The sequence below is a fragment of the Pseudofrankia saprophytica genome, from assembly GCF_000235425.2.
GTDB classification, from domain to species: domain Bacteria; phylum Actinomycetota; class Actinomycetes; order Frankiales; family Frankiaceae; genus Pseudofrankia; species Pseudofrankia saprophytica.
Map to the genome: position 1 here is coordinate 4,177,581 of NZ_KI912266.1, position 57,391 is coordinate 4,234,971.

Sequence of the window (57,391 nt, forward strand, 5' to 3'; positions counted from 1 at the left end):
CCGGTTGGTCCGCTGCCGGTCCTCGGCCGGCCCGCGGCTCCACTGCCGTCGGCGGGGCCGATGCCGACCGGTGCTCCGCCGCCGACGGGCGTTCCGCCGCAGTCGGCGCCACCCGGACACCCGGGGATGTCGCTGCCGCCGGGGATGCCAGCCGGCGCGCGGGGGCCGCTGGGACCGCCACCGCAGTCGTCCGGCCCGCCGTCATCCCCGCTGGCGCTCGGCCAGGGCGGCCATGGGCCGACCGGTGCTCCTCCCGGGCCGGCCCGCCCGTCGACAGGCGGGCGCGGGCCGGGAGGGCCGCCGGCCCCGGACGACGGCTGGCGACGTCCCCGCCACGGCCCGGTCGGCGCGGGCTTCGTCGCGGTCGTGGCCATCGCGGTGGTGCTGGTGCTGGTCGCCGTCTCCCTGGTGGTGGTCCGGCTCGTCACCCACGGCGACGACGAAGGGGCGCCCGCCTCCACACACACGCAGCCGGCGGCGACGACGCCAGTGGGCACGCATCCGGTCTCTCCGGGCGGCAGCACGACGCCGCAGACCGGGCCCAAGAGCACGGGCGGCACCGGCGCCGTGGTGAGCGTGGCGGGGCAGTGCCGGTACCTCGCCGCCGAGGCCCGCGGCCCCGTCGCGCCGGCCCCGCCGTCGCTGGAGCGCGTGCCGTCCGGCACCGCGATGATGGTCATCCAGACCAGCGGCGGCGTGATCACCGCGGAGCTGGACGCGGCACTGGCCCCGTGCGCGGTCTACGCGCTGCGCCACCTCGCCGGCGTCGGCTACTACGACGACAGCCTCTGCCCTCGCCAGACGGACGGGCCGAACGAGGCCTACTACATCCTCCAGTGCGGCGACCCGACGGGAACCGGGTCGGGCGCGCCGGGCTTCGCCTACGAGGCCGAGCACCCGCCCAGCGACTTCCGCCGGGGCGTGATCGCGGTCGTCCGAGGCTCCTCCGGGCGCAACGGTGGCCAGTTCGTCATCAGCTACGCCGACCCGACCAACGAAGGCCGGGAGGAGATGGCGGACCGCTACACCGTCGTCGGCCACGTCATCGACGGGCTCGACGTCCTCGACGGACTCGTCGCCCCCGGCGTGGAGGGCAGCGGCGGCGACGGGGCGCCGGCCAGCGATGCCCGCATCCGGTGGATCACCGTCGAGTCGTAGCTCGGCGTAGCCGCTATGGCGGCGCAGCGACACGGCTGGGAGCCCCGACGTCCGGCAGCGCGCCGGGGACACAACCGACCGGCAACGCTGACTCCCCTTAAGGGGGGATGAGCCGTGCTTAAGCCGTCACACAGCCGGCCTTCCTAGTGTCCCGCTCGGCTCACGCGCCCGACCCGTTCCGCGATCCCCGCGGGTCCGGCCATGACCCGACCCGGACCCTTACCTGGACCGCAGGGAGACCCATGCTGTTGACGTACGTCCGCCGCGAGCTCAGGGGGCGGCTCCGGCAGACCGCGATCGTGGCGGTCGGCCTCGCCCTCGCCGTCGCCCTCATCCTCGCCGTCACCGCCGCCTCCTCGGGGGTGCGCAGCGCGCAGTCGAGCGTGCTCGGCTCGATCTACGGCGTCGGCACCGACATCACGGTCACCCAGTCCGCGCAGCCAGGGCAGGGCGGCGGCGAGCAGTTCACGTTCGGGGGGCAGGCCCCTGGCAGCACCTCCTCCGACGCGAACACCAACGTCTCCTCGGACAACCTGCGCCTCGCCCCCGGCTCGGCCGCGATCAAGGACGCCTCGGTCAACGCCGTGCGCTCCACGCGGGGCGTGGCCGACGTGACCGCGACGCTGATGCTGCGCCAGACCAACTTCAGCGGCCAGGTCTCGGGGCAGAACCTCGACGACCTGCGCCAGCAGTTCCGGGCCCAGCGCGGCGGCGGCGTCAGCGGCCCGCAGGGCTTCACCGGGTTCGGCGGCGGCAACTTCAACGTCAACAGCCTGACCGTCGAGGGCGTCCAGCCCGGAGCCAGTGCCCTCGGGCCGCTTTCCGGCGCCGAGGTCGTCGGCGGGCGCGCCTTCACCGCCGCGGACGCGAAGGCCGACGTCGCGCTGCTGTCCAAGAGCTACGCGGACACGAACAAGCTCGCCGTGGGTGGCACCGTGACCGTCAAGGGCACCGCGATGAAGATCGTCGGCCTGCTCGACGCGGGCACGTCCGGCACGTCGCTGTCCAACGTCTACCTGCCCCTCGGCGTCGCCCAGAGCCTCGCGGACCTGTCCGGCCAGGTGACCAACCTCTACGTTCAGGCGAGCTCCTCCGACTCCGTCGACAGCGCCGCCGCCGCGATCAAGAAGGTGCTGCCGGACGCCACCGTCCAGACCCAGTCCGACCTGGCCAACGGCATCTCCGGCTCGCTGTCGAGCGCGTCGTCGCTGGTGAGCAAACTCGGCAAGTGGCTGTCGATCGCCGTTCTCGCGGCCGCGTTCGTGCTCGCCATCCTGTTCACCATCTCCGGGGTCACCCGGCGCACCCGGGACTTCGGCACCCTGAAGGCGATCGGCTGGAGCAACGGCCGGATCGTCCGCCAGGTCGGCGTCGAGTCCCTCGTGCAGGGCGCGATCGGCGGCCTCGCCGGCCTCGGCGCCGGCCTGATCGGGATCTGGGCGATCAACTCGTCCCACATCAAACTCGCCGGCACGACCAGCTCGGGCGCGTCCGCCGCCCGGGGAGCGGCCTTCCAGGGCGGCGCGCCCGGCGGCGGGGCGGAGGGCGGCCCGTTCGGCGCCTTCGGCGGCTACGGCGGCGGTGGTGGCGCGGCGGCCGGGGGCAACGCGGGTGGCGGCGGCGGTGCCCAGCGGACCGCGAGCAGCACCGTCGACGTCCTGCTGCACGCGCCGGTGCACTGGTCGGTCATCGGGCTCGGCATCGGCCTGGCGCTCGTTGGCGGCCTGCTCGCCGGAGTGTTCGGCGGCTGGCGGGCCGCCCGCCTGCGTCCAGCGGCCGCGTTGCGCAGCCTCGACTGACGGCGGCCTGACCTGACGACCGCCCCGACCGGCGACGACCTCGACCAGCCCGGCCTCGACCACTTCACTCGGCGCGACGGAAGAGACGACCAGACGACCATGTACACGCTCACCGGCGTCACGAAGACGTACTCGAACGGCAAGAAGGCGGTCAACGCGCTGCAGGGCGTCGACCTGACCATCCCCGACGGGCAGATGGTCGCGATCCAGGGCCCGACGGGCGGCGGCAAGTCGACGCTGCTGCAGATGCTCGGCGCGCTGGACCGGCCGTCCTCCGGCTCTGTCCTGCTCGGCGACGAGGACCTGGCGAAGGCGTCCGACTCGCGGCTGACGAAGCTGCGGGCCGGCAACGTGGGCATCGTGTTCCAGAGCTTCAACCTCATCGCGACGCTGACGGCGCTGGAGAACGTCGAGTCCGCGCTGGTACCGCTGGGGGTGCCCAGGGCCGAGCGCCGCGACCGCGCCACCGCGGCGCTCACCTCGGTGGGACTCGGGGACCGGACCAGTCACCGGCCCGCCGAGCTGTCCGGCGGCCAGCAGCAGCGGGTGGCGATCGCCCGTGCCCTGGTGAAGGACCCGAAGGTGCTGCTCGCCGACGAGCCGACCGGGAACCTCGACGAGGAGACCCGCGACGAGATCATCGCACTGCTTGAGGGTCTGTGGCGGGACCAGGGCCTCACCCTGGTGATCGTCACCCACGACTCCCAGGTCGCGGCCCGGGCGCAGCGGCGGCTGCACATCGCCAAGGGCAAGCTGCGTGACACCACGCCGACGCCGAAGACCGCGCCCCCGGACGAGCCGCGGACGGACGAGCCGCGGACGGACGAGCCGCGGACGGACGAGCCACCTACACCCACCTGGGCGAAACCCGCCGTGCCATCCGTGTCCGCCGTACCGCCCGCGCCCGTCACACCATCCGCGCCCGCCACCGAGGCCTGAGCACCTCTCGCGCCGAACACCGCGAACGCGGCCCGGATACCGACTCCGGGCCGCGACTGGCCAGGCCTGGGCACTCACCCCGTCGTTCTCGCCGCCGCGAGATCAGCGGCCTGAACGTCTCCACGTACCGTGACGGCGAAACGGTTCTCCGCTACCGGACCGGCGCCTGACCTGGATTCCCGCGGCTCGGCCGCCGGCGCCTATCGGTGCATTCTGCAACGAACTCGGCGGCGAAGCCGGCGGGTGGTGCGTGCCGGGGAGTCGGATACGGGTGGTGTTGAACCGCTCTGCTACACTTCGCGACAAGGCGACGGAGAAGAAGAGGTACTGCCGGGGGGGAGAAAGAACCCGGAGGCCACCTTGCCGCGTGCGACGTTGATGCTCGATGTGGCAGTGCCACATAGCGTGCGAACTATAACGGTTCATCCAGCCGCGAGCCCGGCGGTCCGGCCAGGCGTCACCACCGATGCGACCCTGGGCCACATCGCTGGCATATTCGGTTACACCGCGTTTTTCTTCATGGCGGCCACCGTCATCTGGGGCCTGTTTCTCATCACCCGGCTGCCGGAGCGGCACATCCGCAGGCAGACGCTGTATGGCGGCCACATGATGTTGGCGTTGCTGGCGCTCGCCGCGTCCGTCGTGCACGCCCAGGTGCACTACTTCCGGCACGACGCGTACTACACCGAGAGCAAGATCTGGCTGGTCTGGGGCGGAGCCAAGGCGGACGTCCTGCCTGGCATCCTCGGCCTGGAGATCCTCCTGCTGGTCGCTTTGTCGATCTGGTTCCAGCGTCGCGTCGGCTATCGGCGCTGGCACCGGTTCCACTGGTTCGCGTACCCAGGATTCGTGCTGATCACGGTGCACAGCGCCTGGGCGTCGCGGGAGCAGCACTTCAGCATTATCTGGGCGGCAATGGCGGCCGCGATGTTCGTTCCCCTGGCGCTGTTCGTGCTGCGCGCGTTGTCGCCAGCCGGGCGTCGGGACGAGCCCGACCCCTGGTTCGACGTCGTGGAGGCATTCGAAGATGGCATCTATCGTCGGTGACGACAGCCAGCCGTACGATTTTCGGCAGCCTGCCTGGGATTCGCCGTCGATGCCGCCCCAGTACTCCGCCGAGGACGCTCACCGGCCTCGGCCGCGCACACCGCCCGACCCGGGCTTCACGGTGACCGGCCCGGCCTGGTCGACGCCCTCGGTGCCTCCGCCGGGGGAGTGGCCGGCCGCGTCCTCGCCTGCGCCGGTACCACCGCTGCCGCGGCAGGCCTTGCCGCCGGGGTCCAGGCGGCCGGAGCCGTCGGAGTCGTCCGGACCGTCCGGGCCGCACTGGGCCTGGCCGCCGACACCGCCGTCGGTGCCGCCGCCGGGGGAGGGGTACGTTCCCTCGGCGCCGCCGGAGGACTGGCGCATGGTGCCCTCCCCGCCGCCGCCACCCTTCGACGGGTCGCATCCATCCTGGCCGCGCGACGCGATCGCCGCGGTGCCGCCCACCGGTCCGGTTCCCATCGCCGGCTCCGGCCCGAGGCCTGCCTCGGCCACCGGTCCGCAGTCTGCCTTCGTGGGCCAGGACCCGCGCGTCGACCCGGCGCAGCTGGCCGGTCCGATGCCGACCGGTCCGATGCCCACCAGTCCCATGGCCACCGGCCCGATGCCGACCGTCGGCCCGGCGCCGAGCCTTGGCCCGGCCAGGGCGGAGACCGGGTCCGGTGTCGTCATGCCGAGCGCCTCGCTCCCGGTGCCCGCGGAGCGCACCGGCCCGCTCGTGGCCAGGTCGGGGACCGGCCCGCGGCCCGCGATGGGCACCGGTCCGCTGGACGTGGCGCCGCTGGCCCCGCTCGGTGGCTCGGGCCTGAACCGGCAGAGCGGCCGGGCCGCGTTTCAGCCCAGCGTGCGGCGCCGGCCCGGCGGCCCGCGGCGCCGGTCTGAGCCGGCGGTGGTGAGCGTCGACAACAACCGCTGCCACCTCTACGCCATCTGCCAACAGGAGGCGCCGGCCAGCTTCCTGCTGGCCGAGGACCACCGGCTTTACTACGACGCGTCGCCGCCGTCGCACCAGATGGCGAGCGTCCGGCAGGCGGCCCGCCTGTGCCCCATGCAGGCGATCACCCTCGACGGCGACGCGCGATGACCCGGCCTCGTCCCAGGCCGGACATCGCGCACGCGCTGGCCCGCGTCGGCTGGGCCAGGATCGAGCACCAACCGCGGCCCCACGTCGTCGTCATCGCGGGCGCGGGCATCGCCGGTCTGCGCGCCGCGGAACGCCTGCGCGAGCGCGGTTTCGACGGGCAGATCGTGTTCATCGGCGAGGAGCCGCACAAGCCCTACAACCGAACCCCGCTCTCCAAGCAGCTGCTGGCCAGGACAGGCCGTCTCGGTGACCTGAAGCTGCCCGTCTTCCGAGACCTGGACGCGGTCTGGCGGCTCGGCACCAGGGCGCTCGGCCTGGACGTCGCCAGCAACCGGCTGCTGCTGGCCCGCGGCGAGGAGGTCGAGTACGACGGCCTGGTGATCGCCACCGGGGTCGAGGCCCGGCACCTCCCGGGCGCGCCGGTCTGGTCCGACCACGTCTGGACGCTGCGCGACATGGCCGACGCTCGGGGCCTGAGCCGGCGGCTGGCCGACGGTGCCCGGCACATCGCCGTGATCGGCACCGGCTTCATCGGCTGTGAGATCGCCTCCAGCCTCCGCGGCCGCGGCCTGGACGTCACCGTCATCGGCAGAGGCAGCGCGCTGATGTCGTCGGCCATCGGCAAGCAGGTCGGCGGCCTGATGACGCGCCTGCACCGGACCAACCAGGTCACCCTGATGCTCGGGCGCAACCCGGTGCGGTGGGCGACCGCGGACTCGCTGACGGAGCGGCCGCGGTCCGGTGCTGGCGTCAGCATCTGGCTGGACGATGGCGGCCGCGTCGACGCGGACGTCGCCGTGGTCGCGGTCGGCGCGCTGCCGGCGACGCGCTGGCTGCAGGGATCCGGGCTGGACATCACCGACGGTGTGCTCACCGGGCCGACCACCCACGCGGTCCTCATGGACGGCACGACCCCGGCGCTCACGCCGTCGGTCGTGGCCGCCGGTGACGTCGCCCGCTGGCCCAACCTGCTGTTCGACTGGACGCCCCGGCGGGTCGAGCACTGGATCACGGCGTCCGAGCACGGCCAGGCGGCCGCCGACGCGCTGCTGCTCGGCCCCGACCAGGCGGCCGCGTTCACCCCGACGCCGCGGTTCTGGACCGAGCAGTTCGGCGTCCGCCTGCAGGGCGTCGGGCGCCCCGGCCTGGCCGACGCCTGCTGCCTGGCGGAAGGTTCGACCAAGGCCCTGGAGTTCGTCGCCGTCTACACCCGCCAGGGCGTGGTCGTCGGCGCGGTCAGCGCCAACGCCGGCGCGCGCCTGCTCGAGTACGCCGACCTCATCGGCTGGCCCCTGGACGCCTCGACCCCTGCCGGCATGCCCGTCGCCCGCATGCCGATGGCGACGGTCTGAGCCACCCGCTCGCGCCGTCGCCGACGGGGACGCCCGGTGTTCCCGTCAGGCCTCCAGGCTCTGGATCTCCTGGGTGGCCTGCCGGAGTCGGGCTGACAGCGAGCGGGCGATCGCGCGGAACAGGGCGTCGCACAGGGATGGGTCCTGCTGGCGCAGTTTTTCGAAGATCGAGACGGTCAGAACCTGGCACTCCGTCGGTTCGACGGCGACGATCCGCGAGGACCGGGCGCCGCCGTCGACCAGTGCCAGCTCGCCGAACGCGCTGCCCGCCGGCACGGTGCTGAGGCGAAAGCGACGCCGGCCGCCGGCGGTTCTCGTGTCGACGCTCACGAGGCCCCGCGTGACGAAGTAGAGGGCGTCGGCGGGGTCGCCCTCCTTGAACACGATGTCGCCCTTGGCGTAGAGGCGGGTCTGCGTCAGCGCGCGCAGCCGCGCCCCCTGTTCTCTGCTCACCTCGGCGAGCAGCTCCTGCACCCCGAGCGGCACTCGGACCGACGGCGACAGGGTTTGCATGTCCCGCGCGTTGAGCAACGCCTCCTCGGCCCACTCCAGCGCGGTCTCGGTGTCGCGGACCCGCTGGGTGTTCCAGCCGTCCCGCAGCAGGCGGTTGGTGCCCGCGAGCCCGTTCGGGTCCGCGAAGATCGTGGTGACGCGGCGGCCGGTGAGCTCGTCGACGAGCCCGATCAGCAGCGGCATGGCGGTCTCGTCGATGCGTCCCACCCGGCGCAGGTCGAGGACGACCCAGCGGACGCCGTCGAGGTTCGATCGGACGGTGCGCGCGAGCCGCTCCGCGCTGGCGAACTCCAGCTCGCCCTGAAGCTCGTGGATGATGATCTCGGCGCCGTGCTCGGCGAGCGCGAGGCGCTCCCGGAGTGAGCGCACGCGTTTCGAGCTGAAGGCATCGGACCGGTAGGTCGACCGCACGGGATGGGCCGGCAGGCCGGGTGCGCGCAACAGATGTAGGCCGAACCGTTCGGACAGCTCTTTACAGGCAAGTACGCCGCGAACGCTGTTGCCGGCGGCGTCGAGCGGCGGGCTGAAGCTGCCGATACCAAGCTGGCCCGGGAGGACGGCGCAGATGCCGCCGGCAACGCCGCTCTTGGCGGGTATTCCGACGCGTAGCATCCACATCCCGGCGTTGTCGTACATCCCGCAGGTCGTCATGACGGTCAGAACCCGGCTGACCAGTTCCTCGGCGAGAACGCGGCGGTGAGTGACCGGGTTCACCCCGCCGTGCGCGAGCGTCGCCGCCATCACCGACAGATCCTCGCAGGTGACGTTGACGGCGCACTGCCGGAAATAGGTGGAGCAGATTTCGTCGACGTCTCCGGTCAACGCACCGGCGTTGCGCATGAGGTAGGCGATGGCCCGGTTGCGGTCGCCGGTGAGCCGCTCGGAATGAAAGACCTTCTCGTCGACGTCGAGCTCGCGCCCGGCGAACGCCGACAACCAGGCGCGGATCCGCTCGAATCGTGCGGCCGCGCTCGCGCCGTCGACAAGACTGGAAGCCATGATCGCCCCGGCGTTGATCATGGGGTTGAGTGGGCGCCCGGTGCCCGGCTCGAGGGTGATCGCGTTGAAGGCGTCGCCGGAGGGCTCTACACCGACTCTGCGCGTCACCTCGTCCACGCCGCGGTCCGCCAGCGCGAGGGCGTAGACGAACGGCTTGGAGACCGACTGGATGGTGAAGGCCGTCGACGTGGCGCCGGACGTGTATCCGTGCCCGTCCATCGTCGTGAGCGCGAGCCCGAAGAGGCTGGGATCGGCGCCGGCCAGCTCAGGGATGTAGCTCGCGACCGCGCCATCCGTCGTCGCGCCGAAGCGGGCGTGGATGTCGTCGAGTATCCGATCGAGCGGCCCGTCGGGGGCGACGATCGGGATGGGCGCGGATCCAAGCAGCCGGGTCGACTCGACGTCGCCGCTCACCGGACGCCCCTGGCCGGGCGGCCGAGACGCTGGTCGCGCGCGTCGCGCCGATGCCACCCTGCGTCGGCGGTGGCCGCCGTCCGTCGGCCAGGTCCAGATGACGTCAGAACGCCTGGTGAACGCCCCTCGCGACTGCGCATCGGGAGAGCAGACCATGATGATGTTACCGGAGCGTAACCTTGTCTGGCGGGTCCGCTTTGTTCCTGTCGCCGTCGTCGCGGGGCCAGCACGGGCCGTTCAGGTGAAAAGGTGGCGAACGTCGTCCTCGGTGAGGCTGGTGCCGAACGCGTCGCCGTCGTCGATGACGCTGCTGAACAGGTGCGCCTTGCGGGCCGCCAACGCCATCACCTTGTCCTCGATGGTGTCGCGGGCGACCAGCCGGTAGACCATGACGTTGCGGGTCTGGCCGATGCGGTGCGTGCGGTCGACGGCCTGCGCCTCGGTGGCCGGGTTCCACCACGGGTCGAGCAGGAAGCAGTAGTCGGCCTCGGTGAGGTTCAGGCCGAAGCCACCGGCCTTGAGGCTGACGAGGAAGACGCTCGCCGACCCGGACTTGAACCGCTCCAGCACCGCTGCCCGGTCGCGGGTCTTGCCGTCGAGATAGCAGTGTTCGACACCGGCGGCGGCGAGCCGGTCACGGACCTTGCCGAGGAAGCCGGTGAACTGGCTGAACACGAGCGCGCGGTGCCCGCCCCCGACGACGTCGGTGAGCTGCTCGAACAGGGTCTCGATCTTGGCGGACGGCAGGTCGGCGTGGTCGTCGTCGACGAGGCCGGCGTGCAGGCTCAGCTGGCGCAGCAGGGTGAGCGAGCGCAGGATCGTGAACCGGTTGCGGCCCAGGTCGCCGACCAGGCCGAGGACCTTCTGCCGCTCCCGTTGCAGGTGGGTCTGGTAGAGCCGCCGGTGGCGGGGATGCAGGTCGACCTCGAGCACCTGCTCCTGCTTGGGCGGGAGCTCGGGGGCGGCCTGTTCCTTCGTGCGGCGCAGCATGAGCGGCCGGATCCGTCCACGCAGCCGGGCGAGCAGCTCCGGGTCGTGCCGGCGCTCGATCGGCTGGGCGTAGTAGTCGCGAAACCGGGCCGGGTTCGGGAACAGGCCGGGAGCGGCGATCGACAGCAACGACCACAACTCCATGAGGTTGTTCTCCATCGGAGTGCCGGTGATCGCGAGCTTGAAGGGCGCGGGCAGCAGCCGGGCGCACTGGTAGGCCTTGGACTGGTGGTTCTTCACCATCTGCGCCTCGTCGAGCACCAGGGCGGACCAGTCGAGCGCCGCGTAGTCGTCGATCTCGAGGCGGAACAGGGTGTACGACGTGACGACCAGGTCCGCGCCGGCGGCGACGTCGCGCAGCGCGCCGCCGCGGCGCTTCGCCGTGTCGACGATGGTGACGGCCCGCAGGCTCGGCGCGAACCGGCTGGCCTCCGCCGCCCAGTTGGCGACGACGCTCGTCGGCGCGACGACGAGGAACGGCGCGAACGCCCCGGCCGCCCCGGGGGCGGTCTCGCGGGCGTGACAGATGAGGGCGAGGGTCTGCAGGGTCTTGCCGAGGCCCATGTCGTCGGCCAGGATCCCGCCCAGCCGGTTCTCCCAGAGGAACGCCAGCCACCGGAAGCCGTCGAGCTGGTAGGGGCGCAGCGTCGCCGCGAGCGCCGCGGGAGCAGCCAGGTCCGCGCGCGGTGCCGTGGCCGAGAGCAGCCCGCCGACCTGCTCGCGCCAGGCGGCCGCCTGCCGCTCGACGACGCCGAGCGTGGCCAGCTCCTCCCACAGACCCGCCTGGAAACGGCTGATCCGCGGGCTGTCGCCCGACCGGTCCCCGAGCGCCCTGGCCTCCTCGATGAGCCGGCGCAGGGCAGCGAGCTCCGGCTTCCGCAGGCTGAAGTAGGCGCCGCCGGGCAGCAGCAGGTACTCGTCACCCCGGTCCAGCGCGACGAACAGGTCCCGGAAGCCGATCTGGCGGCCTTCGACGGTGACGGTGATGCCCAGGTCGAACCAGTCGTTGTCACCCTCGACGTCGTCGACGGACAGCGCGATGCGCAGGCTGTCGCCGACCTCGCGGTAGTCGGCCGGCTCGCCGTCGACCTCGACCCGCAGCCCCGGCCGCCCCGCCAGCAGCGGGAGCAGCTCCGTCGTCACCCGCATCGTCTCGGCCCCGCGAAGCCGCGCGGCCGCTGGCGCCGGCAGCGGTGGCTGGCCGGGCCCGCCGGGCCCGCCGCCGGCTATGCCGGCCACGGGGGACGCGGCCAGGAACCGTTCCGCCTCGGCGGTCTCCCTGGCCGCGGCCAGCAGCTCGGCGGCGGCGGGCGGCAGGTCGAGCGCGGCGAGCACCCGCTGCTCGGCCCGGACGTCCCGTGGCCCGGCGAGCGCCCCCGCGGCCAGGTCGCCCCCCGGCGTCCGGCCGCCGGGCGGGCCACCCGGCAGCAGCGGAGCGCGGACCTGCTCGCCGTCGAGGTCGTACGCCCATTCCCAGGACAGGTCGAGGTCGTGGTCCTCGCTGTAGGCCGCCCGCAGCACCAACGTGGGCGGGGACACCTCGGGGACGTCGAAGGAGCCGTCGCTGGACACGACGGGCGCCAGCCGGCGCAGCCGCGGGTAGAACTCGGCGCGGAACCGTCCCTGCCCGGCCGCCGGGACGGCGAGCCGCCGGCCCGTGAGCGTCATCTGCCGTAGCGGCGCGGGGACGGGCTCGGCGAGGCGGGCGAGGCGGATGTGCCAGTCGCGGCGGTCGGCGGACGCGCCGGTCTCCGCCCGGTCGACACAGACGACCCCGTGCCCGTTCTCGCCGATGAAGGAGAACGGCGCCAGCTCGGGGGCGAGCTGGCCGTCGAGGCGCAGCACCGGCGCGATCGTCAGCGCCCCCGGCTCACCGCCACCGCCACCTCGACCTCCATCGCGGCCACCGTCGCCGTCGTTCTCGCCGACGGGCTCGTGGGTGACGTCGAGGACCAGCTCGCCGTGCCGGTAGGGCGCGACGTCGCCCAGCTTCCTGCGGCCATGGACGAGCCGCAGCCCGACCTTCTCGGCCTCGTCGAGCAGCGCCCACAGCGCCCGGCTGTCGAACGTCGACAGGTCCAGCCGTCTGCCATCGACGTGGTGGTGGCTGTAGCGGTACGACGACTGCCGCGCTCTGGACAGCGCGAACAGCTCCCGCAGCACCTGGAGGTGGGCCGGGAGGTACTCGGTGACATGGTGCCAGGCGGTCAGCTGGTCCCAGCTGACCGCGTTCACCCACCCGGTCCTGCCCTGCTTGACGAGCCGTGCGGTCACCCGAGGTTCCGCGCCGGCGTCCGCGACGAGGCTCAGCTCGACGGCGAGCGGCGTGGCTCCGCCAAGCGTCGGGGTCGACCCGCCGGGGTGCCATGCGAGGGGATCGTCGTCGGCCTCCAGCTCGAGGAGCTCGCCGAGCGACTGCTCCCAGGCCGGCTGCGCCGGAGCCCGCCGGGCGGACGTCCCTTTCCTGGCGGTGCCCGGCCGCGCGGCGTTCAGGCCTACGGAGACCGCACCCGCCCGCCGCGCGGTCGCGGCCAGCGCCTCCAGCGCCTGCGTGGCCGCCCGCGCCATGGTGGATGCCGACGCGGCCGGTCCGCCATGGGCCCGGTTGTCGGCCTGGTCGTCGGCGGCGGCCAGAACCAGGGCGACGACGTGCTTGCAGTCGAAACCCACCGGACAGGAGCAGAGACCCGTGCCGAAGCGGCGCGACGCCCCGTTGCCGCTGAACCGGACGATCGTCGAGTAGGGCTTCGGCTCGGTGCCGTGTACCCGGCCGAGCAGCTCACCGGCGGCCTCGTCCCAGCGGATGTCGACGACGTTGCCGTGCAGCGCGTACGACGAGCCCCGGGCGTAGGTCGCGCTGGAGACGGCCTCGCGCAGACCGGCGATGGTGGGTCCGAGGGCCGGCCCGGCGGCGGGGGAGTGCCGTGACGGGGGAGCCATGGTCGGCAACCTAGCAGGGGCGTCCGTTTCCGCCGGCTAGGTGTTTTTGTTCCGCCGGCAATGGCCCACCGGGAGCCCACGCCCCCGTGGCCGGCTGCCCGTCGGCTCAGGAGAGGAAGGCGGCCGGGTCGGCGCCCCAGGGGTGAGCGGGATGGGGATAGTCGTCAAAGCCGGGGACTGCCGGGCGTGCCGTCGTGATCCGGCCATGCGTGACCGCGCCCCGCGCCCCGGGCGTGTCGGCCGGCGGAGGGCTCGGGTCGCGGCCAGGGGCGTCCAGCAGCCAGGTCGCGGTGCGCGCGAGGGCGGCGGAGACCTCGCGGCCCCGGCCGTCCGCGGCCCTCGCCACCAGCGCGTCGATGATCGCCGCCGCGAGGAGGTAGCCCGTGCCGTGGTCGATCGCCTGCGCGGGAAGCGCCCCTGGCGTGGTGCCGTCCTTGCTCTCGGCCATCGAGATGCCCGACGCCGCCTGGACGATGGAGTCGAACCCGCGCCGGCCCGCCCACGGCCCGGTGTCGCCCCAGGCGTTGATCCGGGCGCGGATCAGCCCCGGGGGTGTCCGCAGGCCGAAGGCCTCGATGGCGCCAGGCCGGTAGCCGGTCACCAGCACGTCGGCGCGGTCGAGGAGTTCCTGGGCGCGGGGAAGGTCGGTGCGCAGGTCGAGGAGAGCCGACCGCTTGCCCTGGCCCGTGTCGAGGTGCTGCCAGCCGATCTCGGCGAGGACCGGTGGGTCGAGGCGCAGGACGTCCGCGCCGAGCAGGGCCAGCGTCCGGCCGCAGACCGGGCCGGCGAGCACCCGGGTCAGGTCGAGCACCCGCACCCCCGCCAGGGGAAGCGCGCCGCCGGGCAGGGCGAGGGCCGCGGTGTCGTCGCGTTCCGTCGTGTGCAGGAGCGGTCCCACGGCCGCGGCCGCCCCGGGGGCGCTGGCACGCCATTCGGCCTCGGTCCGGACGCGCACGGCGATCGCGCCGGCCTCGACCGCCAGGTCCTCGAGCTCGGCGGCGGATCGCGAGGCGATTGCCTTGGCGGCGGTCTCCCGGTCGGCTTCGACCAGACCGAGGATTCGCAGGAGCCGGTCGCGGTGGTGCGGATAGTTGGCGTGCGTCCGGACGAACCCGTCATCGGCCCGGAAGAAGCCGGAAAGCGGCGCGAAAGCACTGGCGCCCGCCTCGCCGTCCCGGAAAAGGCGCTCACTGCAAAACGCGGCGGCGACGCGCTCGGGATCGAGCGCGGCGGTGACGATCGGGCCCGTCACCCCGGCGCGGACGGCGGCCGCCCGAACCGCCTCCACCGAGAGGGTGGCCAGATCGAGAACAGGCAGAGCGGCGGACAGCCAGGCACCGGTCGTCCCCATCTACCTCCCGTCCTTTCGCTGGGTAAGCAGTGGCTGCGCATCCACGGTGAGCCGTTGGGTGCCGACGACGCGCAGGAGGGCGAGGGCCTCGGCCTCGGGGGTGCCGGGCGGCGCGGAGTAGACGACCACGGACTGGTCGACGTCGGGGACGTGCAGGGCGTCGCAGTCCAACGTCAGCGGGCCGAGCGACGGGTGGACGATGGTCTTGCGGTGGCTGCGCCAGCCGCCGGCCTGGCCGCCGGCCCAGAGACGACGGAACTCGGCCGAGCCGGCGCGCAGCCGCGCGAGCAGCTCCGTCAGGCCCTGATCCCTGGGGTAGCGGGCGGCGGCGGAGCGCAGCGCGGCGACGGCCTGGGTGGCGGTGGCATCCCGCTCGTCGTCCGTCTCCCCGACCCGGCTGCGGTGGGCGTCGAGGTCCGGGTCGGGCAGGAACCGCAGAAGGTTGAGGTTGCGCCGTTCCGGCGGGACGGCCGACCAGTCGCCGTGCAGCGCGCTGGACATGGCGTTCCAGGCCAGCACGTCACTCTTGGCGCTCAGGAGCACCGCCGGCAGGTCGACGAACCGGTCGATGAGGCGCAACACGCTCGGTCGGACATGCAGCTCGATCGTCCCCGGCGTGGGTGGTGCCCACCCGGCCAGGTGGAACAGCTGGTCGCGGCCCGCGGTGTCGAGGCGCAGCGCCCGCGCGAGCGCCTGCAGGACCTGCATGGATGGCCGCGGCCCGCGTCCCTGCTCCAGCCGGACGAGGTAGTCGACGCTGATCCCGGCGAGCAGGGCGAGCTCCTCGCGGCGCAACCCCGCGACCCGCCGGGCCGTGCGCGGACCGGCGGGCAGCCCGACGTCCTCGGGCCTGATCCGCTCCCTGGCGCGACGGATCGCCTCCGCGAGTCCCACCCGGTCGACAGCCATGCGTCCAGCATGCGCCCGCATGAGGTCGATGGTCCCACCCGCGGGCGGGACGAGGGTGGTACCGCGGGTCCCACGACCGCGTGGCCCTCCCGGGACCGCGCGCCGTCGCCGGATGCTGGGCCCATGACAACCGTGCTGATCACCGGGGCCAACAAGGGCCTCGGCCTGGAGGCCACCAGCCGCCTCGCCGCCCTCGGCTGGACCATCTGGCTCGGCTCCCGCGACGCCGACCTCGGCGAGAAGGCCGCGGCGTCGATCGCCGCCGAGCATCCTGGCGCCGACCTTCGGGTCGTGCCGCTCGACGTCACCAGCGACGACTCCGTGGCCGCAGCCCTCGCGGCCGTCCGTGCCGCGGGTACCGGGCTGGACGTGCTGGTCAACAACGCCGGTATCTCCGGCACCCGCAAGCAGCCGGCTGACACGGTGGCGGCCGACTTCCTCGCCGTCTTCGGCGTCAACCTGCTCGGCCCGGTCCGGATGACGCACGCGTTCCTGCCGCTGCTGCGCGAGTCGCCGGCACCCCGGCTGGTCATGGTGTCCAGCGGTATGGGCTCGTTCGGGGTCACGACGGACCCGAACCGGCTCGAGTCGACCCTGCACGGGCTCGTCTACCCGTCGTCCAAGGCCGCGCTGAACATGGTCGCGACGATGTACGCGAAGTCGCTGCCCGACGTCGACGTCCGCGTCGTCGACCCCGGCTACACCGCGACCGCGCTCAACGGTTTCAGCGGTCCCCAGACCGTCACCGAGGGCACCGACGCCATCGTCCAGGCCTGCACTGCGGCGACGGCTCCCGCGCTCTTCTTCGACCGGTCTGGTCCCGTCCCCTGGTAGCACCAGCCGGGCCACCGTCCGAGCATGGGCGGGCGCGCCGCGTCGGGCTGGAACCGTGCGAACAGCGTCGCGGCGCCAGATGGTCAGTCATCGGTGTTGGGTCGGCGCCGAAACGCGAGAAGAGCGCTCGACGAGCGCTCTTCTCGCGTTTTCGAGCGCTCGTCTTCGCTTTTGAGCGTAAGGGGACAATCATCTCGGGACTTTCTCCCTCTGTGCGGCTGTGAGAGTCTCATCCGGAGAATTTTCGTCGGAAGGTCGTTTGGATCGATGAAAACGGCGGCCTATTTGTCGTATCCGGCGGAGTTTCGTACGGTTGGCGGCATGCCGAGCGGGGAGCATGAAGCGCCGATCGAGATACTGACGATGGGCCCGGAGGTGGTGACAAGGCTGCTGCCGAGGCTTGGGCACCCGGCCCCCGAGTTTCGGGACGTCGTCGAGCCGAGTACGGCGATGCGGATGATGGCGCCCCGCACGTACCACGCCGACGGGGCGCAGCTGTTCCGCCGTGCGGGCGGCCGCGCGGAGCTGGGTGTCGTGCTGGAGGTGCAGCGTCGCTGGGACCCCGAGAAGCAGTGGACCTGGCTGCTTTACGTGGCACATATGACGGTCAGACTGCGGGTCAGAACCGTACTGCTCGTCTACTGTTCTGACCCCGCGGTGGCCGAGCGTTACCGGAAGTTGTTCGACCCCGAGGACCGCTTCGTGCCTCTGCGGCCGATTATCTTCTCGCCCCTCGACGTACCGCGGGTCGTCGACGTCGACGACGCCAAGGCGGACCCGGCATTCGCGGTATTCTCGGTGATCTGCCACGGCCGGGACGCCGACGTCGACGAGATCTTCCCCGCCCTGGTGGCCGCGCTGGGAACGGTCAACCTCGAGACGGCAATCTCGTATGATGACATTGTCTGCGCCGGGCTGCCCCCGGACGCCCGGGCACGTTGGGAGGCATTCATGGTCAAGACCGTGGGCCACAGGTTCTACAGCGACCACTACCGCGCACTCGACGCGAAGTTGCGGGCGGAAGGCCGTGCGGAAGGCCGTGCGGAGGGTCGTGTGGAGGAGCGGAGGCGCTCGGTGCTGACTGGGCTTGCCGAGCGCGGCATGCTCGTTCCTGACGCCGTCCGTGAGCAGATCCTCGCCTGCGAGGATCTGGAGGTGCTCGACCTCTGGCATCGGCGTGCGTTCACCGCGGCCACCGTTGAGGCCGTCGTGCAGCCTCAGTAGGCGGGTCGGCTATCAGCTGTGTCTGATGCCGCACCACGCCGGCATGGCCAGCCGGTCGGAATCCGGCGCCGCTCAGGTCAGCGGGGTGCGCAGGACCTCGTCGAGGCCTCCGGGTTCGCCGTCCGGCTCGGTCTTCTCCAGGAGCAGCGTCGCCGCGCGGCCATCGAGCAGGAGGGTGGCGAGCTGGCTGTCGAACCACGGCCCCTCGGTCACCGTCCAGCCGAACTCGGGCTTCTCGGCACCCAGCAGGCGGCCCAGCAGACGGGAGACGCCGGCCGAGACCCTGAGCCGGGACAGCGCGTCCATCCGCCGGATGCCCGGACCGAGCGGGTTGCGGAACGGCGAGCACACCGCCTGCCAGACAGGGGACGCCGCGGCTCCGCCCGCCGGATGCGCCCGGGCCAGGTAGGCGTGGTGGACGTCGCCGGACAGGACGACCACGCTCGCCGGCGCCGGGCCGTGCCCGCCGGTGGCGACCGTGCACAGCAGCCGTGACATCTGCCGGAACGAGTGGCCGAACGCGGCCCAGTGCTCGAGGTCGAGGGCCTGCCGGGCGCGTTCGGCCCGGGCCGCCAGGACCCGCCCGAACCGGCCGGAGGCCACCCGCTCGCTGGCGGCCTCGACGTTGTGGATCATTGGCGTGAGCAGGTAGGGCACGGACGTGGCGAGCAGGAGATGGTCGACCTCGCCCGCGTGCCGGGTCTGGCCCTCGACCCAGGCCCACTCGGTGTCGCGCACCATCGCCCGCGTCCCGTCGGGGGCGACGACCCGGCCCAGCCGGGAGTCGATGACGACGAGCCGGGTGCGGCCCAGATCCCAGCGGTAGCTCCAGCGCGGCGCCGGAAGGCCCCCCGAGCTCCCGTCCCCGTCGGGGTCGTTCGCCGCCGGCGCGACGAGGTCCGCCATCTGGTCGGCCCGGCGGGCCACGGCGCGCAGCACACCTTCGCCGTCCACCCGGTCGAGGCCGTCGCCGCTGGTCGGCACCGTCACCGCGCGCCAGGTCGGGTCGGCGGCGCGGGCCTCGGGGCTCAGGTTGCCCACGTGCTGGTAGAGCCAGTAGGCCATGATCCCGCCGGTGACGCGGGTGTCCCACCACGGCTGGGCCTGGACCCAGGAACGCCAGGCGGCCGAGATGTTCCAGTCGTCCCGGATGTCGTGGTCATCGGCGATCATCGCGGTCGGGACGGTCGACAGCAGCCAGCGGATCTCCGGCTGCGACCAGGCCTCCTGGTAGAGCCAGCAGTACTCGGTGAAGTCGGCGATCTCCTCGCCGGGCGGCGCGGTGACGTCGCGTCGCTCGCGGATGCGTTCGGCCGTCGTCGGCGACACGTGGTCGGCGTAGACCTGATCGCCGAGCAGCAGGAGCGCGTCCGGCCAGGTTCCTGGATCCGTCTCGGCCATGCGCAGCGCGAGCGCGTGCAGCGCGTCCGTGCCCAGCCCGAGCGGGTCGTCCGTGGAGTTGAGGGTGTACGGCTTCGCCTGCGGCGCCGTCACCCGGCAGGACCCGAACACCAGCCTGACCGGCCGGCCCTCGCCGACCGGCCGCAGCAGGCTCGGCGGCCCGGCCGTCCCGGGTTCGGGCCAGACGCGCACCGCCGGGCCGGGCGGCTCCCCGGCCGGAGTGAGCCACACCTCGTAGGGGTAGGCCCGACCCGCCTCCAGCCCGTCCACCGTCACGAGCGCGAAATGGTGCCCGCCGACGGTGAAGGTCGGCGTGCTCGCCCTTGGAGCCTCCCCGGCCCGTACCTCGACCTCGCAGGGGACATCGGTCTCCACCCACACGGACGCCCGGCTGGCGTCGGCATACCGGTGCAGGGGTCCGAGGAGAAGGCTGGTCATGGGGACGATGGTGCCCCTGGACCGGCTAGCGGACGCCGCGGGGGCGGAACTGGACGCTGATGCGGGGGCCGACGGGCCGAGCCGTCTTGGGGACGGCGTGCTCCCAGGTGCGCTGGCAGCTGCCGCCCATGACGAGCAGGTCGCCGTGGCCGAGCTCGTGCCGGATCGTCGTCGGGCCGCCGGCCCCGACGCTGCCGGCGTGCCCGCCCGCCGCGGCGTCAGCGCCGACGCGGCCATCGGCACCGGCGAGCGCGCCGCCTGGGTGGGTGGCCCGGCGGGGAGCGGCGGGACCGCCGGCGCGGGGGCGTAGCACGAGGGCTCGGGGGGCGCCGAGGACCAGGATCGCGACCATCGTGTCCTCGGTGGCGCTACGGCCGGTCCGGTCGCCGTGCCAGGCGACGCTGTCGCGGCCGTCGCGGTAGAAGGCCAGCCCGACGGTCGCGAACGGCTCGCCGAGCTCGGCCGCGTAGTGCTCGTCGAGGGCCAGCCTGGCCGCGTCCAGCGCCGGGTCGGGAAGCGGTTCGCCCTCGCCGTAGAACCTGAGGAGCCGGGGTATGTCGACGGTTCGGTCATACATCGGCCGCCGCTCGGCCCGCCAGGGGACCTCGGCGCGCAGCCGCTCGAACAGCGAGTCCGCCCCCGCGATCCAGCGCCGCCGCACGTCGACCCACGCCCCGCCGGCGAGCCACTGCCGTCGAAGCCCGGCGCCCAGTGGTGCGTCCCGCACCGCCGATCCGGCGCCCCGCCCGCCTACGCCGGTGGGGCCGGTGTCGAGCGGGACAGCGTCGAGCGGGGCGGTACCGAGCAGGTCCGGGTCGAACAGATCCGTGTCGAGCAGTGATGCCTGGAATGGTGCTCCCACCATGAGATCACCTTATCAAACAGGTGTTCGAAGAGCTTGGTGGACATGGCGGGTGCTCGGGAGACGCGCGCCGAGCTGGCGGCACTGGACAGCGCGGTGCCGAAGCTGCCCTGGCTGGAGATCGCCGAACGGGGCAAGAACAGGCCGGACAGATCGTCACGCGGACGATCCTCGGACAGGCCGGTCATAACGCGAACGTGCCGGAGCCCTGCTGGCGCAGCCGGACATTTCGCAGTCGGGGTTTCCTACCCAGGCTGTTCCTACGGTGTGCTAAAGCGGTGCAGCGCACCCGTGCGGTGTGGCTGTGGTCGGTGGATCGTGGCGTCCTATCCTGTCCGGATGCAGGAATCCACGGCGGGTCACGAACGTCCGGTGCGCAGCTTCGAGCTGATCTGCGAGATCGAGCCGCCGACCCGGCCGGACCTGACCCACGCCCGCCACCAGATCGGCGTCCTGAGCCCCGTCACCGACGCGTTCCTGATCCCCGACAACCACATCGGACGCGCGACGGTGTCGAGCATCGCCGTCGCCCACGAGGTGCAGACGATGGGGGGACGCAGCATCGCCTGCGTGAACTCCCGCGACCGTAACCTGCTCGGCTTCCGCCGCGACCTGCTCACCGCCGCGGCCTACGGCGTCGAGGAATTCCTGTTCGTCCACGGCGACAAACCCACCGCCGGGAACCGGACCAGCGACCTGACCGTGCGCGCGATGATGGACGAGGCCCGCGCGGCCAGCGAGGATCCGGTCTTCGCGGACATGCCGGCGTTCCGGGTCGGCGCCGCGGCCGGCCTACGTCCACTGCCCACATGGAAACGAGCGGCCGACTTCCTGTTCGTACAGGTCAGCTACTCGGTGGACGCCCTGCTGCGCTGGCGCGACGCCCATCCGGTCGAACTGCCGATCTACGCCGGCGTCATGGTCCTCGCGAGCGCCGGGATGGCCCGCCGCCTCGCCGCGACCATCCCCGACATCGACATCCCCGACGACCTCGTCCAAGCAGTCGAACGGGACCAAGCGGCCGGGGTCGAAGCGGCCTGCGACCAGGTGCTACGGCTGCGCGACAGCGGCGCCTTCGCCGGTGTGCACCTCGTCCCGGTCAGCCGCTACCGCCAGGTCGCCACCCGACTTGAGGACCTTCTCTAACCGCCCGGGCCGTTTCTCGCAGGTCCTGGTACCCCCTGCCGGATAGCGCGGCCGTAACTCCCCACTGAAAGCGGTCAGGGAGCGGTAGCGGGCGATCAGCGGACCATGGAACCTGTACTGGCCCCAGCGCCGGTGGAGATCCGTCTCGCGCGCGGCGACGATCTTCCGGCCGCCCTGGGTGTCTGGCAGGAAGCCAATACCGCCCGCGGACGACCTCCTGGCGCTCAGCGGGTCGCCAGAGTGCGGGCCAAGCTCGCCGCCCCCGATGGTCTCCTCCTCATCGCCGTGGCAGGCACGACAGTTCTCGGCATGGTTTTGGCGGAACCAGGCCGCGCTCAGGACGGCCGGGCGAGCTGGATCATGTGGATAGGGCGTGTGCGATCTCCCAGGCGATCGCTTCGAACTGGGTGTCGTGTTGGGCGTGGCCCCAGAGTGCGTCGTCGACGCTGCGGATGAAGGCCCAGGCGTGGGCTTTTGTCCGGTCGAGTCCGGTGGCTTCCACGAGGGTGTCGATCCTCTGGCGGACTGCCTGGGCGGGCTGGGGGCTGGCGGTGATGTCGTCCCAGCGGTTGCGTAGCAGCGGTAGCAGGTCGTATTCAGGGTTGCCGGTGAGCGGTTTGGGGTCGATGGCGTTCCAGGGCTGGCGGGTGCCGGCGAGCACGTTGGCGAAGTGAAAGTCGCCGTGTAGCAGGACCGGGGGTGTGGGGTCGTGCGAGAGGTGGCCGCAGGTCATGGTGGCGGCGTCGATGAGGCGGGCGGGTCCCGGTTCGCCGAGTCGGCGCCATTCGTGGGCGAGCGTGTGGTGCCACCGCTCGGCGGTCGCGGTGGTCGTCGGCAGGCCCGCCGGTGCAGGGACGTGCAGCTCGCGCAGGACCGACGCCGCGACGTCGAGCGCGCGGGCGATCGGCTGTTCTTGCAGGGTCATGGAGGAGTCGAGGCGTTCGAGGAGCATGGCGCCTCGTCGGTGGTCGACAGCCAGAAGCAGGACCGCGCCGTGGCCCGCCCATGCCTGGAGTGCGGCTGGTTCGTGGCGGGTTTCCTCGTCGGGCCAGGAGACTTTCAGCGTGCAGTTTTCGCCGGTGTGCCGCCGGACGGGCAGCACAAGGGCGACCTGGCCGTGCATCGGGTCGCCGGCCGGCTCAAGGCGCCAATCTGTGAGCAGGTCGGCGACGAGGGCGGGAAGTTGTTCGAGCCAGCGGCGGCCCGCGTCGCCCTCGCGGGCGCTGTCAGCGCCGTGAAGGCTGGCGGTATGCGGGTCACGGCCTGAACTAAACCGGAGGTCGGTGTTGCGTCGGCGGGACGCCACCCTGATCGATCACGCGGCGAGCGCGCTGTGCGTAGGGCTCGAGTAGCGACGTGAGCTTGCGGTAGTGGTGCTTGTCCGGGAATCTGCGCTGATAGACGGCTTGCTGGACGTCGAGGGTGAGCATCGTGTCGCCGCTGGTTCTGCGGTCTTCCTGGATGAGTGGTGACAGCTTGTAGTCACCTTCTGTGATCAGCATCCAGGTGGGCACGGAAGCGGTTCGCCGTTTTCGATCTCCCAAATGGATCTTGTGTGTCGAGTATCGGCGAGCGATGGGCCCGCGCCTGAGGTCGGCGGTCAGCTCTTCCCAGTCGTCTGCCGGGATGGTCCACGTCGCGAGGGCCTGCTGACGCTGCTCGTAGTTGATCAGGGTGGGAAGGCTGTCGAGTTCGTCCGTGAGAGGGTCGAGACGGTCGCGGATGGGCTCGGCCATGCCGCGAGACCACCGCGATAGCGGCGTCAGGCGGGGCCGGGCGGTCTCGGACTGTGCGGCAGGGTGTCGGGTATGCCCACTGATCTGCGTCAGCGGTGGAATCCCAACACACATCACCGTCGTCGATGCTCGCATCGTGGAGCACTCCGCGGCCGGGGAAGGCGCGACATCTCGGCGAGGACTGGCAGCGTCGGCGACGTTCAACCGCAACCTGGATGCGTCAGGGAGCCGCGGGGGTCTCCCAGATCGTGCGCAGGGTGCGGTCGAGGGTGGCGTGCGTTTCCCAGTCCGCGCGGACGGCGCGGGTGAGCAGCTTCCGGGAGCTGACGAAGGGCAACTGGGCGAATACGAGACCCCAGACCCGTTCGCCTACCTGGCGGAGGATCTCCTCGGCTCCGAGACCCGCCAGCGCGCCCAGCGCGACGCCGAGCGGCCCGGACAGTCCGCCGGCGGTGGCGCCGCCACGGCGCCGAACGCGCGCGGCCCCACCTCGATGAGCATGGCCTTTGCGCCGCCGGAACCATCCTGTTCCACCCGTAGTTCCTGGGCCATCGCCGCCGCGAGCTTCCTGAGCTCGGCGAGCGCGTCGTCGTCGCCGGACAGAGCGTTCGCCCGGACCGTCCGGTACTCGCGTACTACCCGCCGGTCCCGCAGCTCCAGCGCTTTGTCGAGGACATCGGTGGGCCGGGTCCGGACAGGATCGACGTTCTGGACCAGCCAGGGCAGGAACGACGGCGTCCACGGCAGATCCCGGTCGCGCCACCCCTCGCCAGCGAGCTGGAAGCGTCGGCGCAGCTCGTCGAATATCGCGTCTTCGGCGTCGGACCGACCGCGCGGCGCTGCCAGGGCGCTTGCGGCGAAGAGCCTGCCGCGCTTCGCGGACATGACGTGCGGCGCGCCGGTCTGCTGTGCATAGGTGGAGAACAGGAGCGTACCCAGAAGGAACGAGGCGGCGACCCGCGCCGGTCCCGCGTACCGGTCAGCCAGGTCGCCGAGGCTCGGGTACCAGCTGTAGTCGATCCGGGACAGTTCCGGCGCCAGGTCGACGGCGAGCGGGGTGGGAAGAAGCTCGCCGTGCCCGCGGTCCGCCCGCTCCCGCAGGACGTCGAGCGCGGCCGACTTCGAGACCGTGTATGCCGCGAAGCCGACGTTGACCTGGTCGATGATCGGGACCCGCCGGTTAACGACGTCGAACACCGGGTCTCCCCGGTCGAAGCCGCCGGGAAACGTCACTGCGTAGTTGAACGCGGGCAGGCGATCGTGCAGCACCAGAAGGTCGAAGAAGGAGACGAGCCCGCCGAGGTCCCGGGAGACGTGTTCCCAGATCCAGTCTCCCTGCCCGCCCTGGAGGAAGAGCTCGCCGAGCCGGTAGATGAGCGGGTCCACGATCACCTCTGGCCGCAGCGCCGCCCAGTCCTCCGGGTTCGCGATCGTGTAATCGGCCACCAGCCCCGCCCCCGTCACCACATCTCGGGTCCTCGTGGGCACTATCTCACCGGCCGATCGCCAGCAGTCCCGGTACCGCCGGGGCGGCGGGAGCTCCCGATGGGGGTCCGCAGACCCGCTGTGACCGGACGTGGAGGCACGACCAGCTATGCCTGTCGAGCGGGCGCATCATCTGCCGGGCATCCTCACCTTTGGCCGTCGCCGCGAGGCGCGGGTTGGTGTGCGGCAGGCTGGCTTGTTTTGTGGTTGACGGCGTCGATTCGAGATCACGTCGCCCGGGGCGCGCTTCAGATGACCTTCAGATTCGTCTGGCGCCCGACCTCAAGTCGCCGTTCAGGTGGCGGTCGGTATGGTGCGGGCCTGCATGCCTTCGAGGTCTGGGTCGAGCCCCCAGGACAAGATCCGTCGCGGGTGGATCTGGATGACCTCGCGGCTCAGCCACGTCTGGGGCGGGTCGATGTCCGTCAGCGCCTCGGCGGTGCCCCGAATCTCGACTCCCCGCACCTTCCACGGGTCGACCGAAGCGATGTCGTCGACAACCAGCGAGACGACGCCGGTCGCCGCGACATTGCGGAACTTCCGGGAGGCGCCGAGGTTGTAGCCGTAGATCTCGACGATGCCGTCCGGGCGGACCTGAAAGCCGACCGGCGAGTTCTGCGGGCTGCTGTCGGGCGCGACGGTGGCGAGCCGGCCAAGCCGCTGGCCGGCGAGGTAGCTCAGTTCGCGGTCGCTGAACACCTCGGAGCCAGGCGCGACGGCGGCGGGGACGTCGGTAGCGGTCATAGGTCTTAGGTTGCAACCTCAACCGCACTTGAGGTCAAGCCGATCCGGACTCGCCGGGCGCCAGCGTCGACCAGCGTCTCCTTGATGTCGTCCTTGCAGATCCGGGGAAGGTCGAGGCACTGGCCAGCGTGGCCTTCCCGGCGGCAGGCGCGCCAGACGCGAAGATGATGAGTCGGTTGGCCGTAGTCCCAAGATCTTCTGCCGCGACGATGGAGACTCTGCGGGTGACGATCGAGAGTCTGCGCGCGGTCCCCGGCGTCCTCGACTATCGGACGGCTGTCGTCCCCTGGGCCAGATAGGAGATCCATCCGAGGCTGGTGCGTTCTGTACCTAGCAATTGCCAGGGAAGTGCTAGATCGCCGGGAATTGCTAGATCGACGAAGGAACCTGCGACGGGCCCCGGCTCCGGAGGGCGACACGGTCGAACTAGTGTTCGAACAATCGCGCGGAGTGACCTAAGCTCACACGCTGATAGCGGATGAGGGCGGCGAGAGGCATCGGTGGGTGCCTCGATGCCGGACCGTGGCGACTCGCTCGGTGAGACAGGACTCGGTGCAACAGCAACAGAAATGGCGCGAGCCGTACGGATAGCGGCTGAACCGCTCGTATGGTCTCAAGGGGCGCGCCCGGGTCGGCGCAGGGAGCGATGTCCCGGCATGGCCGAGCCGTTGCCTGGGTGCGCATGGTGTGGGACGGGAGGGGACGCTCCGGTGGCTCGGCTGGGTATCGACAAGGACTTCTTGCGGGACTTCGCACGGCTGGATAAGCCCGTCCAGGAGAAGGTCACCGACACGTTCGCGAAGTTCGAGCACGCCACCCACACCGGCCTGCATCTCGAGAAGATCAGTAACGCGCGCGACGGTCGGCTGCGCACGATCCGGATCGACCAGTTCTGGCGCGGCGTCGTCCTCGCCCCGGACAGCGGCGACTCCTTCACCCTGCTCAAGGTCCTGCCCCACGACGAGGCCTACACCTGGGCTCAGCGGCATCGGGTCTCGGTGAACGCGGCCACCGGCCGGATCGAGATCCGCGACAGCGTCGCGATCGACGCGACCCTGCCGGAGCTGACCCGCTGGGCGAGCCGCGTCGACGGGTACCGGCGGCTGCTCGCGGACGTGGACGACGCGACGCTGCGGCGGCTGGGCGTCGACGACCAGACGCTCGCCTTCGCCCGCGCCCTGACCGACGTCGCCCAGCTCGAGACGGCCAGGGCGTTCCTGCCGGACAGCCAGTGGTCGGTGCTCTACGGCCTGGCCGCCGGGATGTCGCCCGAAGAGGTCTGGGCGGACATCGCGGCCGATGCCACCGGCCTTACCGGCGATGCGCCCCGGCCTGTGGCCGCTGACGGAGTCACGGCAGATCGAGCCCGCTTCGACCCGGACGACGTCACGGCCGCCGTCGAACGCAGCCAGGACCGGGTGGTGCTCGTCTCCGGCCCCGCCGCGCTACTGGACATGCTGAGCCACCCGTTCAACCTGTGGCGGATCTTCCTGCACCCCGTCCAGAACAAGGTCGCTCTCGGCCACTACCGCGGCCCGGCCCGGGTCACCGGTGGCCCGGGCACCGGCAAGACCGTCGTCGCGCTGCACCGCGCCCGCCACCTCGCCGCCGGCGGTGAGGGCCCGGTACTGCTGACCACCTTCACCAAGACGCTGACCTCGGCGATCGAGGCGAACCTGGCCCTGCTGGAGGAGAAGGCCGAGATCCGCGACCGGATCACGGTCCTCACCGTCGACCAGGTCGCGAACCGGATCTACCGGACGGCCCACGGCAACCCGCCGCTGCTCGCCGGCTCCGACGAGGCCGTGCTCTGGCAGGAGACCGTCGCCGAGCACGGGCTGGCGCTGGGCGACCGGTTCGTCGCCGACGAATGGCGCCAGGTCATTCTCGGGCACGGGATCACCGACCTGGCCGGGTACCAGGCAGCGTCCCGCGCCGGGCGCGGCCGGGCGCTGGCCGCCGCGCAGCGCGCCCGGGTCTGGGCCGCGGTCGAGGCCTTCCAGGCTCGGCTGCGGGAGCTGGGCGCGCTCACCTACGCGATGGTCTGTGCCGAGGCGACCCGGCTGTTGGAGGCCGGCGCCGTCCCCGCCGACCTGTTCGGCGCGCATGCGCCGGGCGTCCCGGTCCCGGCCGGCGGCCGCCGGCCGTTCCGCCACGTCGTCATCGACGAGGCGCAGGACCTCAGCCCCGTCCAGTGGCGGCTGCTGCGAGCCGCGGCCGGCCCCGACCAGAACGACCTGTTCCTCGCCGGCGACGCCCACCAGCGGATCTACGGGCACCGGGTCACTCTTCGGGACCATGGCATCGACGTCGCCGGCCGGGCCAGCCGGCTGACCATCAACTACCGCACGACCGCCGAGATCCTCGGGTGGAGCCTCGGCATGCTGCGCGACGAGCGGATCGACGACCTCGACGGTGGGCTCGACCGGATCGCGGGATACCGCTCCGAACTGCACGGCCGCCGTCCGGTGCTCGTCGGCGCGCTGACCCCGACCGACGAGCTCAAGGGCCTCGTCGAGGTGATCCGTGGCTGGCTGGACGCGGGCGTCGAGCCGGCCGAGATCGGCGTGGCGGCCCGCAGGAACACCCTCGTCGACGAGGTGGTCACGGCGCTGACCGACGCGGGGATCATCGCCAGGGCGCTCAGCAAGCCGAAGCTGAAGGGCCGCCGGGGCGTCGCCCCGGCAAGCCCCGTCGCCGTCGGGTCGATGCATGGGATGAAAGGACTGGAGTTCCGCTGCCTGGCCGTGGTCGGCGTGTCCGACGGGCTCGTGCCTGCCCTCGGCTCGGTGGCATCCGTCGACGAGGACCCCTACGCGCACGCCGTGGACCTCCTGCAGGAACGCTGCGCGCTGTTCGTCGCCTGCACCCGCGCCCGCGAGCAGCTCTACGTGTCCTGGAGCGGCACCCCGAGCCCGTTCCTCACCGCCGTCCGCTGACGGATCTGCTCGCCCGTGTCCTCGGCCCCCGTGGGGGTGGGCCGGCGCCGGCGGGGCAGCGCCCGGCGGACCAGGAGAACGATCGCGACGGCGAGCAGCAGGTCGACGAAGCCAGCGACGGCGTCGAGCAGATAGTGGTTGCCGGTCGACATGACGACGAGAGTCGTCATGACCGGGTAGCACGCCCCGATCACTCGGACGGCCCGGCGGCGGGCGAACCGGGCCAGGAGATAGCCGCACCACAGCGCCCAGCCGCAGTGCAGCGACGGCATCGCCGCGTACTGGTTGGTGAGCCCGCCCAGCCCGCGCGGCGCGCTCGCGTCGCCTCCCCACCAGCCCCAGCCCGAGACGGCGGCCATGGTGTCGTGGAACCCGGCGCCGACCAGCAGCCGCGGCGGGGTCGTCGGCAGCAGCCAGAACCCGACCAGCCCGATGACCGTCGTCAGCAGGATCGTGCTGCGCGCGACCCGGTAGTGGCCTGGGTTGCGCCGGTACATCCAGATCAGCACGGCGGGCGTGAGGACGTAGTGCAGCGTCGCGTAGAAGTAGCAGGCGGGCACCGCCAGCGCCGGCACGTGCGCCAGGAAGTCGTTGAGGCTGTGCTCGGGGTTGAGGTGCCAGACGTTCTCCAGGCGCAGCACCTCGCGGCCGATGTCGTCCGCCCTGGCGAGGTCGTCGCTCTTGAGGCCCCGCACGCCGGTGTACGCGCCGTAGAGGAGCGCGATGCCGAGGATCTCCTGCCACCAGCGCGGCAGCCCGTTGCCCGCCGCGCCCGCCGCCGTGGCGCGGGCGGTGGTCGGGTGGGACTCCGGGCCTGGCTCCCTCTCCGGATCCCTGCCGGGCCCGTGGTCGCGTCCGCGCCGCGGCCCGGGCTGGGCCGGGCCCTGGGCGTCGTTCGTCGCGACGGCCACCTGGACCTCCTCGGAGCTCGACGACGGGCAGGCGCGGTCGCTCCCACCTGAAGGTGGATTTAAAGGAGCCTTGCCGAGGACAAATCCGCCCGTCAACTGGTTTAGTCCCAGCAAAGACTGATGTGATGCCAACCACTCATCTGTGACGCCGGCCACTCATTCCCTGTCTCTCAGCGTTCTCCGCCTGTTCACGCGTGGTCTGGCGAAGGAAGCGACTGAGGGTGTGGTCCGTGCGGCTGGTGGGTGTGGCCCTGACGTTGCCGGCTCCTGGCCCGGGAATCCGTGACAGGGCGCGGCAGAGCGTCGCGAGGCGGCGAGGCCCACGTGTGACATGGCGGCGCGACTTAGTAAGGTCGTAGGCAGGTCGAGAGGCGCTGCGACGGGCCACGGATGCTGGATTGCCTGCTGAGTCACTGAGTGGGCCCGCCACGCTCGGCTGGTTTCAGCATCCCCAAGGGCGCCTCCCACAACGTGTGCGGGAGGTAGCCAGGTGGTCGTCGCCGTCAACCAGGTTCGCGAGGACGAGCGGGCGCGACGGATCCAGGCGCTCAAGGATCTGCTCGCCCAACGGGTGGTCATCCTTGACGGCGCCTACGGAACGATGCTGCAGGGCGTGGGCCTGACCCCGGCCGACTACCGGCTCGGCGGCTTCGTCCCCGCCGACCATCCGCGTGACGTCACCGGCGACCCGGACCTGCTCAACCTCACCCGCCCGGACGTCATCCAGGACGTCCACCGCCAGTACCTGACCGCGGGCGCGGACGTCGTCACGACGAACACGTTCACCGCGACCAGCATCGGCCAGGGCGACTACGGCCTGCAGCCGCTGGTCCGGGAGATGAACCTGGCCGGCGCGCGGCTGGCCCGCGAGGCCGCCGACGAGGTCGCGGCGGAGACGGGTAGCCCCCGGTTCGTCGCCGGCTCCATCGGCCCGCTCAACGTCACGCTGTCGCTGTCACCGCGCGTCGACGAGCCCGCCTACCGAGCCGTCACGTTCGACGAGGTCAAGGCCTCCTACTCCGAGCAGATCGCCGCGCTCGCCGACGGCGGCGTCGACCTGCTGCTCATCGAGACCATCTTCGACACGCTCAACGCGAAGGCCGCGATCGCCGCCGCCCAGGAGACCGCGCCCGACCTGCCGCTGTGGATCTCCGTCACGATCGTCGACATGTCCGGGCGGACGCTGTCCGGGCAGACGGTCGAGGCCTTCTGGACGTCCATCGCGCACGCGAACCCGCTGGTCGTCGGCCTGAACTGCTCGCTCGGCGCCGCCGAGATGCGCCCCTACGTCGCCGAGCTCGCGCGTCTGGCCGGTACGCACGTCGCCAGCTACCCGAACGCCGGCCTGCCCAACGCGTTCGGCGGCTACGACCAGACCCCCGACGAGGCCGGGCAGCTGCTCGGCGAGTTCGCGACCTCGGGTCTCGTCAACATCGTCGGCGGGTGCTGCGGCACGACTCCGGGACACATCGCCGCGGTGGCCGCGGCCGTCCACGGCGTCACGCCACGGCCGGTGGCCGGGCCACCCGAGCGCACCCGGTTCAGCGGCCTGGAGACGTTCGAGATCGGTCCCGACACCGGCTTCGTCATGATCGGTGAGCGGACGAACGTCACCGGCTCGGCCAAGTTCCGCCGCCTCATCGAGGCCGACAACCACCAGGGCGCCGTCGACGTCGCCCTCGAGCAGGTCCGCGGCGGGGCGAACATCCTCGACGTCAACATGGACGCCGACCTGCTCGACGGCGAGCAGGCCATGACGACGTTCCTCAACCTGATCGCGACCGAGCCCGAGGTCGCCCGCATCCCGATCATGATCGACAGCTCCAAGTGGACCGTGCTCGAGGCGGGGCTGCGCTGCGTGCAGGGCAAGGGCGTGGTCAACTCGATCAGCCTCAAGGAGGGCGAGGAGCCCTTCCTGGAGCACGCCCGGCTGATCCGCTCCTACGGCGCGGGCGTCGTCGTCATGGCCTTCGACGAGCAGGGCCAGGCCGACAGCACCGAGCGCAAGGTCGAGATCTGCGAGCGGGCCTACAAGCTGCTGACGTCCCCGGAGGTCGGCTTCCCGGCCGAGGACATCATCTTCGACCCGGCCGTGCTCGCCGTCGCCACCGGCATCGCCGAGCACAACGGCTACGCCAAGGCCTTCATCGACGCCCTGCCGATCATCAAGGAGCGCTGCCCGGGCGTCCGGACCAGCGGCGGCATCTCGAACCTGTCGTTCTCGTTCCGCGGCAACGACGTCGTCCGCGAGGCGATGCACTCGGCGTTCCTGTACTACGCCGTGCAGGCCGGGCTGGACATGGGCATCGTCAACGCCGGCCAGCTGACCGTCTACCAGGACATCCCGGCCGACCTGCTCGAACTCGTCGAGGACGTGCTGTTCGACCGCCGCGAGGACGCCACCGACCGGCTCGTCACCTACGCCGAGGAGCTGCGCGCGTCCGGCGGCGGCGCCACCGGGCCGCGCCGCGGCGCCGACCTGTCCTGGCGGGAGGCGCCGGTGCGCGAGCGGCTCTCGCACGCCCTCGTGCACGGCATCGTGGACTTCATCGAGGCGGACACGGAGGAGGCGCGGCAGCAGGTCGCGCGGCCGCTCGAGGTCATCGAGGGCCCGCTGATGGACGGCATGAAGGTCGTCGGTGACCTGTTCGGCGCGGGCAAGATGTTCCTGCCGCAGGTCGTGAAGTCCGCCCGGGTGATGAAGCGGTCCGTCGCTTACCTCGAGCCGTACATGGAGGCCGAGAAGGTGAAGGCCCTCGCTGAGGGCCGCATCGACCCGGGCCGCGGTGCCGGCAAGGTCGTGCTGGCGACCGTCAAGGGCGACGTCCATGACATCGGCAAGAACATCGTCGGCGTCGTCCTCGGCTGCAACAACTACGAGGTCATCGACCTCGGGGTGATGGTGCCGGCGACGAAGATCCTCGACACGGCGGTCGCGGAGGGCGCCGACGCGGTCGGCCTGTCCGGGCTGATCACCCCGTCGCTGGACGAGATGGTCAGCGTCGCGGCCGAGATGGAGCGGCGCGGGCTGAAGCTGCCGCTGCTCATCGGCGGCGCGACGACGTCGCGCCAGCACACCGCGGTGCGCATCGCCCCCGCCTACGAGGGGACGACGGTGCATGTCCTCGACGCGTCCCGCGTCGTCGGGGTCGTCTCCGACCTGCTCGACTCCGACCGGGCCGCGGCGCTGGACGTGCGCAACCGCGAGGAGCAGGCGACGTTGCGCGAGCAGCACGAGAACCGCCAGCAGCGCCCGCTGCTCTCGCTCGCGAAGGCCAGGGCCAACCGCGAGCAGGTCAGCTTCGAGGGCCTCCCGACGCCGGCTTTCACCGGGACGCGGACGGTGACGCCCACCATCGCGGAGTTGCGCGAGTTCATCGACTGGCGGTTCTTCTTCCTCGCCTGGGAGCTGAAGGGCACCTACCCGGCGATCCTGGACGAGCCCGTGGCGCGGGAGCTGTTCGACGAGGCCAACGCCCTCCTCGACCAGATCATCGCCGATGGGTCGTTCACCGCCCACGGGGTCTACGGCTTCTGGCCGGCCCACGCCGACGTCGACGACCTCGTCTTCGACGTGGCCGGCGCCGGTGGAACCGGTGCCGGTGCTGCTGCCGGCGCCGGGGGTGGTGAGGTCCGTTTCCCGATGCTGCGCCAGCAGACCGAGAAGCCGGCCGGCCGGGCGAACCGCTGCCTGGCCGACTATGTGGCCCCGGCCGGCGGGGGAGACCACATGGGCGCGTTCGCGGTCTCCATCCAGGGCGCCGAGGCGCTGTCCGCCGGCTTCGAGGCCGCCCAGGACGACTACCGGTCGATCATGGCCAAGTCGCTCGCCGACCGCCTCGCCGAGGCGTTCGCCGAGTACATCCACCTCGAGGCCCGCCGCGCCTGGTTCGAGCCCGAGGCCGAGCCGGCGCTGGCGGACCTGCATGCCGAGCGCTTCCGCGGCATCCGTCCCGCCCTCGGCTACCCAGCCTGCCCCGACCACACCGAGAAGCGCGCCCTGTTCGACATCCTCGGTGCCGAGCAGCTGGGAATGCGCCTGACGTCGTCCTACGCCATGACTCCCGCTGCCGCCGTCAGCGGCCTGATCTTCGCCAACCCCGCGGCCCGCTACTTCACCGTCGGCCGCATCTCCCGGGAGCAGGTCAAGGACTACGCCGCCCGGCAGGGCAAGGACGTCGCCGACGTGGAGCGGTGGCTGCGCCCCAACCTCGCCTACGACCCCGCCTGACCGTTCCTCCGCCGGGGCGCCTCCTTCTTGCTTGCGAACAATGCCGGGGCGCTCCGGCGGGTAGAACATCGGGGCTGCGGGGGGTGGTAGGTCCGGTACGGTCGGCGATAGGGTGGGCGAACTGGCCGTCCTATACCACGCGGAGACCACCCACATGGTCGGAGAACCGTCGGCAACCAGCGCGCAGGGCTCCGACCAGGTCGTCGCCTTGTCGGACTCGATAGACACGTCGGTGCCGCATTCCGCACGTATCTGGAACTACTGGCTTGGCGGCAAGGACTGCTATCCAGTCGACCGGACGGCGGGCGAGGAATACCTGAAGGTGTTCCCCGGCATCGGGGAGCTCGCGCGTGCCTCCCGCGGTTTCCTCGTCCGCTCGGTGCGTTACCTGGCCGGCGAGGCCGGGATCCGCCAGTTCCTCGACATCGGAACCGGCCTGCCCACCGCCGACAACACGCACGAGGTAGCCCAACGCGTCGCCCCGGAATGCCGGATCGTCTATGTCGACAACGACCCGCTGGTTCTGACGCACGCCCGCGCGCTGCTGGCGACCACTCCCGAGGGCGTCACCGACTACCTCGACGCCGACCTGCGCGACCCGAAGAGCGTCCTGGCCGCCGCGTCCGGGACCCTGGACTTCACCAGGCCTGTAGCTCTGATGCTGATGGGTGTCCTCGGTCATATCCCCGACGACGCTGAGCTGCGATCCATCGTGAAGCAGTACCTGGACGCATTGCCTTCGGGCAGCTACCTGGCCAGCTATGACGGGACCCAGCCGGCCGGCGACAGCGGGTTCGGCGACGCGCAGGACGACTACAACGAGTCGGGGGCGCTTCCCTACATCCTGCGCACGCCGGAACGGTTCGCCGAACGCTTCGAGGGCCTGGAGCTGGTCGACCCGGGAGTCGTGCCGCACACCCACTGGCGGCCGGACCCCACCCCGGACGGCGCATTGCCCGCTCCGGTCGACGGCCACTGCGGCGTCGGCCGCAAGCCCTAGCCCAGCTCGGCGCGGCGCGGCGCGGCGTAGCCATGGCTGGGGCGGTTCAGGCGGGCGGCGGCCTTTCCGGCGGCTCGGGCGGCGATGTCGACTGGGGCGCCAGCGGCCCGGACTTCGTGATCGGCTACGCCCTGACGCTGCTCGCCCTGATGGTCGTGGCGGCGTTCCTCGTCCGGTGGGCACGTGGGCCGAGGGAGGCCCCGACGGTCAGTCCGAACGCCCTGACCCGGGACGAGGTCGCCTACCTGACGGGCGGCCCACAGCGGGTCGTGGAGACGGCCGTAGTGCATCTGCACGCGCGGGAACTGGTGGCCACCGGGCCGACGGCGGGCGCGCTGACGCTGACCGGCCTGCCCTGGCTGCTCAGCCCCGCCGAGTCGGCGGTGCGCGCCAGGATCGGCGCGACGGGCACCGGCCAACCGGCCCGGCTGGCCGGCTACCTGGCGGCGGACCCGGCGTTGGCGGCGTTGCGTGCGCACCTGGTCCGCCAGCACCTGTCCCCGTCCCCGGAGCAGGTCCGGGCGGTCCGGCTGGCGGCCCTGGTGTTCGTCCCGCTGTTCGCCGTCGGTCTCCGACGCGTGGTGTCCGGCCACGCGCGGCACTCCTCGCTGGGGTTCCTCATCTTCGAGCTGGTGGTGACGATCGTCGCCGCGCTCGTCGTGATCGCGGTGTCAAGTCCCCGGACCCCGGCGGGTGACCGGCTCGTGGCGCAGCTGCGCGCGGACCGTGCCGAGCTCAGGACGGGTGGCGGGCCGGACGAGAGGGCACTCGCGGTGGCCGTGTTCGGCCCGCCCGCGCTGTTGGCGGCCGCCCCGGACCTCGCCCGCCGCCTCGGCTTTCCCGGGCCGAGCGTGAGAGGCGGCTGACCTGGCGCCGGGTCCGCGGCCTCGCCCTGCGGCCACTCCTCACCTTTCTCACCTCTCCTCGGTTCTCCTCACCGGTCCTCACCAGCTCGCCGCAACGGTCGCGGTCGTGGCGATCGCTATCCTCGGCGAAGTGGTGATGTTGGCGGACACGGATCCATTGCCGGGGCGACCGCGGCGGGTGGTGGTGGCGGGGACGTCGGGGTCGGGAAAGACGACGTTGGCCCGGCGAGTGGGGGAGACGCTGGGAATTCCGCACGTCGACATCGACGGGCTGTTCCACGGTCCCGGCTGGACGCGCCGGGAGTCGTTCCTGGCGGACGTCGAGGCGTTCAGCGGCGGGTCCGCCTGGGTCACGGAGTGGCAGTACCGGGAAGCGCGCGACCTGCTTGCCGACCGGGCCGACCTGATGGTCTGGCTCGACCTGCCCCGCCGAACGGTCATGCGCCAGGTCATCCGCCGTACCCTGCGCCGCCGATTGCGCCGCGAGGTCCTCTGGAACGGCAACATCGAGCCGCCGCTGCGCACGATCCTCACCGACCGCGAGCACATCGTGCGCTGGGCATGGTCGACCCATCACAAGAGCTCGCGACGGATCGCCGCCCTGCGCGAGCGGCGTCCCGAGCTCCCGATCGTCCGCCTGCGCGGCCGCGCCGACGTCGACCGCTGGTGCGCCGGCCCCCTGCGCGCCGCCGCCGGTCGGTAGCCGCAGGATGGGAACGACGGGCACCCGCACACCGTCCGTTACCGGACCAAGCGGCCGGTCGCGTCTTCGTTCGTGCCCGGTCAGTGTTTCGAGCCCGGCAAAGGCGGTCGAAATGTCCGCATCCATCCCACCTTTCGTCGAGCGGCGCCGGCTGGTCGGCCGGACGAGCCGGCGACTACCCGCGCGCCGGCGGTGGCGGCCGACTTCTGGCTGGTCACCGTCATGCCGAGGCGCCCATCGACCCGCCTACCTCGACGCCGTCCCCACCGGCAGCGAAACGCGATGGAAATAGACGAGGAACACCTAGAGTCATCACGACAGTTCACCGGAATAGGTACTTCCACCAGATCACGGCGAGCACCATGCTCCTGGGGAGAACCTTCCCTTTAGGAGTAGGACACCTGTGCCAAAACTCAGAGCGCGCCGCTGGATCATGGCGGCGAGTCTGCCGTTCGTGGTCGCGGCTACCCTGACGACGATCCCGGCCCCCGCGAACGCGCTGTCGACCGACGTCGTCATCTCGGCCGTCTACGGCGGCGGCGGCAACTCGGGAGCAGCCTTCAAGAACGACTTCATCGAGCTGGCGAACCTCACGGCCAGCCCGATCAGCGTCGAGGGCTGGAGCGTTCAGTACGCCTCGGCGGCGGGTGCCGTCTTCCAGATGACGGCCCTGCACGGCTCGATCCCGGCGAACGGCCGCTACCTGGTCCAGCAAGCCGCCGGCGCGGCCGGCACGCTCGACCTGCCGGCCCCCGACGCCACGGGCAGTGTCCCGATGTCGGCCACCTCCGGCGTCGTCGCCCTAAGCACCGCCGCCATCCCGCTGGTCGGCTGCGGCATCTCCTGCTCCACCGCGCCGAACGTCAAGGACCTCGTCGGCTACGGCGCCACCGCCAACGTCGAGACCCTCGCCGCGCCCGGGCTGACCAACAGTACGGCGGACGCCCGCGGCGGTGCCCTGACCGACACCGACAACAACTCGGTCGACTTCACCTCGGGCGTGCCCAAGGCCACCAACACGGCTGGCACCACCGTGACCGCCACCGACAACCCTGGTGGCCCGACCGACCCGACCCCCGGCACCACCCGGATCCACGACATCCAGGGGGCCGGCCGGATCTCCCCGATCGTCGGTCAGAACGTCACCAACGTGCCGGGCATCGTGACCGCCGTTCGCACCACGGGCAACTCCCGCGGTTACTGGATGCAGGACCCGTCGGCCGACGCCGACCCGCTGACCAGCGAAGGCATCTTCGTCTTCACGGGCACGACCAGCCCCGCCGTCGTCAGCGGCGACTCGGTGCTGACCACCGGCCGGGTCAGCGAGTTCCGCCCCGCCACCGGTGCGCAGTCGCTGACCGAGCTCGGCGGCTCGATCAACACCGTCAAGCTGACGAGCGGCAACGCGCTGCCCGCGCCGGTCCCCGTCACCTTCGCCGACGCCTTCACCAAGACGGGCAGCCTCGAGGCCCAGCCCCTCGAGCCGAACTCGTACGTGCTCGACTGGCTGGAGGTCCACGAGGGCATGCGGGTCGCCGTTGCCCAGGACACCCGCCTCGTCAGCCCGGTCAACACCGAGTTCGGTGAGCTCTGGGTCACCCTGAAGCCGAACCAGAACCCCACCCCGCGCGGCGGCACGGTGTACTCCTCCTACGCTGATCCCAACAGCGGGCGTCTGATGCTCGCTGCCCTGAACGGCGCCCCCGCCGCCAACGTCGGCTCCACCCTCGCGGGCGGCTCGATCGGCGTCGTTGACTACCAGTCGTTCGGTGGATACGTCATCCAGACCACCGATCTCGGCGCCATCACCGAGGGCGGGCTCAAGCCGCAGAAGGTCAACCCACCGAAGAAGAGTGGCGACCTTTCCATCGTCACCTACAACGTCGAGAACCTCGCCGCCGGCGACCCCGACACCAAGTTCGCGCGGCTGGCCCAGGCCGTCGTCGTGAACCTCGGCAAGCCGGACATCATCGCCCTGGAGGAAATCCAGGACAACAACGGCACCGTCGACGACGGCACCGTCGCCGCCGATCAGACCGTCAACAAGTTCATCGCGGCGATCGTGGCGGCCGGTGGCCCGACCTACGCCTGGCGTTCGATCAACCCCAACAACGGCACCGACGGCGGCGCGCCCGGCGGCAACATCCGCCAGGTGTTCCTGTTCAACCCGGCCCGGGTGACCTTCGTCGACCGTCCCGGCGGCGACGCCAACACGGCCGTGACCGTGCAGAAGGAGCGCCCGACCAGCAACCAGATCTTCCTGTCGGCCTCTCCCGGCCGCATCAACCCGACCAGCTCCGCCTGGAACGCCAGCCGCAAGCCCCTGGTCGGCGAGTTCAACTACGACGGCGACAAGCAGCTGTTCGTCATCGCCAACCACTTCAACAGCAAGGGTGGCGACTACCCGCTCACCGCCGCGGTGCAGCCGCCGAACCGGGTCTCCGAGACCCAGCGCGGTGCCCAGGCGACCGAGGTTCGCAACTTCGTCGCCGACCTGGCCGCCAAGAGCGGCAACACCGCCCGGGTGGTCGTCCTGGGTGACCTCAACGACTACCAGTTCAGCCCGACCCTGGCGACGCTGACCGACAACGGCACGCTGCTGAGGACGCTGATCAACGACCTGCCCGCGAACGAGCAGTACAGCTACGTGTTCGACGGCAACTCGCAGGTGCTGGACCACATCCTGATCAGCCCGACCATCAAGGGCTACGGGTACGGCGTGGTGCACATCAACGCCGAGTTCTCCGACCAGACCAGCGACCACGACCCGCAGATCCTTCGAATTCTGACGGGGTGTGGGGGTTCGCCGCTGCCCGACCGCTGCCTTCCCGGCAGCCCCGTGGTGGATGTCCCGTAACACCCTCCCGCGGTAAGAAAGCGCCCGTCCCCTTTCTCGGGGGACGGGCGCTTTCTGTTCCACCGCAGGCGGTGCGAACTGGTCTTGATCGCCACCAGCGTCCAGGAGTCGGCCGCGCGCTCAGCCTGCGCGACGTCACGGGGAATCCTGTCAGACGTCAGGGGCGCGAAACACTGCTGGTCGTGGCCCTGACGTCTGATTCGGGTGGGTGGCAGACCCGGCACGCCCGGGGCTGACGGACCCCGCCGGCGGCGCGCACGACGCACCCACCACGGTGGCCGGAGTGAAGTACATCAACCGCCGCCGTCGAGCTGTGCGGCTATCCGACACTCAAGATCGTCCATCGTGCGAGAGAACGCGTCTCCTAGATCCACATGGAGACGATCGGCAAGAATGACAACCGACCAGAGACAGTCGGACAGCTCATGCTCGATGGCGCCCCGCAGATCTTGGACGTCGCGGGCGCCGTCCTGAGCCATGACCAACTTGGCGAGGTCGCCGACGTCGCCGACGAAGCCCAGCATGTAGTCCTGCAAGCACCATTCCCGCCGACCCTCATGCCGATTGAGATCGCCGTAGCGGTTACGGACGTCGATGGCGCGGTTCAGAACTTGGTCGAGGTTCAAACGTACCTCCCAAACGGGCAACCTAGATGTTTCGACCATCGTGCGACGACACTGAGCCGATGGCGTGGAGGACTAGCGATCCTCCGGGGCGAGGGGTCCGGCAGGCAGCCACCCCTGGTTGCCGGCGGCACGGCGCGCGGCCGGAGGCCGCGCCTTGAAGGTTGTGCAGATTTACGTCGTACAGATTTCCGTGACAGCGATCTCGAGGTCGACGATCTCGAGGTCGACGCCGCCAGCTGCGGCTGGGTCCGGGGGCTCGAACGCCGCCATTGCGCTGCCAGCCGCATCGAGGAGCTGCTGACCGACCTCGGCCCGCCACAACGATCCGACTGACATCCCGGAGAAGGGCACCGCTGCTCAGCGCGTCGGGAAGGAAGTCAGAGCAAGCTCCCATTGGTCAGCTGCGTGAAGCAACGCAGCTGCATCCACCCGCACCTCCACGACGTGCTGGTAAATGTCCGCCTCATCATCGTTCTGCCGCCATGGAGGTGCCGCCTCCAGGGACAGGTGAAAGCGAATCACCGCCGAACCCCCGCTTCGACCTGCGAGACTGACGGCCAGGACCGGCTCGACGAACCACGTATCCGGAGACAACCGACCTTCGGCATCAGGTCCGGTTACAACCGCTGCTCCCTCGGCCACTGCGCGCAGCCAGGCGGACACCTCATGGGCTTCATGGGTCAGCAGGCACGGATCGGCAAAGGACCAGGTGCCGTCGGGAGTCGTCACCGTTCCACCGACGACTAGCCAGTTGTCGTCGTATGGGTCGCCGCGAACGTCGTCGAACTGATACCGCAGCAGGCGGAGTTCGGTACTGCTCACACGATCGCTCAAACGCACTGTCCCGGGATGTCATGGGCTCTGCGGCTCTGGACAGCGCGAGCGATCACCCACAAGGGGCGCCTTTGGGCCCGGTCGCCCGCCGAGCTCTCATCGGCCAGCTGAGACGGACTCGACCCCGTTCGACTCGCGAACTCCGAGGCCGACCAACCGTTGTCAGTAACGCGTAGCGTCTGACTGATCTCCAGAACTCGCGCCGTGGCGGGCCAACGCCGACTGCCGCAGCACTATGCCTCGTCGCCGGACGGGCGACGAGCGCGGCGCCGGGCGCGCAGCGCGGCGAACCAACCGGCGGTGGCGATGGCCGCACCGACGGCGGGGCCATCGCCCTGGTTGGCGATGAGTCCCGCGGCCGCGCCGGTCAGCTGGTCGGCGCAGCTGGCACACAACCGCCGGCCGGTCACGGTCGTCGTGCTCGCACCGCTCGATTGCTGGCCGCAGTCGTCGCAGCGGAACGTCGGTCTCGCCTTTCCAAGGGCCATGCCCGCACAACCTACTTATCGGACGGATGCCGGTCGATGCCTGGCCGCTGGAGTGGAATCCAGAACCACCGAGCTGCCGCGTGGTTTTCGCTCGGTGGTTGTGGCTGTCGGCTCCCTCATCACGGCTTCGCCGGCCGCGTTGCCCACGTCGGGGACCAGGTTCCGGCGTCGTCGGGCTCGGGAGCGGTGAACCGGGAGCGGAAATAGTCGCGGAACGTGGCGAGCGCGGGGTGCGGATTCTCGTGATGCCAGATCAGTGAATGCGGGTAGACCGGCGTCGGGTCCTTCAGGTCGACGCGGCGCAGGTCGTAGTAGTCGGGCCAGAGGAACCGGGTCTGCTGGCCGACGAGGCTGGCCAGTTCCGCGGAGTCCGCGAGCACGTCCAGGAGATGCTCGGTGCCGAAGTGGGGGCCGATCGCGTCGATGGTGAGGCCGAACGCGGCGGCGAGGTCGTCGTAGTAGGTGGCCCACTCGGTCCCGGGGGCGATTCCGGGTATCCAGATCCGGTGCCCGACGAGCTGGGCGGGCGTGACCGCGTGCGCGGCGGCCAGCTCGTGGCGCGGTCCGGTGAGCAGCTGGTGGGGCTCGTCGAGGACCCGAGCCGTCCTGATGCCGTCGGGGAGGTGCCGCGCGGGCACGGTGACCGCGCGGAACGACGCGTCGATCATTCCGGACTGGACGGCGGCGATGGCGGCGTCGGCGTCGAACAGGGTCACGACGTCGAGCTCGGTGCCGGGATGCGCGCGGTGAAAGTCGCGCAGCAGCGCCGCCGGCGCGACCCGCCGGCTGATCACGTCGACGCGCAGCGCACGACGGCCGGGACGCACCGAGGCGGCCGCCCGCTCCTCGGCCCGGAGAAGGTCACGGGCGTGCGGCAGGAACGCCTGCCCGTCGATGGTGAGCTGGACGCCACGCGCGGTGCGGGTGAACAGCCGCGCACCGAGGTCCCGCTCCAGCGACGCGACGCGCTTGGACACGGCCTGCTGCGTGACCGACAGATCCGCGGCGGCCTCCTGGAACTGGCCCGCGTCCGCGGCGGCGACGAAGGTGCGCACGGCCTCGATGTCCACGGCCGTCAACGTTAGCCGTACAACGCATGGTTGTGGCTCGCCGGCAAAGCAGTTGTTTGATCCGGATTTCCGGCACCCGCTTTGATGGCCCGGTCAACGCCACGTTGTTGGAGTGCCTTGGAGGGCCGCGTTGGGTGTGCGGGGTGGGCGATCGCTGGGCCGGCAGTTCGGATGGCTCTGGGCGGCCTTCACGGTCAGCACGGCGGGCACACGGCTCGCGTTCGACGCGTTTCCTCTGATCGCGATCCTGGTGCTGCATGCCGGGCCGATCGAGGTCTCGGAGCTGGCGGCGGCCGGGCTGGCGGTGGGGGTGGCCGTGGCGGTGCCGCTGGGCCCCTGGGTGGAGTTCCGCCGCAAGCGGCCGGTGATGGTGGCGATGGACCTCACGCGGTTCGCCGCGGTGCTGAGCGTCCCCGCGGCGTTCGCGGTGGGTTCGCTCAGCTTCGCCCAGCTCCTGGTCGTGTCGGTCATCGTCGCGGCGGCCGACATCGCCTTCGTCGCCGCCAGTGGCGCGTGCCTGAAGGGCATCCTGCGGGGAGACGACCTGCTCGTCGCGAACGCCCGCCTCGAGTCCACGACCTGGACCGCCACCGTGCTCGGACCGCCGCTCGGCGGAGCCATGATCGGTCTTTTCGGGCCCGTGACGACCGTGGTGGCCGACGCCGTCAGCTACCTGCTCTCGGCGCTGGGTATCCGCGCCATGGGCGGACGGGAGCCGCAGCCAGCCCAGGCGCGGTCCGACCGGCCTCAGTTGCGAGCCCGCGATCTCCTCGAAGGATGGCGGTACATCCTCACCGATCCCGCGCTGCGCCCGTTGTTCGCCAATACGATCATGGTCAATGGGCTGATCATGGCGACGTCGCCGCTGCTCGCCGTCCTCATGCTCGGCCGCCTTGGTTTCGAACCCTGGCAGTACGGCCTCGCGTTTGGGGCGCCCTGCGTCGGTGGTCTCGTCGGCTCCCGCCTTTCGCGACCGTTGGTCGCGCGATACGGATCGCGACGGGTGATGCGCGTCGCGGGTGCGGCGCGCGCCTGCTGGTCACTCGGACTGGCCTTCGTCTGCCCCGGCACGGCCGGGATCGTGCTCGTCATCGCCGTCCAGCTCGGCCTGGTCACCTGCGTGGGAGTGTTCAACCCCGTGTTCGCCACCTACCGGCTCGACCACACCGATCCCCAGCGTGTCGCCAGGACCCTGGCGGCCTGGTCGATCACCAGCAGGGCCGGGACCGCGGCCCTGACCGCCCTGTGGGGCGTGCTCGCCAGCCTCACGGGGGCCCGCGTCGCGATCGCGGCCGCCGGGCTCCTTCTCCTGACGACCCCGTTCGCGCTGCCGCGGAACGCCGAGGGGAGTCGGCCAGGGGAGAGGCTGGCGGACTCCCCTCGGGCACGGTCAGTAGGTGCCTTCGGCGATGTCGTCGACGCCCAGCTCGGCCAGCAGGCAGGAGCGCAGCGCGGCGAACGCGGGGTCGGAGCGTAGCCGCGGCGGCGCGACGTCCACAGGGACGTCGAGGGACAGCCGGCCGTCGGTGAGGACCAGCACGCGGTCAGCCAGCAGGATCGCCTCGTCGACGTCGTGGGTGACGAACAGGACGGCGGGGCGGTGGCGGCGGCACAGCTCCCGCAGCAGGGCGTGCATCCGGATGCGGGTCAGGGCGTCGAGCGCGCCGAACGGCTCGTCGAGCATCACCAGGTCCGGCTCGCGCACCAGCGCCCGGGCGAGTGCCACCCGCTGTGCCTCGCCGCCGGACAGCGTCACCGGCCAGGCCCGTTCCCGGCCCCCGAGCCCGACCTCGGCGAGCGCCGCCCGGCCGCGGGCCGCGACGTCCTTACCGGGCAGGCCGAGAGTGACGTTGCCGAGCGCCCGGGTCCACGGCAGCAGCCGTGCCTCCTGGAAGACGACCGAGCGTCGCGTCGCCGCGAGCACGTCGCCCTCGATGGCGGTGTCGAACCCGCCGAGGATGCGCAGCAGCGTGCTCTTGCCCGATCCGCTGCGCCCGAGCAGCGCGACGAACTCGCCGGCGGCGATCGTCAGGTCCAGGCCGTCGAGCACGACCCGCTCGCCGAAGGCCCGGCGCAGGCCGCGCACCCGCACCGCCACGCCGTCGGTGTCGCCCCCGGTCGGTCCGGCCGATCCGGCGGCAGAAGCGGTGCGGTCGGTCAGGCCGGTCAGGCCGGGGGCCTGGCTGGCCTCATCCGGGGTGCCAGTGGGCGCCGGGGTGCTCAGGTGCCGCTGAAGCCGCGTCGCCATGACAGCAGACTCCCTTCGAGAACGCGGACGATGCCGTCGCAGAGCAGGCCGAGCACACCGTAGATCACCAGGCAGAGAATGATGATGTCGGTGCGGTTCCAGCCCTGGGCGCTGGTGAGCAGGTAGCCGATGCCGCGGTCGGTGTTGACCTGCTCGGCGAAGACCAGCAGCAGCCAGGCGACGCCGAGCGACCAGCGCAGCCCGATGAGGAATCCGGGCAGTGCGCCGGGAACGATGACGCGGCGGATGAGCCCGAGGCGGCCGAGCCCGAACGTGCGGCCGGCCTCCACGAGCTTGACGTCGACGCCGCGGATGCCGGCGAACGTGTTCATGTAGACCGGGAAGACGACGCCGGCCGAGATCAGGAAGATCTTGGCCGACTCGCCGATGCCGATCCAGACAATGATCAGTGGCAGCAGGGCGATGATGGGGATCGTCCGCAGGAAGTTCATCGACGAGTCGACGACGTGCTCGCCGGCGCGGAAGAACCCGGCGAGGACGGCGAGGACTAGGCCGGCCGCCACGCCGAACAGCACGCCCCAGCCGACCCGGACGAGCGACACCGACAGGTTGTCCCAGAGCTCTCCGTCGCCGGCCAGATCCCCGAAGGCGCGGGCGACGGCCAGTGGCGAGGCGAGTACCCTGCCGCCGACCAGACCCGTACCGGTGATCGCCCACCAGACCGCGAGCAGCACCGCCGGGCCCGTGAGCCGGCGGATCCAGCCGGGAGCCGACAGCCGGGTCCCGTGGGAGCGCCGGCCGCCGGTGGGGTCCTCGAGGGTGGGCGTGGTCGCCGCGGGCGCGGCGTTCGCGCGCCTCCCGGCCGCGGCGCCGCCGGCCGGCGACGCGGGAAGGCCGCGGGGATCGGCCCCCGGCGGTGGGACGATCGTGGGCAGGTAGCCGACCTCCGTCATGTCGTCAGCCCGGCGGCGGCGAACTTCCCGGTGAGTTCGGCGTTGAAGGCGGCGTCGATCTCGTCGCCGACCGTGAGAGTCTTCGGAAGCTGGCCGGCGTCGATCAGCAGGTCGGCCTGCTTCTGCTGGAACTGCGCGAAGTCGTCGGTGACCGGTGCGTACTGGGTGGCCGGCAGGCTGTCGAAGAACGTCCGGCTGGTGGCCGGGTCCTGCTTGAGCAGCTGGACGTAGTACGCCTGCACCCACGCGTCCGGGTGCGCCTTCGGCCAGGTGGAGGCGCGGGAGAGCCGCACGAGGAAGTCCTCGATGGCCGTGCGCCTCGTCGGGTCCTTCAACGCTGACTTCGAGGCGAGGATGACGGAGTACTGCGGCAGCGGCGCCGTCTCGATCTCCTGGGCGCCGGTACCGGTGAGCGCGGCACCGTACTGGCTGACCCAGACGACGGCGTCCACCTGGCCGGACGTGAACGTCGAGACGAGGCTCGTGGCCGGGACGTTCACCAGCGTGACGTCCTTCTCGGTGAGCCCGGCCGAGTCCAGCTGCTGGAGCAGGTAGCCGTGCAGCGACGTGCCGACGGTGACGGCGACCTTCTTGCCCTTGAGGTCGGCCGGCGTATGGATGCCGGAGTCCTTGCTCACGTAGATCGTCTGCGAGTTCCTGGTCGACTTGGCGACGGCCACCGCCGTGATGCCGGCGGCCGAGGCGTTGGCGAAAAGCACGGGCGTGTCGCCCATGAAACCGACGTCGAGCCGGTTCGCGCTGAACGCGGCGTTCATGTGCGGCCCGTCGGCGAACGTGCTGTAGTCGAGGCCGAACGGGGCGCCCTTGTCCTGCCCGGACAGGGTCAGCTGCAGCTCGAGGGTCTTGCCCTGGTCGCCGACCCGCAGCGTGGTTTTACCGCCGGGGGACGACGGGGACGAGGACGACGATTCCCCACCGCCACCGCAGGCGGCGACGCCCACCGCCAGCACGGCCGCGATGGCGGCGAGGGAGTACAGCCGTCTACGCGGCCTTCGGTGCTGCATCGGATTCTCCATCCACAGGACGACTGGACAACGGCATGCGGCGGCGCCGCGCGCGCCTGAGGAGTGGACGCGCGCGGCGCCGTCTTTCCCGGCCGGGTCACGGCCCGGTCCGGGGAGGCGGTTCGAAGTGTTTGAAGTGGTTCGAAGTGGCTCGGGAAACGCGGCTACCCGCCGCGGTTCAGCCGGCGAGGAACGGCTGGCCGGCGACCAGCTCGGAGGAGCGGCCGTCGACGCCGACCGGGACGTCGCCCTCGAGCGTCACCCGGTAGAGCACCCGGTCGAACTCGGTGATGTCCACGTCGGACGGGCCGAGGTGGGCGGTCGCCCGGTTGTCCCAGAACGCGATGTCACCCGGATTCCAGCGGAACCGGACGGTGTACTCCGGGCGGGAGATCTGCTCGTAGAAGAGGTCCAGGATCGCGCGGCTCTGGCGTGGGCCGAAGCCGATGATCTCGTTGTCGCGGCTGGTGAAGCTCGGGCTGACGAACAGCGCCCGCTCGCCCGTCTCCGGGTGCACCCGCACGACCGGGTGGATCGCCACCAGCGGGTTCTCCTTGATCTTCTTGCCGAACTCGCTACCGTCGAAGACCGGCTGGCCGAAGCTGTGCTTCGCGCGCAGCCCGTCGGCGAGCCGCTGGAGCGGCTCAGGCAGCCCCTCGTAGGCGGCGACGAGGTTGGTCCACTGCGTGTCGCCGCCGTAGGGCGGCACGATCTCGGCGCGCAGGATGGAGCCCGCCGGCGGGTTCACCAGCGCCGTGACGTCGGTGTGCCAGCCGTTGTCGTAGGTGACCTTGAACTTCTTCTTCGCGTCCTTGGCGCTCTCGGCGTCCAGGGAGCCGAACAGCTTGTTGTAGCGGCGGCTGTCGATCGGCAGGATCTCCGGGAAGCCCTCGGGCGGAGCGTCCTCGTGCGGGTGCGCCGGGGTGAGCTGGCCGAACCGCCGGCCGAACGCGACCTGCTGGGCGTGGTCGATGTGCTGGTCGCGGAAGAACACGACCTTCCAGCGGTGCAGCGCCGCCCGGATCTCGGCTACGGCGGCGTCGTCGAGATCCTCGCGCAGGTCGACGCCGTGGATCTCGGCACCGATGTTCCCGGCGACCGGCCGGACGTCGATGCCCAGGTCGGTGGGCGCGCTCGTTGTCGGGCTTGTCATGGTCTGCTGGCTTCCCTTCGAGACGATGTGGTGCCACCGGATGGCGGCGCCGGGACAGCCGGCGAGAGGTCTCGCCGGCGGAGATGTCGCCCGCGTTCCCCAATGAGAAAGAAACGCACACGGATGGTCGCTTTGTGAAAAGACGTCCGACCGCGGGCGGGAAGGCGCGCGAGAATTGGCTACGCGACGGCGCGCCAGACAGGAGTGCCCTGCCTGGAGAAAATACGGCCGGCACCGTCCGCGGGCGGCCCAGGGCTCGGGGCAATCGGCGTGCCCGCCTGGTGCAGGGTTTCAGTGGCGCCGCTGGTCACGGCCGCGCACCACAGCCCGAGACCGGGGATTCTGGCTGGCGACCGTCAGGCGTCAGGCCGCGAACGGCCTGGGACAACATCGTGGCGGCCGCTGGGCGCACCCGGTCGTCCGTGCTGCCGCCGCCGGGCGGAGGAACGATTCCGGCCGGAGACCGGCCATGGGAACCACCGCCATTCTAATAGCCCTGTGAACTCTCGCGGTCGTCGTGACCGGCGGATTAATCGTCCCGCGCGGCGGGTGAGTGGGTCAATGTTTTCCGACTAGATGGAAGAAATACCGCCGCTGTGGCCGTCGCCTTTGCGCGTCACCGGCCGGCCGCGACGACGGACAGCGCGCCTCTCGTCGGGCGGGCCGGCGCGCCGTGGCCCAGGCCGGCGTCCACGCCCTGCGTCGGGGCCGTTCGCGCCAGCGGCGCGCGTACGCTGCGCGGGCTGCGGTGCACCGCGCCGAGGATGCCGGCGGCCGCGGCGACGGCGAGGACACCCGGCCCGAAGCTGCTCGGCCGCACCACCCGCTCCGGCGCGCAGCGGGCTCGCGAGTGGGCCGCGACCTCGGCGTGCACGTCGGCGATCAGCTCCGGCCACTGCAGCGTCGCGAGCTCCGTGACGACGAGCACCTCCGGGTCGATCATGTCGATCAACAGCGCCGCGAGCCGGCCGATGAGGCGCAGCCGGGCGCGCACCAGCGTCAGGGCGGCGGGCTCCCGCGCGGCGACGGCCGCGGCCAGCAGGCGGATGTCGGGCCGGGAGATCATCCCTTCGGCGACCGCCCTCGCCAGCCACACCCGCTCGGACAGCGTGGCCTGGGCGCATCCCGTCCCGCCGCAGGCGCACCGCTCGGTGGCGCCGGGGATGCGCAGGTGCGCCACCCCGCCGGCCGCCGAGCGCTGACCGCGCAGCACGGTGCCCTCGAGCGCGATCGCGGCATCGACGACATGGCCCGCGAACAGGTGGACGAGGCCGAGGCGCGCCCGCGGGTCGCCGAAGAGGATCTCGGCCTGGGCGAGCGCGCGGGCGTGGCCCTCGACGTGCACCGGCAGGCCGGTCGCCGCGCGCAGCTGGGCGGCGACCGGCACGTCGCGCCAGCCGAGCGGCGCGTGCTCGAGAATGGTCCCGCCGCGTGCGTCGACCAGGCCGCCGCTGACGACGCCCACGCCCAGCAGACCGCCACCGCCGCCCTGCCGCGCCGCGCCGCCGGTGGCACGGGTGCCGGCACCCGGGTGAGCCGCCTGGTGGCGGCGGACGAAGTCCGGCAGGTGCCGGCTGATCAGGGCGAGCACCCGAGCAGGGTCGCCGTCATGGTCGACCTCCTCCTGGGCCACCACCCGGCCGCGCAGGTCGACCAGGCCGAAGGTCAGCATCGGCACCGCGATGTGCACGCCGCAGACGAGGTGGCTCGCGGTGTCGACGTCGACCGGGACGTGCGGGCGTCCGGCCCTGGGCGCGGCCTGCTGGGCGCCGGGCAGCTCCCGCAGCAGGCCCAGCGAGATCAGGTCGGCGGTCTGGCGGGACACGGCGGCCGAGCTGAGCCCGGTCGCCTGCCCGATGGTGGCGCGGGCGAGCGGGCCGTGGTCTAGGACGGCGCGCAGTACGGCCGCCGCCGAGCCACCGGAGCGTGCCGGGTCGGCCTCGGCTAGCGCGGTGGCGTCCACCGTCGAGACCCGGACGGCCTCACGGCGGGGATCGGGTCGATGCTGACCCGCGGGCGACAGGCGAGCCGGGGAATGCGTGGGCACGGGAGGACCTCCTGGGCGGCGGGAGTCGCGGGGTTCCGCGTAGGTCGCGCGGTCAGGCGGGCCCATCGGCTGGCGGGAGTCGACACGCGGGGGAGGGGCGTGTCGGGGTTTCCTCGCCGTCGTGGCCGGTCGGCGCGAGGCCAGGGAGGCACTCGCGCGGATGGGGACGCCGGGCCGTCAGCGGCCGGGCCGACACAGTGCGCTGGCGACGCGCCGCAGGTCGATGTGGGCGCGGCTCACCAACAGTGGGAGGCGGGCGGGCATGTTGGCGACGCTAGGGACCGCCACCAGCATTGTCAACTAAGTCGGTGAAGATATGGGAATGCGACGGTGATGTGGCCCGGTTGTGACGCGAGGGTCGCAGAGATGTGGCCTTTGCTCGTGCGGCGCTGGCGTTGACCTGCCAGGGCCAGGCCTGGCGCTAGCCGGCGCTCGCGGCCAGGCCGGTCGCGTCGAGGAGCTCGGTGCGCAGCTCGTGCGCCCCGTCGGGCCGGCTCGCCTCGTAGTAGATCCGGTGGGAGCCGTCGGGCAGGTCGACGACGGTGAGGTAGCGCAGCGCCCCGTCGCCGTGCGGGGCGCTCGCGTGCGCCGCCGCCCCGACCGCGTCGAACCGGGCGAAGCCGGCCTCCGCCGGGGCGGCGGTGGCGACGCCGGTGCGCTCGTACCAGTTCTCGGCGGCGCTCGCCCGACCGTCGTAGAAGGCGACGGGCGGGGTGTGTCCGGCCAGCACCGCGGTGATGCGCACGCCGCGGGCGTCCCAGCGGCCGGGCCGGGGCGCGAGGGCGACGCCATGCCACGTCCAGGTCACGCCGTCCGCGCTGGTCGCGTACCGGCTCTCCATCCGGTCGGTGGCGCCTGGGTCGTCGAGGAAGTGGCAGGAGGCCCACAGGTGCCAGCGACCGTCGTGCCAGAGCACCACCGGGTCCTTGACGGCGGTGTGCTCGTCGCCGGGCAGCACGGTGCGCCGCTCGGTCGGGTCGAAACGGGCTGGATCGTCGGCCTCCAGCAGGTCCACCCACCAGTGCGGGCTGCCGGGGGTGGCACAACTGACGTACAGGCGCCAGCGACCCTCGGGCGTGTGGACGAGGGCGGGGCGTTCCAGCGACTCGGCACCGAACGGTTCGCGGCTGATGCGCGCGATCTCGGTGAACCGCTCACCATCCGCGGATGAGGCGATCACGACGCCGAAGCCGCGCCCCTCGCCCACCGGGCGGCGCAGCCGGTAGGCCAGGTAGTACGTGCCATCCACGAGCAGCGCGCTCGGCGCGCCCGCCCAGTTTCCCGGCCCGCCCCCTTCGGGGGCCACCACGGTGACCGCCGGCTCCCAGTGGGGAAGCGGGAGCGTCGGCGTCTGGTCGCGAACCGGGGAGGTGATCGACACCCGTCGTACTCTACCGGCGTGTTACCTGTTCATTAGCTTCCCGGTCGGGAAAGTGCCCTGGCGGCTATCCTGCGGCTACACCGCATCCGTCCGGCCGGCACCCACCGTCCCGGCCAGCGATGCGGGCGCACCGGTCGCCACCGTCCTCGCCGGCCGGGTCCGCCGCGACTCGCCGTCGCCCGGCACCGCGTCAGGAGCGAGACCGACCATGCCCCTTCCCGACTTCCTCGTGATCGGCGTGCCCAAGGCCGGGACCACCGCGCTGCACGCGGCACTGGCCCAGCACCCCGACCTGTTCCTGCCCGCGGTGAAGGAGCCGAAGTTCTTCCTCTCGGCCGGCCCGCCGCCGGCGCGGGGCGGCCCGGGTGACGCCCAGACCTACCAGGAGCACGTCTGGCGGCCCGCCGACTACGAGGCGCTGTTCGACCCCGCGCCGGCGCACGCGCTGCGCGGCGAGGCGACACCCTTCTACCTGTACGACCTGGACGCCCAGAACCGGATCAAGCGGCTGTTGCCGAAGGCCCGCCTGGTCGTGCTGCTGCGCAACCCGGTAGACCGGGCGCACTCGAACTGGACTCATCTGTGGGCCGCCGGCCTCGAGCCCGAGCACGACTTCGTCCGTGCCTGCGCGCTGGAGGAGTCCCGGCGCGAGGCCGGCTGGGCGCACTTCTGGCACTACGTCTCCCAGGGCCTCTACGGAGCGCAGCTCGCCCACCTGTTCGGCCTGTTCTCCCGCGATCGGGTGCTGCTGCTGCGCTATCGCGACCTGCGCGAGGACCCAGTCCCCACACTGGACCGGGTCTGCGACTTCCTCGGGGTGCGGACCGGGCTGCTTGACGCGGTGCCGTCGCAGAACGTCACCCCGTTCGTCGCCGACACGCCGGTGAACGCGGCGCTGCGGGCGGCCCTGCGCACCGGCGGACAGATCGGCCACCATTTCCCCGCCCCGGTCCGGCAGGTGTTCCGCGGCCCGCTGCTCACCGCGCTGCAGCGCCAGAAGGGCGGGCGCCGCCCGCTGACCCCCACCGAGCGCAAGGCGGTGCTGCCCTACTTCGTCGACGACATCGCGTTGCTCGAGGAGGTCACCGGGCTGCCCTACGACGACTGGCTCACCGCCGGCCTCGAACCGGACCACATCGACGACGGCAGCTGACGGTCAGCCGCCGACGGCGGGCGCCACCGTTCGCCGATCCGGCGGAGCAGACTGGGCATATGGACGTCACGGACGGCACCGGGGTCCTGTCGGTAGAACGGTTCGGGCCGGTGTGGAATCCCGGCCCGTTCGAGCTGGGCACCGACGGGCCGGGCACCGTGGTGGTCGGCGTCGACGGGTCGCGGACCGCGCTGCGGGCGGCCTCGTACGCGGCCGGGGTCGCCCGCCGCCAGCGAGCCCGGCTGGTCGTCGTCTACGTCGAGACGACGCCCGCGTGGGAGGCGATGGCCCCGATGGCGGTCGGCGCGGTCCAGCAGGCGTCCGCCGACGTCGCCGCCGAGATCCGCGACGTCGTCGCGCGCCGTGCCGAGGAGCTGGGCCTGTCGACGACCTTCGTCGTCCGGTACGGCGACCCGCTCGTCGCCCTGCGTCGCACCGCGGACGAGGTACGGGCCGACATGGTCGTCGTCGGCGCCTCGGAGAGCGCCGGCCACCGCATCGTCGGCTCCCTCGCCACCCGCCTCGTCCGTACCGGCAACTGGCCGGTGACCGTCGTCCCCTGATCCCGCGCGGCGGTCCGTCCCGGCGGAACTCCGCTACCAATTCGCCGCATCCCGTGTACAACGCCTGGTTGCCGTATCGGCACGCTTTGCGACGACCCGGCGGTCGCGCGACCCTGTAAGGCGAGTGGCGCGGAGCGGTGCCCACCGGTGACACCGGCGAGCGCCAGGGGAGGAGCGTCTCATGTCGACACATCTGCTCACTCTGGGCGGAGAGCGGCAGACACTCTCTGACGAAACGGTCGAGGAGATACGCGCGGTCTTCCGTGGACAGGTTCTGACCTCGGCCGACGCCGGGTACGACGAGGTACGAGTCATCCAGAACGCCATGCTCGACCGTCGACCGGGTCTGATCATTCGGTGCAGCGGAACCGCGGACGTCGTCGACGCCGTCAACCTCGCCAGCGGGCGAGACCTGCTCGTCGCCGTCCGGGGCGGGGGCCACAGCATCGCCGGGACCTCCACGACCGACGACGGCCTGATGATCGACCTGTCGGCGATGCGGAGCGTCTGGGTGGACCCGGAACACCGGCGCGTGCGGGTGGCGGGCGGGGCGACCTGGGGGGACGTCGATCGTGAGGCGCAGGTCCACGGGCTCGCGGTACCTGGTGGGGTGGTGTCGACCACAGGTGTGGCTGGCCTGACGCTCGGCGGCGGAATCGGCTGGCTGCACCGCAAGTACGGGCTGGCCTGCGACGCGCTGCGCGCGGCCGAGGTCGTCACGGCTCGTGGCGAGATCGTGCGGTGCAGCGCGTCCGAGAACGAGGACCTGTTCTGGGCGTTGCGCGGCGGCGGCGGCAACTTCGGCGTGGTGGTGTCCTTCGAGTTCGAGGCCTATCCGGTCGGTCCGGTGGTCTGGAACAGCCTGGTCGTCTACCCGATCGACGCCGCCGGCGATGTGCTCCCCCGGTGGCGGGACTGGACGTCCACCGTCCCCGACGAGGTCACCAGCCGCGCCATGCTGTGGTCGCTGCCGGCGGCGCCGGCATTCCCGCCCGCCGTGCACAACCGTGACGTGCTCATCACGGCTGCCGTGTATGCCGGTGACCCGGACGAGGGGCAGCGGGCGTGCCGCGCGCTCGCCCAGTTCGGCGAGCCGCTCGCCGACATGAGCCAGGCCCTGCCGTTCCGGGCCGCGCAGTCCGCCATCGATCCCCTGTTCCCCAAGGGTGAGCTGCAGAGCTACTGGAAGTCCGTCTACCTGGACCAGTTCGACGACGAGGCGGTCACGTTCGTGACTGGTGTCGGGCAGCGGCGCCCACACCCGCGGACCTTGGTGCACGTGCCTCTTCTCGGCGGCGCCATGTCGCGCGTCGGGGCGGCGGAGACCGCGTTCGGTGATCGCAGCGCCGGGTACATGCTGAGCCTTGACGGTAACTGGCCGGACAAGGCCGACGACGAGGCGAACATCCGCTGGGTGCGCGGTGCCTACGACAAGGCCGTGGCGCTCCGGGCCGCGTCGGGCACCTACCTCAACTTCGGCGGTGACGCCGATCTTGACGACGCCGACCGGGCGCGGGCCTGGGGACGCAACGTCGAACGCCTCCGGCGGATCAAGCGCAGCTATGACCCGGAGAACCGTTTCCGGCTCAACCCCAACATTCCGCCCGCCGAGAGCTGAGCCGACGATCCGGGGCCGACGGTGGCTCCTGCTCGACGACGTCCGCGGCCGCGAGTCAGACCTGTCGCTGACCGAGCCAGCATCCTCGACCTCGTGAGCGTGGCCGGTCTTGAAACCGTCCCGAACCAACCCATGCCCTGTGGTCCGGGACGGGTTGCGGTGGTTCACGATGTTCGTGGTGAGCCCAGCAGGCGCTGGCGTCGTTCGTTGGTCATGATGGGCCCGAGTTCTCGGTCCCAGAGAAGGCCCATCGGTGCCACGTGGAGCGACGAGAGCGGTTTCCACAGCGGGAGCGCGGCGAGGATCTCCGCGAACGCCTCGTCGTGGCGGCCTGCCCGAATGAATGTCCGGGCGCGATCCACGCCTGCGGCGAAGCCCGCGGCGTAGGAGAAGTCGGCGTCCAGGCCGCCCGTGTTCTGATGCTCGCGAGACCGGGAAATCTTTCAGGCGGAGGCCGTCGTCGCCCGACTAATCGCCTTCGGATCGCTGAGTGTCTGGCGAGGCACCTCCTACCGCTCAGGCAGACCCGCTTCCGGTCCCGCCAGGTCCGGCAGGTCGGCGACGTCGAGGGCGTTGGCGAGTGCCCGGCGGCGGATGCGGTCGCCCAGGGCGTCGGTGTTGTCGACGACTTGGTCCAGGGCGCCGGTGAGCGGACGGGCGCGGAGCCTGGGATCGGTGATCGTGCCGGCCAGGGCGGTGGCGAAGCGGTCAGCATCGAGGACCTGGAACGGCCGGTCGTGGAAGGGCCGAACCGTGGGATCGACCCAGTCGGTGAGGCCGAGCTCGTTGTGCAGGTCGGCGATGGTCTCGTAGGCGCGGGTGAGGTGGTGCTCGCGGTCGTGCCAGTCGGTAGCTACCAGGGCCGCGGTCAGTACCGGGGTCAGGACGGCGGCGCGAGGCAGGCGGGCGAACGCGCTGCCGAGCCACTTGCTGTACGGGGGATAGACCCGGTTCATCAGCAGGCATAGGCGGACCAGGTCGCGGGTCAGCCGGGCGGTGACGATCGCCGAGCCGAGGTCGTCACCCACCTCGCCGCAGCGGCCGACGAACGCCTCCTCCTGGCTGATCCGCCGCCACTGGCAGGCCAGCACATGGCGCCATACGTCGTCCGGGTACCAGGCCAGCGCCTGGCGGGCCTGCTGCAGCTGGCGGAGCCCGTCGTGGAAGACCGCCCCGCTGGTGACCTCGGTCAGGGTCTGCGTCGGCGTGGCCAGCCAGTCGAGCGTCGTGACGCCGGTCAGCGGGTCGAACCCGAGGTGGCCGGTCAGCCACTCCGTGAGCCCGGCGACGACGACCCCGTGACGGACCGGCCCGCGGGTCGGCCGCATATGCCGCGTGCCGCGTGCCGCGTTTCCGGCCGGCTCCAGGTTCGTCGGAAAGCCGGCAACCATGGCGGGCAGCCGCTCGGCGAGCAGCCGGTCCACCGCGCCGCCGTGCGCGGCCAGGTCGTCGGTACGCACGAAGATCTGCAGCCGTGGTCCCCAGTCGTGATCCATCGACCGGGCCGTGTCGAACCCGAGCACCTCCGATCCCGAACCGATGAGGGCCGCACTGTGCGTCAGCCGTGGGAACTGCCCGCGTAGCAACGGATTCACGGCCTCTTCGTAGAACCGCCGGGCCAGCTCCACGCCCGGCAGGAACCCGCTTTCCATGGCGGCATCCTGCGCACGGCCGCCGCCGGCCGGCGAGCCAGTTTCTGGCGTCGTCCGACCGGCCCTGGCCTGTGTGCCCTCAACGGCAGGCCTGTCGTCCGTGCGTCGACGCATCCGCGACGCATTCGCCGAGCAGTAGTGCGGCGACCGCCTCCGGAGCCTCATGCATCGCGTCGTGGCCGGTCGGGAGGTCATGGACCTGCCACTCGGGATCGGCTTGGAGTCGGGTGCGCAGTTCAGCGAACGGCGTCCGGTCCTCCCATCCCGAGCAGTAGATGAACTCCCGACGGGGAATGTGGGCGAGCGTGCCTGTGAGCCGGATCGTCTGCAGGAACGAGGCGAGGGGATGGGGGCGGCGGCGGGGATCGCCGCTGCCGCCGTCCGGCGGTCGGACGGCGTAGCCGGTGGTCGCGGCGCCGGCAGCGAACACTTCCCGGAAGTGCTCGTTCGTTGACGACCAGCACGACTCGCCGTCGCGCGGTACGTAGGCGTCGAGATGCACCAGTCGTGAGATCCGGCCGTCGGCGCGATCGGCGGCGGCGGCGATCACCATCCCGCCGTAGCTGTGGCCGACCAGCGTCGCGTTGGTGAGGTGGGTGCGATCAAGGAGCCGCAGTACGTCGTCGGCGTGCGTGGCGAGGTTGGCGGTCGCGACCGTCGCGTCGTCGTCGTCTGGCCGCAGACCGGTCAGGGTCAGGGCGTGAACGGCATGGCCGGCACGCTCCAGCAGCGGAACCACCGCCTCGAACGACCAGGAGCCCTTCCAGCCGCCGGGTACGAGGACGAACGTCGCCATGCGCTTCTCCCTCTTTCAGGCTTGCGGCATCGAGGCACGCTGCCTCGATGACAGGTGGTTCAGCCAGGCGCTCTGCGCGGCTGCGGACCACTCCGCATGAGGCAGTCTCACCAGCTCGAGGTGTGGCTTGCTACCGGTAGGATGCCAATCGATGCCTGTTCGCCGCCAACCTTCCCTGGTCGCCGGCGTGACGTCGCATGTGTGGCCGTCTGGCGGTCGCCACCTCCGGCCATCCGGCGAAACAAGCGCGGTGCAGTCGCATGCCAGGGGACACCTGGTGTACGCCGCCAGCGGCGTCCTGGCGGTGCACACCGAGCGCGGAACGTCGATCGTTCCCGCCAACCGGGTCGCCTGGACCCCCGCCGAGTTCACGCACTATCACCGCGCCCACGGCGACACCGATATGCGGATCGTCTTTCTCTCGCCAGCCCTCGCCCGGCTCATACCAGGCCATCCAGCCGTGTTCCTGGCCTCCAACCTCGCCCGCGAGGTCCTGCTCGCCCTGACCGGCCCCCGCAACTACGACGCCGCCGCGCCTCACTACAACCGCGCAGCACGCGCTCGCCTTCTGCGAGTCCTCGTCGATGAACTCCGCGAAGCACACGAACAGCCACTGCACCTGCCGGAGCCACGGGACGACCGACTGCAGGCCATCGCCCGGATGCTGCACGAGACGCCGGCGGACAACGCCACGCTGGCCGAACTCGGGAAGGCGGTCGGAGCCAGCACCCGCACCCTCAGCCGACTGTTCCGCGACGAACTCGGCATGACCTTCTATGAATGGCGCACGCAGCTACGCATCTACCACGCGCTCGTGCTGCTCGCCGACGGCCACGACACCACCCACACCGCCTACGCCTGCGGATGGGCCAGCCCCAGCGGCTTCATCGCGGCGTTCACCAACATCATCGGAACGACCCCGGGCCGTTACCGAGCCAGTCGCCAGACCACCGC

Annotated in this window: 46 protein-coding genes (2 of these 46 only partly in view); 20 read left to right on the plus strand and 26 right to left on the minus strand. The window is 71.7% G+C overall.

Annotation, left to right across the window (positions count from 1 at the left end):
* The 4 genes from FRCN3DRAFT_RS54130 to FRCN3DRAFT_RS0217370 all read left to right on the plus strand — a co-directional run.
* On the plus strand, positions 1–1,158 hold a 1,158-nt coding region (locus tag FRCN3DRAFT_RS54130), incomplete at its 5' end, for a peptidylprolyl isomerase (RefSeq protein ID WP_051466288.1).
* Between the two features lie 242 nt (positions 1,159–1,400).
* Entirely contained in the window at positions 1,401–2,957 is a 1,557-nt protein-coding gene (locus tag FRCN3DRAFT_RS0217360) for an ABC transporter permease (protein WP_007515380.1), read from the plus strand.
* Between the two features lie 99 nt (positions 2,958–3,056).
* The gene (locus tag FRCN3DRAFT_RS44935) at positions 3,057–3,896 is read left to right on the plus strand and encodes an ABC transporter ATP-binding protein (protein ID WP_007515379.1); all 840 of its coding nucleotides are present in this window, start codon (positions 3,057–3,059) and stop codon (positions 3,894–3,896) included.
* A 360-nt stretch (positions 3,897–4,256) separates the two neighbouring features.
* The gene (locus tag FRCN3DRAFT_RS0217370) at positions 4,257–4,943 is read left to right on the plus strand and encodes an iron reductase (RefSeq protein ID WP_007515378.1); all 687 of its coding nucleotides are present in this window, start codon (positions 4,257–4,259) and stop codon (positions 4,941–4,943) included.
* A 78-nt stretch (positions 4,944–5,021) separates the two neighbouring features.
* Here the strand turns inward: FRCN3DRAFT_RS0217370 and FRCN3DRAFT_RS56250 are convergent, their stop codons facing one another.
* The gene (locus tag FRCN3DRAFT_RS56250) at positions 5,022–5,612 is read right to left on the minus strand and encodes a hypothetical protein (RefSeq protein ID WP_157845227.1); all 591 of its coding nucleotides are present in this window, start codon (positions 5,610–5,612) and stop codon (positions 5,022–5,024) included.
* Here FRCN3DRAFT_RS56250 and FRCN3DRAFT_RS54140 point away from each other — a divergent pair.
* Entirely contained in the window at positions 5,611–6,024 is a 414-nt protein-coding gene (locus FRCN3DRAFT_RS54140; protein ID WP_157845228.1) for a ferredoxin, read from the plus strand. The two genes, FRCN3DRAFT_RS56250 and FRCN3DRAFT_RS54140, sit on opposite strands and share 2 nt — an antisense overlap.
* Positions 6,021–7,376, plus strand: a complete 1,356-nt coding sequence (locus FRCN3DRAFT_RS0217385) for an NAD(P)/FAD-dependent oxidoreductase (RefSeq protein ID WP_007515375.1) — start codon at positions 6,021–6,023, stop codon at positions 7,374–7,376. Before FRCN3DRAFT_RS54140 ends, FRCN3DRAFT_RS0217385 begins: the two co-directional genes overlap by 4 nt.
* Before the next feature lie 45 nt (positions 7,377–7,421).
* Here the strand turns inward: FRCN3DRAFT_RS0217385 and glsA are convergent, their stop codons facing one another.
* The 4 genes from glsA to FRCN3DRAFT_RS0217405 form a co-directional block, all read right to left on the minus strand.
* A complete protein-coding gene (gene glsA, locus FRCN3DRAFT_RS0217390) occupies positions 7,422–9,302 on the minus strand; it encodes a glutaminase A (RefSeq protein WP_007515374.1) in 1,881 nt (626 codons plus the stop codon).
* Positions 9,303–9,539: 237 nt separating this feature from the next.
* Positions 9,540–13,232 carry a DEAD/DEAH box helicase gene (locus tag FRCN3DRAFT_RS0217395; RefSeq protein WP_007515373.1) on the minus strand — a complete coding sequence of 1,231 codons (3,693 nt, stop codon included), beginning with the start codon at positions 13,230–13,232 and terminating at the stop codon, positions 9,540–9,542.
* A gap of 106 nt (positions 13,233–13,338) precedes the next feature.
* On the minus strand, positions 13,339–14,583 hold the full coding sequence (locus FRCN3DRAFT_RS0217400) for a CoA transferase (RefSeq protein WP_007515372.1): 1,245 nt from the start codon (positions 14,581–14,583) through the stop codon (positions 13,339–13,341).
* Positions 14,584–15,492, minus strand: a complete 909-nt coding sequence (locus FRCN3DRAFT_RS0217405) for a helix-turn-helix domain-containing protein (protein WP_035924870.1) — start codon at positions 15,490–15,492, stop codon at positions 14,584–14,586.
* 123 nt (positions 15,493–15,615) lie between these two features.
* Between FRCN3DRAFT_RS0217405 and FRCN3DRAFT_RS0217410 the strand changes: the two genes are divergently transcribed.
* Both FRCN3DRAFT_RS0217410 and FRCN3DRAFT_RS0217415 read left to right on the plus strand, forming a co-directional pair.
* Positions 15,616–16,326 (plus strand): SDR family NAD(P)-dependent oxidoreductase, encoded by a 711-nt coding sequence (locus FRCN3DRAFT_RS0217410; RefSeq protein ID WP_007515369.1) that lies wholly within the window; start codon positions 15,616–15,618, stop codon positions 16,324–16,326.
* 267 nt (positions 16,327–16,593) lie between these two features.
* Positions 16,594–17,550, plus strand: coding sequence for a hypothetical protein (locus tag FRCN3DRAFT_RS0217415; RefSeq protein ID WP_007515368.1), 957 nt, complete (start codon positions 16,594–16,596; stop codon positions 17,548–17,550).
* A gap of 72 nt (positions 17,551–17,622) precedes the next feature.
* Here the strand turns inward: FRCN3DRAFT_RS0217415 and FRCN3DRAFT_RS0217420 are convergent, their stop codons facing one another.
* Both FRCN3DRAFT_RS0217420 and FRCN3DRAFT_RS0217425 read right to left on the minus strand, forming a co-directional pair.
* Positions 17,623–19,389, minus strand: coding sequence for an alkaline phosphatase D family protein (locus FRCN3DRAFT_RS0217420; RefSeq protein WP_007515367.1), 1,767 nt, complete (start codon positions 19,387–19,389; stop codon positions 17,623–17,625).
* Between the two features lie 25 nt (positions 19,390–19,414).
* Positions 19,415–20,254 (minus strand): alpha-ketoglutarate-dependent dioxygenase AlkB, encoded by an 840-nt coding sequence (locus FRCN3DRAFT_RS0217425; protein ID WP_007515366.1) that lies wholly within the window; start codon positions 20,252–20,254, stop codon positions 19,415–19,417.
* Between the two features lie 336 nt (positions 20,255–20,590).
* On the opposite strand from FRCN3DRAFT_RS0217425, the gene FRCN3DRAFT_RS0217430 reads away from it, so the two are divergent.
* On the plus strand, positions 20,591–21,397 hold the full coding sequence (locus FRCN3DRAFT_RS0217430; protein ID WP_035924872.1) for a methylenetetrahydrofolate reductase: 807 nt from the start codon (positions 20,591–20,593) through the stop codon (positions 21,395–21,397).
* A gap of 358 nt (positions 21,398–21,755) precedes the next feature.
* Here the strand turns inward: FRCN3DRAFT_RS0217430 and FRCN3DRAFT_RS44940 are convergent, their stop codons facing one another.
* The 4 genes from FRCN3DRAFT_RS44940 to FRCN3DRAFT_RS0217455 form a co-directional block, all read right to left on the minus strand.
* Entirely contained in the window at positions 21,756–22,703 is a 948-nt protein-coding gene (locus FRCN3DRAFT_RS44940) for an aminoglycoside phosphotransferase family protein (RefSeq protein ID WP_083401481.1), read from the minus strand.
* Positions 22,666–23,133: a hypothetical protein gene (locus FRCN3DRAFT_RS0217440; protein WP_007515360.1), complete on the minus strand. Its 468-nt coding sequence runs from the start codon at positions 23,131–23,133 to the stop codon at positions 22,666–22,668. The genes FRCN3DRAFT_RS44940 and FRCN3DRAFT_RS0217440 overlap by 38 nt, the downstream gene beginning before the upstream one ends.
* Before the next feature lie 369 nt (positions 23,134–23,502).
* Positions 23,503–24,600 carry a hypothetical protein gene (locus tag FRCN3DRAFT_RS0217450; protein WP_007515359.1) on the minus strand — a complete coding sequence of 366 codons (1,098 nt, stop codon included), beginning with the start codon at positions 24,598–24,600 and terminating at the stop codon, positions 23,503–23,505.
* A 312-nt stretch (positions 24,601–24,912) separates the two neighbouring features.
* Complete coding sequence (locus FRCN3DRAFT_RS0217455; RefSeq protein ID WP_007515358.1) at positions 24,913–25,362, minus strand: PPOX class F420-dependent oxidoreductase; 450 nt, start codon at positions 25,360–25,362, stop codon at positions 24,913–24,915.
* A gap of 710 nt (positions 25,363–26,072) precedes the next feature.
* Here FRCN3DRAFT_RS0217455 and FRCN3DRAFT_RS0217460 point away from each other — a divergent pair.
* Positions 26,073–28,301 carry a UvrD-helicase domain-containing protein gene (locus FRCN3DRAFT_RS0217460; RefSeq protein ID WP_007515357.1) on the plus strand — a complete coding sequence of 743 codons (2,229 nt, stop codon included), beginning with the start codon at positions 26,073–26,075 and terminating at the stop codon, positions 28,299–28,301.
* Here FRCN3DRAFT_RS0217460 and FRCN3DRAFT_RS44945 read toward each other — a convergent pair.
* Positions 28,250–29,212, minus strand: coding sequence for a phosphatase PAP2 family protein (locus tag FRCN3DRAFT_RS44945; protein WP_007515356.1), 963 nt, complete (start codon positions 29,210–29,212; stop codon positions 28,250–28,252). The two genes, FRCN3DRAFT_RS0217460 and FRCN3DRAFT_RS44945, sit on opposite strands and share 52 nt — an antisense overlap.
* 490 nt (positions 29,213–29,702) lie before the next feature.
* On the opposite strand from FRCN3DRAFT_RS44945, the gene metH reads away from it, so the two are divergent.
* From metH to FRCN3DRAFT_RS0217490, 5 genes are all read left to right on the plus strand, one after another.
* Entirely contained in the window at positions 29,703–33,443 is a 3,741-nt protein-coding gene (metH, locus tag FRCN3DRAFT_RS0217470) for a methionine synthase (RefSeq protein WP_007515353.1), read from the plus strand.
* A 154-nt stretch (positions 33,444–33,597) separates the two neighbouring features.
* Positions 33,598–34,443 carry an SAM-dependent methyltransferase gene (locus FRCN3DRAFT_RS0217475; protein ID WP_007515351.1) on the plus strand — a complete coding sequence of 282 codons (846 nt, stop codon included), beginning with the start codon at positions 33,598–33,600 and terminating at the stop codon, positions 34,441–34,443.
* A 32-nt stretch (positions 34,444–34,475) separates the two neighbouring features.
* Positions 34,476–35,309, plus strand: coding sequence for a TIGR04222 domain-containing membrane protein (locus FRCN3DRAFT_RS0217480; protein ID WP_007515349.1), 834 nt, complete (start codon positions 34,476–34,478; stop codon positions 35,307–35,309).
* A gap of 106 nt (positions 35,310–35,415) precedes the next feature.
* The gene (locus tag FRCN3DRAFT_RS0217485; protein ID WP_007515348.1) at positions 35,416–36,012 is read left to right on the plus strand and encodes a P-loop NTPase family protein; all 597 of its coding nucleotides are present in this window, start codon (positions 35,416–35,418) and stop codon (positions 36,010–36,012) included.
* Positions 36,013–36,415: 403 nt separating this feature from the next.
* Positions 36,416–38,869, plus strand: coding sequence for an endonuclease/exonuclease/phosphatase family protein (locus FRCN3DRAFT_RS0217490; protein ID WP_007515347.1), 2,454 nt, complete (start codon positions 36,416–36,418; stop codon positions 38,867–38,869).
* Between the two features lie 293 nt (positions 38,870–39,162).
* Here FRCN3DRAFT_RS0217490 and FRCN3DRAFT_RS58180 read toward each other — a convergent pair whose 3' ends face one another.
* The 4 genes from FRCN3DRAFT_RS58180 to FRCN3DRAFT_RS0217510 all read right to left on the minus strand — a co-directional run bounded on the left by FRCN3DRAFT_RS58180 (position 39,163) and on the right by FRCN3DRAFT_RS0217510 (position 41,887).
* Positions 39,163–39,534: a MazG nucleotide pyrophosphohydrolase domain-containing protein gene (locus FRCN3DRAFT_RS58180; RefSeq protein WP_106410219.1), complete on the minus strand. Its 372-nt coding sequence runs from the start codon at positions 39,532–39,534 to the stop codon at positions 39,163–39,165.
* Positions 39,535–39,852: 318 nt separating this feature from the next.
* The gene (locus FRCN3DRAFT_RS51595) at positions 39,853–40,317 is read right to left on the minus strand and encodes a WapI family immunity protein (RefSeq protein WP_198535990.1); all 465 of its coding nucleotides are present in this window, start codon (positions 40,315–40,317) and stop codon (positions 39,853–39,855) included.
* 245 nt (positions 40,318–40,562) lie between these two features.
* Positions 40,563–40,817, minus strand: coding sequence for a hypothetical protein (locus FRCN3DRAFT_RS0217505; protein WP_007515345.1), 255 nt, complete (start codon positions 40,815–40,817; stop codon positions 40,563–40,565).
* Positions 40,818–40,936: 119 nt separating this feature from the next.
* On the minus strand, positions 40,937–41,887 hold the full coding sequence (locus tag FRCN3DRAFT_RS0217510; RefSeq protein WP_027140690.1) for a LysR family transcriptional regulator: 951 nt from the start codon (positions 41,885–41,887) through the stop codon (positions 40,937–40,939).
* Positions 41,888–42,023: 136 nt separating this feature from the next.
* On the opposite strand from FRCN3DRAFT_RS0217510, the gene FRCN3DRAFT_RS44950 reads away from it, so the two are divergent.
* Positions 42,024–43,364 carry an MFS transporter gene (locus tag FRCN3DRAFT_RS44950; protein ID WP_007515343.1) on the plus strand — a complete coding sequence of 447 codons (1,341 nt, stop codon included), beginning with the start codon at positions 42,024–42,026 and terminating at the stop codon, positions 43,362–43,364.
* Here the strand turns inward: FRCN3DRAFT_RS44950 and FRCN3DRAFT_RS0217520 are convergent.
* The 7 genes from FRCN3DRAFT_RS0217520 to FRCN3DRAFT_RS0217545 all read right to left on the minus strand — a co-directional run bounded on the left by FRCN3DRAFT_RS0217520 (position 43,278) and on the right by FRCN3DRAFT_RS0217545 (position 50,655).
* A complete protein-coding gene (locus tag FRCN3DRAFT_RS0217520; RefSeq protein ID WP_007515342.1) occupies positions 43,278–44,135 on the minus strand; it encodes an ABC transporter ATP-binding protein in 858 nt (285 codons plus the stop codon). The genes FRCN3DRAFT_RS44950 and FRCN3DRAFT_RS0217520 overlap by 87 nt on opposite strands.
* Positions 44,108–45,049 carry an ABC transporter permease gene (locus FRCN3DRAFT_RS44955; RefSeq protein WP_007515341.1) on the minus strand — a complete coding sequence of 314 codons (942 nt, stop codon included), beginning with the start codon at positions 45,047–45,049 and terminating at the stop codon, positions 44,108–44,110. The genes FRCN3DRAFT_RS0217520 and FRCN3DRAFT_RS44955 overlap by 28 nt, the downstream gene beginning before the upstream one ends.
* The gene (locus FRCN3DRAFT_RS0217530; protein WP_007515339.1) at positions 45,046–46,074 is read right to left on the minus strand and encodes an ABC transporter substrate-binding protein; all 1,029 of its coding nucleotides are present in this window, start codon (positions 46,072–46,074) and stop codon (positions 45,046–45,048) included. Before FRCN3DRAFT_RS0217530 ends, FRCN3DRAFT_RS44955 begins: the two co-directional genes overlap by 4 nt.
* A 178-nt stretch (positions 46,075–46,252) precedes the next feature.
* The gene (locus FRCN3DRAFT_RS0217535) at positions 46,253–47,227 is read right to left on the minus strand and encodes a TauD/TfdA dioxygenase family protein (RefSeq protein WP_007515338.1); all 975 of its coding nucleotides are present in this window, start codon (positions 47,225–47,227) and stop codon (positions 46,253–46,255) included.
* A gap of 616 nt (positions 47,228–47,843) precedes the next feature.
* Entirely contained in the window at positions 47,844–49,274 is a 1,431-nt protein-coding gene (locus tag FRCN3DRAFT_RS44960; RefSeq protein ID WP_007515337.1) for an ROK family transcriptional regulator, read from the minus strand.
* A 177-nt stretch (positions 49,275–49,451) separates the two neighbouring features.
* On the minus strand, positions 49,452–49,568 hold the full coding sequence (locus FRCN3DRAFT_RS57750; RefSeq protein WP_425343344.1) for a putative leader peptide: 117 nt from the start codon (positions 49,566–49,568) through the stop codon (positions 49,452–49,454).
* 127 nt (positions 49,569–49,695) lie between these two features.
* Positions 49,696–50,655, minus strand: coding sequence for a glycoside hydrolase family protein (locus FRCN3DRAFT_RS0217545; RefSeq protein ID WP_007515336.1), 960 nt, complete (start codon positions 50,653–50,655; stop codon positions 49,696–49,698).
* A gap of 208 nt (positions 50,656–50,863) precedes the next feature.
* Between FRCN3DRAFT_RS0217545 and FRCN3DRAFT_RS0217555 the strand changes: the two genes are divergently transcribed.
* The 3 genes from FRCN3DRAFT_RS0217555 (at position 50,864) to FRCN3DRAFT_RS0217565 (ending at position 53,989) form a co-directional block, all read left to right on the plus strand.
* A complete protein-coding gene (locus FRCN3DRAFT_RS0217555) occupies positions 50,864–51,808 on the plus strand; it encodes a sulfotransferase family protein (RefSeq protein ID WP_007515335.1) in 945 nt (314 codons plus the stop codon).
* A gap of 59 nt (positions 51,809–51,867) precedes the next feature.
* Complete coding sequence (locus FRCN3DRAFT_RS0217560; RefSeq protein ID WP_007515334.1) at positions 51,868–52,371, plus strand: universal stress protein; 504 nt, start codon at positions 51,868–51,870, stop codon at positions 52,369–52,371.
* Between the two features lie 181 nt (positions 52,372–52,552).
* Entirely contained in the window at positions 52,553–53,989 is a 1,437-nt protein-coding gene (locus FRCN3DRAFT_RS0217565) for an FAD-binding oxidoreductase (RefSeq protein ID WP_007515333.1), read from the plus strand.
* Between the two features lie 509 nt (positions 53,990–54,498).
* Here the strand turns inward: FRCN3DRAFT_RS0217565 and FRCN3DRAFT_RS0217575 are convergent.
* Both FRCN3DRAFT_RS0217575 and FRCN3DRAFT_RS0217580 read right to left on the minus strand, forming a co-directional pair.
* The gene (locus FRCN3DRAFT_RS0217575) at positions 54,499–55,641 is read right to left on the minus strand and encodes a DUF4037 domain-containing protein (RefSeq protein WP_007515332.1); all 1,143 of its coding nucleotides are present in this window, start codon (positions 55,639–55,641) and stop codon (positions 54,499–54,501) included.
* Positions 55,642–55,720: 79 nt separating this feature from the next.
* Positions 55,721–56,437, minus strand: a complete 717-nt coding sequence (locus FRCN3DRAFT_RS0217580) for an alpha/beta fold hydrolase (protein WP_007515331.1) — start codon at positions 56,435–56,437, stop codon at positions 55,721–55,723.
* Positions 56,438–56,714: 277 nt separating this feature from the next.
* On the opposite strand from FRCN3DRAFT_RS0217580, the gene FRCN3DRAFT_RS0217590 reads away from it, so the two are divergent.
* A protein-coding gene (locus FRCN3DRAFT_RS0217590) for a helix-turn-helix transcriptional regulator (protein ID WP_198535992.1) crosses the window boundary here: on the plus strand, positions 56,715–57,391 show its 5' portion. 43 nt of this gene lie beyond the right edge of the window; the window shows 677 of its 720 coding nt (coding positions 1–677); the start codon lies at positions 56,715–56,717; its stop codon lies off the right edge, out of view.
* A protein-coding gene (locus tag FRCN3DRAFT_RS44965) for an NAD(P)/FAD-dependent oxidoreductase (RefSeq protein WP_198535993.1) crosses the window boundary here: on the minus strand, positions 57,343–57,391 show its final stretch. Its footprint extends 1,250 nt past the window's final position; the window shows 49 of its 1,299 coding nt (coding positions 1,251–1,299); the start codon falls outside the window, past its right edge; it ends in the stop codon at positions 57,343–57,345. The genes FRCN3DRAFT_RS0217590 and FRCN3DRAFT_RS44965 overlap by 92 nt on opposite strands.

Bases quoted from the DNA above. Each gene is read 5' to 3' on its own strand.
- FRCN3DRAFT_RS0217360 (WP_007515380.1), top strand. From the start codon at position 1,401: ATGCTGTTGACGTACGTCCGCCGCGAGCTCAGGGGGCGGCTCCGGCAG.
- FRCN3DRAFT_RS44935 (WP_007515379.1), top strand. From the start codon at position 3,057: ATGTACACGCTCACCGGCGTCACGAAGACGTACTCGAACGGCAAGAAG.
- FRCN3DRAFT_RS54140 (WP_157845228.1), top strand. From the start codon at position 5,611: ATGCCGAGCGCCTCGCTCCCGGTGCCCGCGGAGCGCACCGGCCCGCTC.
- FRCN3DRAFT_RS56250 (WP_157845227.1), bottom strand. From the start codon at position 5,612: ATGACGACACCGGACCCGGTCTCCGCCCTGGCCGGGCCAAGGCTCGGC.
- FRCN3DRAFT_RS0217385 (WP_007515375.1), top strand. From the start codon at position 6,021: ATGACCCGGCCTCGTCCCAGGCCGGACATCGCGCACGCGCTGGCCCGC.
- FRCN3DRAFT_RS0217395 (WP_007515373.1), bottom strand. From the start codon at position 13,232: ATGGCTCCCCCGTCACGGCACTCCCCCGCCGCCGGGCCGGCCCTCGGA.
- FRCN3DRAFT_RS0217400 (WP_007515372.1), bottom strand. From the start codon at position 14,583: ATGGGGACGACCGGTGCCTGGCTGTCCGCCGCTCTGCCTGTTCTCGAT.
- FRCN3DRAFT_RS0217405 (WP_035924870.1), bottom strand. From the start codon at position 15,492: ATGGCTGTCGACCGGGTGGGACTCGCGGAGGCGATCCGTCGCGCCAGG.
- FRCN3DRAFT_RS0217410 (WP_007515369.1), top strand. From the start codon at position 15,616: ATGACAACCGTGCTGATCACCGGGGCCAACAAGGGCCTCGGCCTGGAG.
- FRCN3DRAFT_RS0217415 (WP_007515368.1), top strand. From the start codon at position 16,594: ATGAAAACGGCGGCCTATTTGTCGTATCCGGCGGAGTTTCGTACGGTT.
- FRCN3DRAFT_RS0217420 (WP_007515367.1), bottom strand. From the start codon at position 19,389: ATGACCAGCCTTCTCCTCGGACCCCTGCACCGGTATGCCGACGCCAGC.
- FRCN3DRAFT_RS0217425 (WP_007515366.1), bottom strand. From the start codon at position 20,254: ATGGTGGGAGCACCATTCCAGGCATCACTGCTCGACACGGATCTGTTC.
- FRCN3DRAFT_RS0217430 (WP_035924872.1), top strand. From the start codon at position 20,591: ATGCAGGAATCCACGGCGGGTCACGAACGTCCGGTGCGCAGCTTCGAG.
- FRCN3DRAFT_RS0217440 (WP_007515360.1), bottom strand. From the start codon at position 23,133: ATGGCCGAGCCCATCCGCGACCGTCTCGACCCTCTCACGGACGAACTC.
- FRCN3DRAFT_RS0217455 (WP_007515358.1), bottom strand. From the start codon at position 25,362: ATGACCGCTACCGACGTCCCCGCCGCCGTCGCGCCTGGCTCCGAGGTG.
- FRCN3DRAFT_RS0217475 (WP_007515351.1), top strand. From the start codon at position 33,598: ATGGTCGGAGAACCGTCGGCAACCAGCGCGCAGGGCTCCGACCAGGTC.
- FRCN3DRAFT_RS0217480 (WP_007515349.1), top strand. From the start codon at position 34,476: ATGGCTGGGGCGGTTCAGGCGGGCGGCGGCCTTTCCGGCGGCTCGGGC.
- FRCN3DRAFT_RS58180 (WP_106410219.1), bottom strand. From the start codon at position 39,534: ATGGTCGAAACATCTAGGTTGCCCGTTTGGGAGGTACGTTTGAACCTC.
- FRCN3DRAFT_RS0217505 (WP_007515345.1), bottom strand. From the start codon at position 40,817: ATGGCCCTTGGAAAGGCGAGACCGACGTTCCGCTGCGACGACTGCGGC.
- FRCN3DRAFT_RS0217520 (WP_007515342.1), bottom strand. From the start codon at position 44,135: ATGGCGACGCGGCTTCAGCGGCACCTGAGCACCCCGGCGCCCACTGGC.
- FRCN3DRAFT_RS44955 (WP_007515341.1), bottom strand. From the start codon at position 45,049: ATGACGGAGGTCGGCTACCTGCCCACGATCGTCCCACCGCCGGGGGCC.
- FRCN3DRAFT_RS0217530 (WP_007515339.1), bottom strand. From the start codon at position 46,074: ATGCAGCACCGAAGGCCGCGTAGACGGCTGTACTCCCTCGCCGCCATC.
- FRCN3DRAFT_RS0217535 (WP_007515338.1), bottom strand. From the start codon at position 47,227: ATGACAAGCCCGACAACGAGCGCGCCCACCGACCTGGGCATCGACGTC.
- FRCN3DRAFT_RS57750 (WP_425343344.1), bottom strand. From the start codon at position 49,568: ATGCTGGTGGCGGTCCCTAGCGTCGCCAACATGCCCGCCCGCCTCCCA.
- FRCN3DRAFT_RS0217555 (WP_007515335.1), top strand. From the start codon at position 50,864: ATGCCCCTTCCCGACTTCCTCGTGATCGGCGTGCCCAAGGCCGGGACC.
- FRCN3DRAFT_RS0217560 (WP_007515334.1), top strand. From the start codon at position 51,868: ATGGACGTCACGGACGGCACCGGGGTCCTGTCGGTAGAACGGTTCGGG.
- FRCN3DRAFT_RS0217565 (WP_007515333.1), top strand. From the start codon at position 52,553: ATGTCGACACATCTGCTCACTCTGGGCGGAGAGCGGCAGACACTCTCT.
- FRCN3DRAFT_RS0217575 (WP_007515332.1), bottom strand. From the start codon at position 55,641: ATGGAAAGCGGGTTCCTGCCGGGCGTGGAGCTGGCCCGGCGGTTCTAC.
- FRCN3DRAFT_RS0217580 (WP_007515331.1), bottom strand. From the start codon at position 56,437: ATGGCGACGTTCGTCCTCGTACCCGGCGGCTGGAAGGGCTCCTGGTCG.